The sequence below is a fragment of the Variovorax sp. P4_B11 genome, from assembly GCF_056402355.1.
Genome location: NZ_JBFUHO010000006.1, coordinates 166,889 through 222,654, shown reverse-complemented (window position 1 = coordinate 222,654; position 55,766 = coordinate 166,889). Strand labels below are relative to the sequence as shown.

The 55,766-nt window shown below is 68.7% G+C and carries 53 protein-coding genes and 1 riboswitch (2 of these 54 running past the window's edge); of the genes, 40 read left to right on the top strand and 13 right to left on the bottom strand.

Features of this window, described 5'->3' with window-relative positions; all coding sequences use genetic code 11:
- The 4 genes from AC1DYD_RS09215 to lnt all read left to right on the top strand — a co-directional run.
- Positions 1-292 carry the 3' portion of an Lrp/AsnC family transcriptional regulator gene (locus AC1DYD_RS09215; protein WP_478118519.1) on the top strand. The gene continues 182 nt to the left of window position 1, outside the view, so 292 of the gene's 474 nt are visible here — the last part of the coding sequence; its start codon lies off the left edge, out of view; the stop codon is at positions 290-292.
- A 108-nt stretch (positions 293-400) separates the two neighbouring features.
- Complete coding sequence (locus AC1DYD_RS09210) at positions 401-1,126, top strand: N-acetyltransferase family protein (protein ID WP_478172436.1); 726 nt, start codon at positions 401-403, stop codon at positions 1,124-1,126.
- A gap of 386 nt (positions 1,127-1,512) precedes the next feature.
- Complete coding sequence (locus tag AC1DYD_RS09205; RefSeq protein WP_478172435.1) at positions 1,513-2,394, top strand: HlyC/CorC family transporter; 882 nt, start codon at positions 1,513-1,515, stop codon at positions 2,392-2,394.
- Positions 2,391-3,959, top strand: coding sequence for an apolipoprotein N-acyltransferase (lnt, locus tag AC1DYD_RS09200; protein ID WP_478172434.1), 1,569 nt, complete (start codon positions 2,391-2,393; stop codon positions 3,957-3,959). Before AC1DYD_RS09205 ends, lnt begins: the two co-directional genes overlap by 4 nt.
- Here the strand turns inward: lnt and AC1DYD_RS09195 are convergent.
- The 7 genes from AC1DYD_RS09195 to AC1DYD_RS09165 all read right to left on the bottom strand — a co-directional run bounded on the left by AC1DYD_RS09195 (position 3,956) and on the right by AC1DYD_RS09165 (position 10,498).
- Positions 3,956-5,320 carry an FAD-binding oxidoreductase gene (locus tag AC1DYD_RS09195; protein WP_478172433.1) on the bottom strand — a complete coding sequence of 455 codons (1,365 nt, stop codon included), beginning with the start codon at positions 5,318-5,320 and terminating at the stop codon, positions 3,956-3,958. The genes lnt and AC1DYD_RS09195 overlap by 4 nt on opposite strands.
- 5 nt (positions 5,321-5,325) lie before the next feature.
- Complete coding sequence (locus AC1DYD_RS09190) at positions 5,326-6,234, bottom strand: ABC transporter permease (protein ID WP_478172432.1); 909 nt, start codon at positions 6,232-6,234, stop codon at positions 5,326-5,328.
- Positions 6,231-7,067, bottom strand: coding sequence for an ABC transporter ATP-binding protein (locus AC1DYD_RS09185; protein ID WP_478172431.1), 837 nt, complete (start codon positions 7,065-7,067; stop codon positions 6,231-6,233). Before AC1DYD_RS09185 ends, AC1DYD_RS09190 begins: the two co-directional genes overlap by 4 nt.
- Positions 7,068-7,105: 38 nt before the next feature.
- Positions 7,106-8,095 (bottom strand): ABC transporter substrate-binding protein, encoded by a 990-nt coding sequence (locus AC1DYD_RS09180; RefSeq protein ID WP_478172430.1) that lies wholly within the window; start codon positions 8,093-8,095, stop codon positions 7,106-7,108.
- A 57-nt stretch (positions 8,096-8,152) separates the two neighbouring features.
- Positions 8,153-9,019 carry a creatininase family protein gene (locus tag AC1DYD_RS09175; RefSeq protein WP_478172429.1) on the bottom strand — a complete coding sequence of 289 codons (867 nt, stop codon included), beginning with the start codon at positions 9,017-9,019 and terminating at the stop codon, positions 8,153-8,155.
- A 23-nt stretch (positions 9,020-9,042) separates the two neighbouring features.
- Positions 9,043-9,630 (bottom strand): NAD(P)H-dependent oxidoreductase, encoded by a 588-nt coding sequence (locus AC1DYD_RS09170; RefSeq protein ID WP_478172428.1) that lies wholly within the window; start codon positions 9,628-9,630, stop codon positions 9,043-9,045.
- Positions 9,631-9,820: 190 nt separating this feature from the next.
- Positions 9,821-10,498 carry a TetR family transcriptional regulator C-terminal domain-containing protein gene (locus tag AC1DYD_RS09165; protein WP_478172427.1) on the bottom strand — a complete coding sequence of 226 codons (678 nt, stop codon included), beginning with the start codon at positions 10,496-10,498 and terminating at the stop codon, positions 9,821-9,823.
- Between the two features lie 173 nt (positions 10,499-10,671).
- On the opposite strand from AC1DYD_RS09165, the gene AC1DYD_RS09160 reads away from it, so the two are divergent.
- From AC1DYD_RS09160 to AC1DYD_RS09135, 6 genes are all read left to right on the top strand, one after another.
- Entirely contained in the window at positions 10,672-11,739 is a 1,068-nt protein-coding gene (locus tag AC1DYD_RS09160; protein ID WP_478172426.1) for an asparaginase, read from the top strand.
- Positions 11,740-11,946: 207 nt separating this feature from the next.
- Positions 11,947-12,852 carry a glycine--tRNA ligase subunit alpha gene (glyQ, locus tag AC1DYD_RS09155; protein ID WP_478172425.1) on the top strand — a complete coding sequence of 302 codons (906 nt, stop codon included), beginning with the start codon at positions 11,947-11,949 and terminating at the stop codon, positions 12,850-12,852.
- A 5-nt stretch (positions 12,853-12,857) separates the two neighbouring features.
- Positions 12,858-15,002: a glycine--tRNA ligase subunit beta gene (gene glyS, locus AC1DYD_RS09150; protein WP_478172424.1), complete on the top strand. Its 2,145-nt coding sequence runs from the start codon at positions 12,858-12,860 to the stop codon at positions 15,000-15,002.
- A 13-nt stretch (positions 15,003-15,015) separates the two neighbouring features.
- Positions 15,016-15,591, top strand: a complete 576-nt coding sequence (gene gmhB / locus AC1DYD_RS09145; RefSeq protein WP_478172423.1) for a D-glycero-beta-D-manno-heptose 1,7-bisphosphate 7-phosphatase — start codon at positions 15,016-15,018, stop codon at positions 15,589-15,591.
- Complete coding sequence (locus AC1DYD_RS09140; RefSeq protein ID WP_478172422.1) at positions 15,591-16,361, top strand: lysophospholipid acyltransferase family protein; 771 nt, start codon at positions 15,591-15,593, stop codon at positions 16,359-16,361. Before gmhB ends, AC1DYD_RS09140 begins: the two co-directional genes overlap by 1 nt.
- Positions 16,362-16,371: 10 nt before the next feature.
- Entirely contained in the window at positions 16,372-17,250 is an 879-nt protein-coding gene (locus AC1DYD_RS09135) for a M48 family metallopeptidase (protein WP_478172421.1), read from the top strand.
- Positions 17,251-17,344: 94 nt separating this feature from the next.
- On the opposite strand, the gene AC1DYD_RS09130 is transcribed toward AC1DYD_RS09135, so the two are convergent.
- The 4 genes from AC1DYD_RS09130 to AC1DYD_RS09115 all read right to left on the bottom strand — a co-directional run bounded on the left by AC1DYD_RS09130 (position 17,345) and on the right by AC1DYD_RS09115 (position 21,610).
- The gene (locus AC1DYD_RS09130; RefSeq protein ID WP_478172420.1) at positions 17,345-18,115 is read right to left on the bottom strand and encodes an SDR family oxidoreductase; all 771 of its coding nucleotides are present in this window, start codon (positions 18,113-18,115) and stop codon (positions 17,345-17,347) included.
- Between the two features lie 187 nt (positions 18,116-18,302).
- Positions 18,303-19,202 (bottom strand): pseudouridine synthase, encoded by a 900-nt coding sequence (locus AC1DYD_RS09125; RefSeq protein WP_478172419.1) that lies wholly within the window; start codon positions 19,200-19,202, stop codon positions 18,303-18,305.
- A 1-nt stretch (position 19,203) separates the two neighbouring features.
- Entirely contained in the window at positions 19,204-20,517 is a 1,314-nt protein-coding gene (locus AC1DYD_RS09120; RefSeq protein WP_478172418.1) for a leucine-rich repeat-containing protein kinase family protein, read from the bottom strand.
- 31 nt (positions 20,518-20,548) lie between these two features.
- Positions 20,549-21,610 carry an MBL fold metallo-hydrolase gene (locus tag AC1DYD_RS09115; protein WP_478172417.1) on the bottom strand — a complete coding sequence of 354 codons (1,062 nt, stop codon included), beginning with the start codon at positions 21,608-21,610 and terminating at the stop codon, positions 20,549-20,551.
- Between the two features lie 97 nt (positions 21,611-21,707).
- Between AC1DYD_RS09115 and AC1DYD_RS09110 the strand changes: the two genes are divergently transcribed.
- From AC1DYD_RS09110 to AC1DYD_RS09055, 12 genes are all read left to right on the top strand, one after another.
- A complete protein-coding gene (locus AC1DYD_RS09110; RefSeq protein WP_478172416.1) occupies positions 21,708-22,103 on the top strand; it encodes a MerR family transcriptional regulator in 396 nt (131 codons plus the stop codon).
- A 42-nt stretch (positions 22,104-22,145) separates the two neighbouring features.
- On the top strand, positions 22,146-22,862 hold the full coding sequence (gene can / locus AC1DYD_RS09105) for a carbonate dehydratase (protein WP_478172415.1): 717 nt from the start codon (positions 22,146-22,148) through the stop codon (positions 22,860-22,862).
- Between the two features lie 7 nt (positions 22,863-22,869).
- Entirely contained in the window at positions 22,870-24,681 is a 1,812-nt protein-coding gene (gene aceK, locus AC1DYD_RS09100; RefSeq protein ID WP_478172414.1) for a bifunctional isocitrate dehydrogenase kinase/phosphatase, read from the top strand.
- A 173-nt stretch (positions 24,682-24,854) separates the two neighbouring features.
- On the top strand, positions 24,855-26,039 hold the full coding sequence (locus AC1DYD_RS09095; RefSeq protein WP_478172413.1) for an acetyl-CoA C-acyltransferase: 1,185 nt from the start codon (positions 24,855-24,857) through the stop codon (positions 26,037-26,039).
- A gap of 46 nt (positions 26,040-26,085) precedes the next feature.
- Positions 26,086-27,333, top strand: coding sequence for a glutamate carboxypeptidase (locus AC1DYD_RS09090; protein WP_478172449.1), 1,248 nt, complete (start codon positions 26,086-26,088; stop codon positions 27,331-27,333).
- Between the two features lie 10 nt (positions 27,334-27,343).
- Positions 27,344-28,474, top strand: coding sequence for an acyl-CoA dehydrogenase family protein (locus tag AC1DYD_RS09085; protein WP_478172412.1), 1,131 nt, complete (start codon positions 27,344-27,346; stop codon positions 28,472-28,474).
- An 82-nt stretch (positions 28,475-28,556) separates the two neighbouring features.
- Entirely contained in the window at positions 28,557-28,994 is a 438-nt protein-coding gene (locus AC1DYD_RS09080) for a YchJ family protein (RefSeq protein ID WP_478172411.1), read from the top strand.
- 229 nt (positions 28,995-29,223) lie between these two features.
- Positions 29,224-30,054 (top strand): DUF3047 domain-containing protein, encoded by an 831-nt coding sequence (locus AC1DYD_RS09075; RefSeq protein ID WP_478172410.1) that lies wholly within the window; start codon positions 29,224-29,226, stop codon positions 30,052-30,054.
- A 41-nt stretch (positions 30,055-30,095) separates the two neighbouring features.
- Entirely contained in the window at positions 30,096-31,079 is a 984-nt protein-coding gene (locus AC1DYD_RS09070; protein ID WP_478172409.1) for a VTT domain-containing protein, read from the top strand.
- A gap of 27 nt (positions 31,080-31,106) precedes the next feature.
- Positions 31,107-31,212: riboswitch (TPP riboswitch) on the top strand.
- Between the two features lie 80 nt (positions 31,213-31,292).
- Positions 31,293-33,173, top strand: coding sequence for a phosphomethylpyrimidine synthase ThiC (gene thiC, locus AC1DYD_RS09065; RefSeq protein WP_478172408.1), 1,881 nt, complete (start codon positions 31,293-31,295; stop codon positions 33,171-33,173).
- Positions 33,174-33,290: 117 nt separating this feature from the next.
- On the top strand, positions 33,291-33,983 hold the full coding sequence (locus AC1DYD_RS09060; RefSeq protein WP_478172407.1) for an HAD family hydrolase: 693 nt from the start codon (positions 33,291-33,293) through the stop codon (positions 33,981-33,983).
- Between the two features lie 10 nt (positions 33,984-33,993).
- On the top strand, positions 33,994-35,370 hold the full coding sequence (locus tag AC1DYD_RS09055) for a patatin-like phospholipase family protein (RefSeq protein WP_478172406.1): 1,377 nt from the start codon (positions 33,994-33,996) through the stop codon (positions 35,368-35,370).
- Between the two features lie 9 nt (positions 35,371-35,379).
- On the opposite strand, the gene AC1DYD_RS09050 is transcribed toward AC1DYD_RS09055, so the two are convergent.
- Together AC1DYD_RS09050 and AC1DYD_RS09045 are read right to left on the bottom strand one after the other, a co-directional pair.
- Positions 35,380-35,583: a hypothetical protein gene (locus AC1DYD_RS09050; RefSeq protein ID WP_478172405.1), complete on the bottom strand. Its 204-nt coding sequence runs from the start codon at positions 35,581-35,583 to the stop codon at positions 35,380-35,382.
- A gap of 74 nt (positions 35,584-35,657) precedes the next feature.
- Positions 35,658-36,710: an AraC family transcriptional regulator gene (locus AC1DYD_RS09045; RefSeq protein ID WP_478172448.1), complete on the bottom strand. Its 1,053-nt coding sequence runs from the start codon at positions 36,708-36,710 to the stop codon at positions 35,658-35,660.
- 130 nt (positions 36,711-36,840) lie between these two features.
- Here AC1DYD_RS09045 and AC1DYD_RS09040 point away from each other — a divergent pair, with 130 nt between their 5' ends.
- The 18 genes from AC1DYD_RS09040 to AC1DYD_RS08955 all read left to right on the top strand — a co-directional run.
- Positions 36,841-38,013 (top strand): isovaleryl-CoA dehydrogenase, encoded by a 1,173-nt coding sequence (locus AC1DYD_RS09040; protein WP_478172404.1) that lies wholly within the window; start codon positions 36,841-36,843, stop codon positions 38,011-38,013.
- A gap of 10 nt (positions 38,014-38,023) precedes the next feature.
- Positions 38,024-39,727, top strand: coding sequence for an AMP-binding protein (locus tag AC1DYD_RS09035; protein WP_478172403.1), 1,704 nt, complete (start codon positions 38,024-38,026; stop codon positions 39,725-39,727).
- Positions 39,724-41,328 carry a carboxyl transferase domain-containing protein gene (locus tag AC1DYD_RS09030; RefSeq protein ID WP_478172402.1) on the top strand — a complete coding sequence of 535 codons (1,605 nt, stop codon included), beginning with the start codon at positions 39,724-39,726 and terminating at the stop codon, positions 41,326-41,328. Before AC1DYD_RS09035 ends, AC1DYD_RS09030 begins: the two co-directional genes overlap by 4 nt.
- Positions 41,329-41,333: 5 nt before the next feature.
- Entirely contained in the window at positions 41,334-41,846 is a 513-nt protein-coding gene (locus tag AC1DYD_RS09025; RefSeq protein WP_478172401.1) for a DinB family protein, read from the top strand.
- Positions 41,843-42,637, top strand: coding sequence for an enoyl-CoA hydratase/isomerase family protein (locus tag AC1DYD_RS09020; RefSeq protein WP_478172400.1), 795 nt, complete (start codon positions 41,843-41,845; stop codon positions 42,635-42,637). Before AC1DYD_RS09025 ends, AC1DYD_RS09020 begins: the two co-directional genes overlap by 4 nt.
- Positions 42,634-43,305 carry a DUF4126 domain-containing protein gene (locus AC1DYD_RS09015; RefSeq protein WP_478172399.1) on the top strand — a complete coding sequence of 224 codons (672 nt, stop codon included), beginning with the start codon at positions 42,634-42,636 and terminating at the stop codon, positions 43,303-43,305. The genes AC1DYD_RS09020 and AC1DYD_RS09015 overlap by 4 nt, the downstream gene beginning before the upstream one ends.
- Complete coding sequence (locus AC1DYD_RS09010) at positions 43,298-45,292, top strand: acetyl-CoA carboxylase biotin carboxylase subunit (RefSeq protein WP_478172398.1); 1,995 nt, start codon at positions 43,298-43,300, stop codon at positions 45,290-45,292. Before AC1DYD_RS09015 ends, AC1DYD_RS09010 begins: the two co-directional genes overlap by 8 nt.
- A gap of 49 nt (positions 45,293-45,341) precedes the next feature.
- Positions 45,342-46,271, top strand: coding sequence for a 2-hydroxyacid dehydrogenase (locus tag AC1DYD_RS09005; protein WP_478172447.1), 930 nt, complete (start codon positions 45,342-45,344; stop codon positions 46,269-46,271).
- A gap of 366 nt (positions 46,272-46,637) precedes the next feature.
- Positions 46,638-47,405 (top strand): IclR family transcriptional regulator, encoded by a 768-nt coding sequence (locus AC1DYD_RS09000; protein ID WP_478172397.1) that lies wholly within the window; start codon positions 46,638-46,640, stop codon positions 47,403-47,405.
- A 92-nt stretch (positions 47,406-47,497) separates the two neighbouring features.
- Positions 47,498-47,896: a cupin domain-containing protein gene (locus AC1DYD_RS08995; protein WP_478172396.1), complete on the top strand. Its 399-nt coding sequence runs from the start codon at positions 47,498-47,500 to the stop codon at positions 47,894-47,896.
- 42 nt (positions 47,897-47,938) lie between these two features.
- On the top strand, positions 47,939-48,943 hold the full coding sequence (locus tag AC1DYD_RS08990; protein WP_478172395.1) for a Bug family tripartite tricarboxylate transporter substrate binding protein: 1,005 nt from the start codon (positions 47,939-47,941) through the stop codon (positions 48,941-48,943).
- Positions 48,940-50,190 carry a CaiB/BaiF CoA transferase family protein gene (locus tag AC1DYD_RS08985; RefSeq protein WP_478172394.1) on the top strand — a complete coding sequence of 417 codons (1,251 nt, stop codon included), beginning with the start codon at positions 48,940-48,942 and terminating at the stop codon, positions 50,188-50,190. The genes AC1DYD_RS08990 and AC1DYD_RS08985 overlap by 4 nt, the downstream gene beginning before the upstream one ends.
- Entirely contained in the window at positions 50,187-51,356 is a 1,170-nt protein-coding gene (locus AC1DYD_RS08980) for an acyl-CoA dehydrogenase family protein (RefSeq protein ID WP_478172393.1), read from the top strand. The genes AC1DYD_RS08985 and AC1DYD_RS08980 overlap by 4 nt, the downstream gene beginning before the upstream one ends.
- A 172-nt stretch (positions 51,357-51,528) precedes the next feature.
- The gene (locus AC1DYD_RS08975) at positions 51,529-52,449 is read left to right on the top strand and encodes a hydroxymethylglutaryl-CoA lyase (RefSeq protein WP_478172392.1); all 921 of its coding nucleotides are present in this window, start codon (positions 51,529-51,531) and stop codon (positions 52,447-52,449) included.
- Between the two features lie 240 nt (positions 52,450-52,689).
- Positions 52,690-53,178 (top strand): YbaK/EbsC family protein, encoded by a 489-nt coding sequence (locus AC1DYD_RS08970; protein WP_478172391.1) that lies wholly within the window; start codon positions 52,690-52,692, stop codon positions 53,176-53,178.
- Positions 53,175-53,432 (top strand): DUF1289 domain-containing protein, encoded by a 258-nt coding sequence (locus tag AC1DYD_RS08965; protein WP_478172390.1) that lies wholly within the window; start codon positions 53,175-53,177, stop codon positions 53,430-53,432. The genes AC1DYD_RS08970 and AC1DYD_RS08965 overlap by 4 nt, the downstream gene beginning before the upstream one ends.
- Entirely contained in the window at positions 53,429-54,070 is a 642-nt protein-coding gene (locus AC1DYD_RS08960; protein WP_478172389.1) for a 2-hydroxychromene-2-carboxylate isomerase, read from the top strand. Before AC1DYD_RS08965 ends, AC1DYD_RS08960 begins: the two co-directional genes overlap by 4 nt.
- 143 nt (positions 54,071-54,213) lie before the next feature.
- A protein-coding gene (locus tag AC1DYD_RS08955; protein ID WP_478172388.1) for an MFS transporter crosses the window boundary here: on the top strand, positions 54,214-55,766 show its 5' portion. Its footprint extends 139 nt past the window's final position; only the first 1,553 of its 1,692 coding nucleotides appear in the window; its start codon is at positions 54,214-54,216; the stop codon falls past the right edge of the window.

The window sequence follows — 55,766 nt, the reverse complement described above, 5'->3', positions numbered from 1 at the left end:
CGTCGGGCTGGGGCTCACCGCCTACCTCAACGTGCGGCTCGAGAAACTGACCGAAAGCCACAAGCGAAATCCCATGGACTTGTTTCGGGCCAGCGTGCAGACTTGGCCCGAGGTCGTCGAATGCGCCGCGCTGACCGGCGAGATGGACTACCTGCTGCGCGTGGTGGTGGCCGACATGGCGCACTACAGCCGTTTCATCATGAACACCCTGCTCAAGCACCCCAGCGTCCAGGACTGCAAGACCAGTTTCGTGCTCGACCGCGTCAAGGCGACGACGGCCGTGCCCCTGTAACAACGTGCATCGGATGCCGATAGGCCTGGAGCGGCATTTGTTCACCGATCCGCAGTCGGACAAGCCCCGTCTCCTTGAAGGTTTAGGGAAAACCCTTATATTCCATGCATGCTTACCGCCAAGGCCCTCCTCCTAGCCTCACTCGGCGTCGGCTCGTTCCTGAAGGCGCCGGTGGTTGAGGCGCAGCCGCGCGCCGCCGCGCCGCACCCCGTCATGGTGCCGATCCGCTCGATCGGCCCCCGCGAGCGTGACCGCATCGCCCAGCACCTTCTGGCCCTGCCGCCGCACGACCGCTACCTGCGATTCGGCTACGCCGCCTCCGATGAACAAGTCCAGCGCTACGTCGACGGGCTCGATTTCGAGCGCGACGAGATGTTCGGTATCTACAACCGCCGGCTCGAGCTGATCGCGATGGCCCACCTGGCCTTCGCGCCGGCCGAGCAGCAGCAGGATTGCGCCGAATTCGGCGTCTCCGTCGCGGTGCACGCACGCGGACGCGGCTACGGCGCGCGCCTGTTCGAGCGTGCGGTGGTCGTGGCGCGCAACGAAGGCGTGGGCATGCTGTTCATCCATGCCCTGAGCGAGAACGCCGCGATGCTGAAGATCGCGCGCAATGCCGGCGCCACCGTTGTGCGCAGCGGCTCCGAGTCCGAGGCCCACCTCGAACTGCCGGCCGCCACCTTCGACAGCCGCATGAGCGAGATCGCGCTGCAGCACTTCGCGCAGGTCGACTACCAGCTCAAGACCCGAGCCAAGCAGTTCTGGTCCTTCCTGGCAGAAGTGCAGGAAATCCGCAGCGGCGTGCGCGCCGCGCGAGACAAATCCGCCGCCTGAAAAGAAACACCCCCCGAAGCGCCTGCGGCGCCCCGAGTCGCTGCCAGAGGCAGCGGCTCTTCGGGTCCGTCCAAGCCTGCGCAGGCAGGCTTGGAGCCGCGGACCTCAGCCCCCTCAAGGGGGGCGATACCAGCGGCCCGGCAAAGCCGGTTCCGCGGTATCCCTGGCATGGGGCTGCGCCGGTTTCATGGATCGCGATCGCGTAGTGGACCACTGGCCGCCGCCCTGAAGTCCGGCCGCGCAGCGCGCCGGGCGTCGTGGGCCGCCACGGATCCGGCTTCGCCGGGCCGTCGGGGGCGCCCCCTTGAGGGGGAGGCTTGCTACACGCAGTGAGCAAGCTTCGGGGGTGGGTTATCCTTGCGGTTCCCCAACTCCGCCCTCCCGCAGTGGCCGACCCTCACCCTGATCGTGATCGCGCGCCCGTCGAACGCGAAGACAAGCGCAGCTTTCTCCAGAAGCTCGCCGAATTCATTCACCCCGGGCCCGATTCCCGCGACGAACTGATCGAAACCCTGGCCGACGCCGAGGACAACGACGTCATTGGCGCCGAATCGCGCGTGATGCTCGAAGGCGTGCTCCGCATGGCCGACATGACCGCCGGCGAGGTGATGGTGGCGGCGCCGCGGATGGACCTGGTCAACATCGACGCGCCCTACGACGCGTTGCTGCACCTGGTGATCGATACCGCCCATTCGCGCTTTCCGGTCTACGAGGGCGAGAAGGAAAACATCATCGGCATCCTGCTCGCGAAAGACCTGCTCAAGCTGCAGCGGGCGCCGGGGCTGAACATCCGCGCGCTGTTGCGGCCGCCGACCTTCGTGCCCGAAAGCAAGGGGCTGAACGACCTGCTGCGCGAGTTTCGCGGCAACCGCAACCACCTGGCGGTGGTGATCGACGAATTCGGCCGCGTGGCCGGCCTGATCACCATCGAGGACGTGCTCGAACAGATCGTCGGCGAGATCGAGGACGAGTTCGACATCCCCGAAGACGAGGGCGACATCTTCGGCCTCGCCGACCACACCTACCGCGTGGCGGGCGACACGCCGATCGAGCGCGTCGCCGAAGCCTTCGGCATCACTTTCGACGAGGCGTTGAGCGAGGAGTTCGACACCATCGGCGGCCTGATTGCGCACGAGATGGGCCACGTGCCCAAGCGCGGCGAGCATTACGCGCTCGGCGCCTTCGACTTCGTCGTGTTGCACACCAAGGGCGGCGCGGTGCGCTGGTTCAAGGTCTCGCCGGCGCGCGGCGACGACGCGGCCGATTGAAAACGCTGCTGCGCGCGCTGGGCTTCGGGCTCGCGGGGCTGGCCCAGGCGGCATCGATCGCGGCGCCGTGGGACGGCCGGCCGCTGTGGTGGCTGCAACTGCTGTCGCTCGCTGCGCTGGTGTGGCAGCTCGATGCGCTGCGTCCCGCCCGCGGCACCGCTGACGACGCGTCCCGGCCCTGGCGTGCGGCGGGCTTCCTCGGCTGGGTTTTCGCGACCGCCTGGCTCTGCGGCACGTTCTGGTGGCTGTTCATCTCGATGCACACCTACGGCGGGCTGGCAGCGCCGCTGGCCGCGCTGGCGGTGTTCGCGCTGGCCGCGGCGCTTTCGCTCTACTACGCCTTCGCCTGTGCCTTGTACGTGGCCTTCGCGCCGCCGAGTCCGTTGCGCTCTGCGGCCTTCTTCGCCGCGCTGTGGACCCTGGCCGAACTGCTGCGCGGCAGCTGGTTCACGGGCTTCCCATGGGGCGCGGGCGGCTATGCGCATGTCGACGGGCCGCTCGCGGTCTACGCGCCCTGGGTCGGCGTCTACGGCATCGGCGCGGTCGCGGCCGGCATCGCGACGCTGGTGCCGCTGGCCTTGCGCCACGCGCGCGGTCGCGCCTTCGCGCTGCCGGTCGGGCTGGCCCTGGTGTTGTTCTGCGTGCCGGCGCTGATCGACCTGGCGCGTGGTGCGCCCGCCGACGACACGGCCCGTTCGCGCGGGCGCATCGGCATCGAACTGCTGCAGGGCAACATCCCGCAAGACGAGAAGTTCATCCCGGGCGGTGGCATCGCGACCGCGCTGCAGTGGTACGGCGAGAAGCTGCGCGATGCCGACGCGCCGTTGGTGATCACGCCCGAGACGGCCTTGCCGCTGCTGCCGTCGCAACTGCCGCCGGGCTACCTGGACGCGGTCGCGGCGCGTTACCAGCGCGGCACCCAGGCCGCGATCGTCGGCCTGCCGATGGGCGATGGCCGCTCCTACAGCAATGCGGTGCTCGGCTTCAAGCCCGGCGAGACGGCGCCCTATCGCTACGACAAGCACCACCTGGTGCCCTTCGGGGAGTTCATCCCGAGCCTGTTCCGCTGGTTCACCGACATGATGAACATCCCGCTCGGCGATTTCGCGAGCGGCGGGCTGGCGCAGCCGCCCTTCGTCTGGCTGGGCCAGCGCATCGCGCCGAACATCTGCTACGAGGATCTGTTCGGCGACGAGATCGGCGCCAACTTCCGCAATGCCGAAGAGGCGCCCACGGTGCTGCTCAATGTCAGCAACATCGCCTGGTTCGGTGATTCGATCGCAATCGACCAGCACCTGGCGATCTCGCGCATGCGGGCGCTGGAGTTCCAGCGGCCGATGGTGCGCGCCACCAACACCGGGGCCACGGTGGTCATCGACCATCGCGGCCGGGTGACGCACGCGCTGCCGCGGCTCACGCGCGGCGTGCTGAAGGCGGAAGTCGAAGGGCGGGGCGGGCACACGCCCTATGCGGTGTGGGTGTCGCGCTTCGGGCTCTGGCCGCTGTGGGGGCTGGCGCTGGCGGTGGTCGCGGCGACGCTCGTGCGCCGCCGTCTTCGCGTCTAGCTCGACGTCTTCGCGGGCCAGTCGCGCAGCTTGCCCGGGTTCAGCAGCCCGCGCGGATCGAAGCGCTTCTTCATCTCGACGATCTCGGGCGGCAAGGCCCCCCCGGCCTTGCCGTCCTCGACGATGAAGACATGCGGATTGTTGATGCGCACGCCGCGTTCGCGATGCATGCGGATGATCTGGTCCAGCCGCTCCTCGGTCGTGAAGCGCACCAACTGCAGCGCGCTGCAGGTGAGCAGGCCGTCGAGGTTGCGCAGGAACTCGACGTGCATCAGCACCTCGCCGGCGAACAGCTGTTCCATCTCGGTGATCTGCGCCACATGCTGGCCCGGCACGAAGCTGCTCTGCAGGTAGGTCAGCGACTTGTCGATCTTGAGCGCGTGCAGCGTCGTGTGGTTCCAGGTGAACTCCATCAAGGTGCGGTTGCTCTTCTTCACCTCGTCGGCGGTCTTGCGGTAGCTCAGGCGGCCGCGATGCGCCTCGGCGAGTGCGAGCATCGGGTCTTCGGAGGATTCCGCCACCAGCGACAGCACCGCGTGGCAGCCCTGCGGCAGATGCTCGGCGAGCTGCGCCAGGTGGTCCGGCACCGGGCTCGCGAAGAAAGCCACTTCGCGCTTCACGATGCCGGGTGCATGCGCCAGCGCGTCGGCGAAGGCCAGCGCCGGGGCGAAGGTGTCGAAGACCACCAGGCTCTCGAGCCACGGATGGGCCGGCGCCAGCGCCACCTCGAGCTCCAGCACCAGTCCGTTGGTGCCCCACAGGTGGTGCATGCGCATCGCCTCGGCGCCACGCAGTTCGACGATCTGCGGCTCGGGCTCGATCGTCATCGCGCGCAGGCCGAGCACATTGCCGGGCGCGCCGAGCGGGCCGTAGTTGATCGAGCCGACGCCGCCGAAGCCGCCACCGAACAGGCCGCCGAGCGTCGCGCTGCGGTAGGTCGACGGAATGCAGCGCAGCTCCTGGCCGGAGGGGCGGGTGTGCTTCTCGAGTTCGCCGAGCCGGATCCCGGCCTGGGCCCGCGCGACGCCGGGGCGCACCCATTGCAGCGCGTTGTAGCCGGTCATGTCGAGCACCACGCCGCCGGCCAGCGGCGTGGTCTGGCCGTAGTTGCCGGTGCCGCTGCCGCGGATCGTGATCGGCACGCCGAGCCGGGCGCAGGCGCCCACCAGCGCGCGGATCTCGTCCTCGGTGCGCGGGCGCACGACGGCATCGGCGCGCTTGTCCTTGAGCTGCCGGTCGAGCACCGGGCTGAACCAGGCGAAGTCCTGCGACAGCCGCGCGATGCGGCTCGGGTCGGTGATCCAGTCGAGTTCGGGCAGTTCGAGGTGCAGGCGCTCGATCGAGGTCATGGGTGCATTCATCGGAATCAGTCTTGGGAGAGTTCGCTCGCGTGCCAGGAGCCGAGCGCGAGCTGGGTGAGCCAGGCCATCAGCACGAACAGCGCGACACCGGTCAGCGAGATCAGCAGCAGGGCGGCGAACATCCGCGGGATGTTGAGCTGGAAGCCGGCCTGCAGGATCTGGTAGGCCAGGCCGGCGCCCGAGCCGCCCGTGCCGGCGACGAACTCGGCCACCACGGCGCCGATCAGCGCCAGGCCGCTCGAGATCCGCAGGCCGCCGAAGAAGTAGGGCAGCGCACTCGGGATGCGCAGGCGCACCAGCTGCTGCCAGCGGGTCGCGCGATTGAGCTTGAAGTAGCTCTGCAGGTCGGGCTCGATGCTGCGCAGGCCCAGCGTGGTGTTGCTGATGATCGGGAACAGCGCGACCAGCGCCGCGCAGACCACCATCGCCGCGCTCGGGTTCTTGACCCAGATGATGATCAGCGGCGCGACCGCGACGATCGGCGTCACCTGCAGCAGCACGGCGTACGGGAACAGCGCGGTCTCGATCAGCTTGCTCTGCACGAACAGGAAGGAGATCAGCACGCCGGCGATGGTGGCGACCACGAAGGACAGCACGGTGATCTTGAGTGTCACGAGCAGGGCCATGCCGAGCGGCACCCAGTCGGTGACCAGCGTCTGCATCATCAGGGCGGGCGAGGGCACCAGGTAGGGCGGCAGTTCCAGCGCCGTGACCAGGCCCTGCCAGAGCGCGATCAGCACCACGCCGACCAGCAGCGGATACATCACGCGCTGGACGCGCGGCTGCTGCAGCAGCGGAATGCGGGCCGGCTGCTTCGGCGTGGCTGGCTTCGCCGCCGGTCCAGTCCGGGCCGGCGTCGTCGGTGCTTTCATCGCTGGGGTCCCCGTGGCGGTCGTCGGTGCCAGTGCGCTCATGCATCGACCTCGTCATGCGCGCTGCTGGCGCGAAGCAAGCTGTCCTGCAGCGTCTTTGCATAGCGGCTGAACTGCGGCGACACCATGAAATCGGCGCTGCGCGGGTAGGGCTCGTCGATGCGGAACTGCTCGACCACGCGGCCCGGCCGGGCGGCCATCATCACGACGCGGCTCGACAGGAACACCGCCTCGTGGATCGAGTGGGTCACGAAGATCACCGTGAGCTTCTTCTTGCGCCAGAGGTCGAGCAGTTCGGCGTCGAGCTTGTGGCGCGTGATCTCGTCCAGGGCGCCGAAGGGTTCGTCCATCAACAGCAGGTCGGGCTGGGTCACGAGACCGCGCGCGATCGATACCCGCATCTGCATGCCGCCGGACAGTGCCCGCGGCAAGGCCGTGGCGAACTTCTCCAACCCCACCAGCTCGAGCGCCTCGGCGACGCGTTCTTCCGCCTCCTTGCGCGGCACGCCGGCGAGGTCGAGCGGCAGCCGCACGTTGCTGCGCACGCTGGCCCAGGGCATCAGTGTCGGCGACTGGAACACGAAGGCCATGCGCCGGCCGCTCTCGTCGATCTGCGCCACCGGCTTGCGCCACACCAGCAGCCGTCCATCGGTCGGCTCGAGCATGCCCGCGACCATCTTGAGCAAGGTGCTCTTGCCGCAGCCCGAGGGCCCGAGCAGGGTGATGAACTCGCCTTCGGCGATGCGCAGGTCCACCGGCAGCAGCGCCTGCGTGCCGTTCGGGTAGGTCTTCTCGGCGGAGAGGACCTCGACCGCCGGGACGGTGGAGCGGGGTTGCGGTGGCAGCGTGTAGGAGGCGGATTCGGTGTCGTTCATGCGGAGCCTTTCGAGAGGGCGCCGAAGCGCCCGGTGTGTCAGGGCAGGACCTTGGCGTCCTTCACGAATTCGGTCGTGTAGGTCTTGGCGACTTCCACCTTGGCGGGGTCGAGCAGCTTGGCCGAGACCAGGAAGTCGTAGCTGGCCTTGGCGCGCGCATCGGTGATCACGCCGATGCCCTGCGTGGCCGCGTCGCCGCCCGTGACCATGCCCATCTCCTTGAGCTTGGCGACGCTGTAGGCCAGCTGGTCGTCGGTCATGTTGGGGTTGTCCTTCTTGATCAGCGCATTGGCGGGCGCCGGATCGGCGAGGTAGCTCTTCCAGCCTTCGGCCGAGGCCTTGACGAAAGCCGCGACCTGCTTGCTGCGCTCCTTCACGGTCTTGTCCATGCACGAGACGGTGGTGGCGTAGGCCGGGAATCCGTGGTCGCTGAACATCAGCACGGTGCTCTTCACGCCGGCCTTCTGGATCGCGTAGGGCTCGGAGGTCAGGTAGCCCTGCTGCGCGGTGTTCTTGTCGGCCACGAAGGGCTGGATATTGAAGGTGTAGGGGCGGGTCTGTTCGTCGGTGAGACCGAATTTGGCCTTCAGCCAGGGCCAGTAGCCGCGATTGGCCTGGGCGCCGATCAGGATCGTCTTGCCCTTGAGGTCCTCGAACTTCTTGACGTCGTCGTGGGCGATCAGCACCTGCGGATCCTTCTGGAAGAAGGCCGCGACGTTGACCACCGGCACGCCGCCTTCTCGCACCTGCATCATCTGGATGTCGCTCGAACCCATGATGCAGTCGGCCTGGCCGGCGGCCATCATCTGCGTGATGTTGACCTGCGGGCCGCCCATCTTGATCGTGACGTCGAGGCCGTACTTCTGGTAGATGCCCTGGGCGACGGCCTGGTAGAAGCCGCCGTGCTCGGCCTGCGCGTACCAGTTGGTCATGTAGGTGAACTTGTCCTGGGCCTGGGCCGGCGCGGCGGCGGCCAGCGCGAGAGCCGCGGCCAGGGGGGCGAGACGGAGGGCGAGGGGAAGGCGCATGTGAGGACCTCTCTGAGGGGTTGGAAGCGAAGCGGGAGCTGATGCAAGGAGCGGGCCTCAGGCCACGGCTCCGACGGACGACTGGATGAAGCCCTGCTCGTGGCCGCGGCCCCAGGTGGGCTCCTCGCGCACCACCCAGCGCAGCGCGTGCAATTCGGTCAGCGCCTGCACCCAGCTCGCGGACAGCGTGTCGAGGATCTCCTCGCCCTGCTCGCGCGTCGCGCTGGTCGGGTCGCCGATGACGCCGCTGGGGCCGAAGTCGCGCGCGGTCCAGGCACAGGCCGGGCGGCCGTCGGGCGACAACAGCTTGATCGGGAACGGCGGCGGGAAGTTGGCGGCGGCGCGTTCCATGTGCACCGTGTCGGGCGCCAGCGCGAGCATCAGCGCGGTCTCGGAGTGGCCGGCATGCATCGACAGGCGCTTTTCCTGTTCGCTGATCTGCTTGCTGGAAGCGTTCGGCAGCCGCGACACGCCGTGCGGCACGACCACGAAATCGCCATGCCGCAGGCGCAGCTCGCGCGCCGCCATCTCGAGCACCTGGGGCTGGCCGCCATGGCCGTTGGCAAACAGCAGCTTGCGGAAGCCCGCGCGGTAGACCGACTCGCCGATCTCGATCACGGTCGCCAGCAGGGTGGTGCCGGTGAGCGTCATCGTGCCGGGGAAGTGCAGGTGCTCTTCCGACTTGCCGTAGGTGATGGTCGGCAGCGCGAAGGCGCGCACCTCGGCGGGCAGTCGCTCGAGCGCCTTGCCCATCACACCCGAGGCGATCACGCTGTCGACCGAACAGGGCAGGTGCGGCCCGTGCTGCTCGATCGCGCCGCAAGGCAGCACGATGACGGTGTTCTCGCGATCGGGCAGCGCGTCGATTTCGGTCCAGCTCAGGTAGGGCAGGAAGCGGTGGGGCGGGATGTAGCCGTGGAGCATGGGAGTCCTGTGACGGGAAGGGGTCAGGCGAAGCGGGCCATGGCCTGGCCGACGCGCCGCATGAAGCGCTTCAGCTGCGGCTCGGTCGCCACGTTCATGTGGTAGTGGGCGTGGTAGTCCACGCGCGCCTGCCTGCCCGTGAGGCGCAGCATGTAGCGCGTGACGATCTTGCGCGGCGGGTCGCCCATGTACCAGGCGACCCAGCGCGGGCGGCCGTAGGTCACGACGGCCGAGATGCGCTTGATGTGGGTGAGCATCGGCTTGACGTTCTTCGGGTCGCTGAGGTCGAAGGCGACGCCGGGCATGAACAGCCGGTCGAAGTAGCCCTTGAGCATCGCCGGCAGGCCGAAGCACCAGGTCGGGAAGCAGAACACGATGCCTTCGGCCCACTGCAGGCGCTCGACGTGGCGCTTCAGCGGCAGCTGGTTGCCCGGCACCTCGTGGTAGCCCAGGCGCTCCTCGCGCGACAGCACCGGGTCGAAGCCTTCGGCATAGAGGTCGCAGTCGTCGACCTCGTGGCCGGCCTCGCGCAGCTGGCGCAGCACCTCCCGGTGCAGCGCCGCGTGGAAGCTGGTTTCGACCGGGTGGCAGTAGACGACGAGCACGCGCATGGTGTGTTTGACCGCTTAATCAGAGCAAGTGGTCAGGTTATGCAAGCGACGTGCCAGCGCCACCGCACCAAAAGCGGGAGACGCAGATCTCCTTTCAGGCGGCGAGGGGGTCAGGCCGGCGCCGGGCCGCCCCAAGGCGGCCTGCGGCCCCCTCGGAGGGCAGCGACACACGAAGTGAGGAGCGTGGGGGCTATTTGATGCCGCAGCCGCCGAGCACGAACGCGACCAGCTCGCGCGCGATGGGCTCGCGGTCGACCGGGGCGTCGGGTGGCAGGCCGAGCATCACGCGCGTCTGCAGCGCGTAGTCGGCATAGCTCTGGGTCATGGCCCAGATGTGCATCAGCAGCAGGCGGGCATCGAGCGGCCGCATCAGGCCGCGCGCGATCCAGCCGTTGATGATGTCGACCTTCTTTTGCGTCCAGAGCCGTGCATTCGGCCAGTAGCGCTCGAGGTTGCGGCCGCCGTCGAGCACTTCGCGCGTGAAGATGCGCGAGATCTCGGGGCTGTCGAAAGCGTGGTCGAGCTTCTTGCGGATGTAGTCGCCGAGCACCGCGCCGGGGGCGCCGGCGTGGTCCTCGAACGAGAACACCACCTTCCAGTCGTGCAGCACCTGCATCAGCAGCTCTTCGTAGAGCTCTTCCTTGCCGGCGATGTAGTAGTGCAGCTGGGGCTTGGTCAGCCCTGCGCGCGCCGCGATGGCTTGCGTCGAGGCGCCCTTCAGGCCGTGCAGGCTGAATTCGGCGATCGCCGCGCTGCGGATCGCCGCCAGGATGCGCTCGCGTCCGGGCCGCGCGCGTGACAGCGGGCCGGTGGGGGCGGGCATCTGCTGCGCAGCCTGGGGCTCGGAGGAGGCGATCTCGGAAGTCATCTTGTTCGGCGGGGCACCGCGCTGCGATGGTAGCGCTTGCCCGGATCTTGCTCCGGCGGCATGTTCGGTTCGCCGGCATGACCGCATGCGCGCACGGCATTGCGCGCATGCGCCATGGGGCGGGCATTCCGGTATCTTCACGCCGCTTCGCCACACACCCAAGAGGAGTTTCCATGCACTTCGCCACTCGATTCCGCGCCTTGGCGGGCGCCGCCGCGCTGTTCGCAGCCGCGGCCATCGCCCACGCCCAGGCGCTGCCCAATGTCGTGATCCTGGCCACCGGCGGGACCATCGCCGGCGCCGGGGCGTCTGCGGTCAACAGCGCCACCTATTCGGCGGCCAAGGTGCCGGTCGACAAGCTGATCGCTGGCTTGCCCGAACTCTCCAAGGTGGCCAACGTGCGCGGCGAGCAGGTGTTCCAGATCGCCTCCGAAAGCCTCACCAACGACAACCTGCTGACCCTCGCCAAGCGCGTCTCGGCCTTGTCGAAGCAACCGGATGTCGACGGCATCGTGATCACCCACGGCACCGACACGCTGGAAGAGACCGCCTACTTCCTCACGCTGACCGTCCACACGCCCAAGCCGATCATCGTGGTCGGCTCGATGCGCCCGGGCACCGCGCTGTCGGCCGACGGCGCGCTGAACCTGTTCGACGCCGTCAACGTGGCGGCCAGCAAGGACGCGGCAGGCAAGGGCGTGCTGGTGACCATGAACGACGAGATCCACACCGGCCGCGACGTCAGCAAGACGGTCAACATCAAGACCGACGCCTTCAAGAGCCAGTGGGGCCCGCTCGGGATGATCGTCGAGGGGCGCAACTACTGGTTCCGGGCGCCGGTGAGGCGCCACACGATGCAGTCCGAGTTCGACATCGACAGCATCGACGCGCTGCCGCCGGTCGAGATCGCGCTGGGCTATGAGGGCGTGACGCCGGTCACCATCAACGCGCTGGCCGGGAGCGGCATCAAGGCGCTGGTGCATGCCGGCACCGGCAACGGCTCGGTGGCCGACCGCATCGTGCCGCACCTGCAGAAGGTGCGCGCCGACGGCATCCTGGTGATCCGCAGCGCGCGCGTGCCGGACGGCTTCGTGATCCGCAACGCCGAGCAGCCCGACGACAAGTACGACTGGGTGGTGGCGCATGACCTGCGGCCGCAAAAGGCGCGCATCCTGGCGATGGTGGCGCTCACCAGGACCAAAGATACGAAGGAACTGCAGCGGATCTTCTGGGAGTATTGACTCGCCCCCCAGGTTGGCTCACTGCGTGTAGCCGCCCACCCCCCTGCCGGGGGGCAATACCGGCGGCCCGGCGAAGCCGGTTCCGCGGTATTTCTGGAACATGCCCCGGCTGGCGCGGCGCGGCTTCAGAGGGGAAGTTATGGCTCGTAAAATGGCCGGCTCGCCGCGTAGTGGGCGCTTTGCCCTCCTGCGGCCACCAGGCCAACCATGCTGACTTTCCAACAGATCATTCTCAAGCTCCAAGCCTACTGGGATGCCCAGGGCTGCGCGCTCCTGCAGCCCTACGACATGGAGGTCGGGGCCGGCACCTCGCACACCGCCACCTTCCTGCGCGCGCTCGGGCCTGAGCCCTGGAAGGCCGCCTACGTGCAGCCGAGCCGCCGCCCCAAGGACGGCCGCTACGGCGAGAACCCGAACCGGCTGCAGCATTACTACCAGTACCAGGTGGTGCTGAAGCCGGCGCCGAGCAACATCCTGGAGCTCTATCTGGGCTCGCTCGAGGCGCTCGGCTTCGACTTGAAGAAGAACGACATCCGCTTCGTCGAGGACGACTGGGAGAACCCGACGCTCGGCGCCTGGGGCCTGGGCTGGGAGGTCTGGCTCAACGGCATGGAGGTGACGCAGTTCACCTACTTCCAGCAGGTCGGCGGCATCGACTGCAAGCCGATCACCGGCGAGATCACCTACGGCCTGGAGCGCCTCGCGATGTACCTGCAGGGCAAGGAAAGCATCTACGACCTCGAATGGGCGCCCGGCCTCAGCTACGGCGATGTGTACCACCAGAACGAGGTCGAGCAGTCGACCTACAACTTCGAGCACAGCGACGCCGACTTCCTCTTCACGGCCTTCGCGGCCCACGAGAAGCAGGCGAAGCACCTGATGGAGGCGCAGCTCGCATTGCCGGCCTACGAGCAGGTGCTCAAGGCGGCCCACAGCTTCAACCTGCTGGACGCGCGCGGCGCGATCAGCGTGACCGAGCGCGCTGCCTACATCGGCCGCATCCGCAACCTCGCGCGCAGCGTCGCGCAGAGCTACTACGAGAGCCGCGAGCGGCTCGGATTCCCGATGGCGCCGCGCGAGTGGGTTGCACAGATGACGAAGAAGGCGGCCTGAGCGATATGACGACCCTCCAGAAAAACCTGCTCGTCGAACTGTTCGTCGAGGAACTGCCGCCCAAGGCGCTGAAGAAGCTCGGCGATGCCTTCGCCACGGTGCTGCACGACCAGCTGATCGCGCTCGGCCTGGCCGATGCCGGCTCCGTGCTCACCGCCTACGCGTCGCCGCGTCGGCTGGCGGCCCACCTGACCCACGTGCAGGCACAGGCCGCCGACAAGGCGGTCTCGCAGAAGCTGATGCCGGTGGCCGTGGGCCTCGATGCCGCGGGCCAGCCGACACCCGCGCTGCTGAAGCGGCTGGCGGCGCTGGGCGCCGACGCCAGCGCGGTGCCGGATCTGCAGCGCGCCATGGACGGCAAGGCCGAGGCGCTGTTCTTCCAGAGCGTCGCCAAGGGCGCGACCTTGGCCGAAGGGCTGCAGAAGGCGCTGGCCGAGGCGATCGCCAAGCTGCCGATCCCGAAGGTCATGAGCTACCAGCTCGAGACCAACTGCGAGCTGCCGGGATGGACCAGCGTGAGCTTCGTGCGGCCGGCGCACGGCCTGGTGGCGCTGCATGGCGACGCCATCGTGCCGGTCGGCGCGCTCGGGCTCACGGCCGGCCGGCAGACGCACGGCCACCGCTTCGAGGCCGCGGTCGATCCGGTCGAACTGCGCGATGCCAACAGCTATGCCGAGCAGATGAGCGAGCAGGGCGCCGTCATCCCGGGCTTCGAGGCGCGCCGCCTCGAGATCGCCCGACAGCTCGCCGAAGCGGCGGAGACGGTCGGTGGCGGCACGCAGGCCATCCTTGACGAGGCGCTGCTGGACGAGGTCACGGCGCTGGTCGAACGGCCGAACGTGCTGGTGTGCGAGTTCGAGGGCGAGTTCCTCGACGTGCCCCAGGAGTGCCTGATCCTCACGATGAAGGCCAACCAGAAGTACTTCCCGCTGCTCGACGCCGCCGGCAAGCTGACCAACAAGTTCCTGGTGGTCAGCAACATCCGGCCCGACGACGCCAGCGCGGTGATCGGCGGCAACGAGCGCGTGGTGCGCCCGCGGCTGGCCGACGCCAAGTTCTTCTTCGACCAGGACCGCAAGAAGTCGCTGGCCTCGCGCGTCGAATCGCTGGCGAAGGTGGTCTATCACAACAAGCTCGGCACCCAGGGCGAGCGGGTCGAGCGCGTGATGCGCATCGCGCGCGCCTTGGCCGAGCAGCTCGGCGACGCCACATTGGCGCGCCAGGCGACGCAGGCCGCCCAGCTGGCCAAGGCCGACCTGGTGACCGACATGGTCGGCGAGTTCCCCGAGCTGCAGGGCACCATGGGGCGCTACTACGCGCTGCACGACGGTCTGGAGCACGCGGTGGCCGATGCCATCGAGGACCACTACAAGCCGCGCTTCGCGGGCGACGCGCTGCCGCGCAACCCGGTGGGCATCGTGGTCGCGCTGGCCGACAAGCTCGAGACCCTGGTCGGCATGTTCGCGATCGGCAACCTGCCGACCGGCGACCGCGACCCCTTCGCCCTGCGCCGCCACGCGCTGGGCGTGATCCGCATGCTGATCGAGCGCCGGCTTCCGCTGGAATTGCGCGCCGTGCTCGGCAGCGCCTTCGCGGCCTTCGGCGTCCACAAGTCCGCAGAGCTCGCGCTGAGCGACCCGACCGATGCGCTCGAGGCCTTCATCTACGACCGCCTCGCCGGCAGCCTGCGCGAGCAGGGCGCCAGCGCACAGGAGGTCGACGCCGTGCTGGCGCCGCGCCCGCAGCGCCTGGGCGAGGTGCCGCAGTTGCTGGCGGCGGTGCGTGCCTTCGCCGCGCTGCCCGAGGCGTCGGCACTGGCCGCGGCCAACAAGCGCATCGGCAACATCCTCAAGAAATCGCCCGAGGCCGACGCCCACGTCAGCGCACTGCTGCTGCAGGAGCCGGCCGAGAAGGCGCTGCATGCCGCGATGGAGCAGTTGGTGCCGGTGGCCGACGCGCAGTTCGACAAGGGCGACTACACCGCCTCGCTGCAGACGCTGGCGGCGCTGCGCGAGCCGGTCGATGCCTTCTTCGACGGCGTGATGGTGAATGCCGAGCAGGCCGACCTGCGGCTCAACCGGCTCGGGCTCCTGATGCTGCTGCACGCGGCGATGAACCGGGTGGCGCAGCTCGAGCGGCTGGCGACCTGATCGGGGCAGCACCATGAAACTCGTCATCCTCGACCGCAACGGCACGCTGAACGTGCACCGCGAGGACTTCGTCAAGAGCGACATCGAGTGGACGCCGCTGCCGGGCGCGCTCGAGGCGGTGGCGCGGCTCAACCATGCGGGCTGGCACGTGGTCATCGCGTCGAACCAGTCGGGCCTCGGGCGCGGACTGTTCGACGTCGTCTCGCTCAACGCGATGCACGCCAAGATGCACAAGATGCTGGCGGCCGTCGGTGGCCGGGTCGATGCGGTGTTCTATTGCCCGCACAGCCCCGACGAAGGCTGCGACTGCCGAAAGCCCAAGCCCGGCCTGTACCTGCAGATCGGCGAGCGCTACGGCGTCGACCTGACCCATGTGCCGACCGCGGGCGACAGCCTGCGCGACCTGCTGGCCGGTGCCGCCGCGGGCTGCGAGCCGCACCTGCTGCTGACCGGCATGGGCCAGGCCTGCCGCGGCGTGCCCCTGCCCCCCGAGTACCCGCCGAACACCCGCGTCCACGAGGACCTGGCGGCCTTCGTCGACTTCCTGCTGGAACGCGAAGAGCGCGATGCGCTGAAAGTGGCTGTCTGATGGATTTCGTCCGATCCGTGGTCCACGCGCTGTGGATGCTCGTTACCGTGGTCCCCTGGGGGATCATCATGTGCGTCAGCTCGCTCTGGAAGCGCGGCATCCCGCTCTACTGGATGGCGCAGCGCTGGCTCGGCTGGGCGATCGGCGGCGCGCGCGTGCTGCTGGGCATCCGCACCCGCGTCACCGGCATGGAGAACCTGCCGACCGACAAGCTCGCGGGCTGCGTTCTGCTCGTGAAGCACCAGTCGACCTACGAGACCTTCCTGATGCCCACGCTGATGCCGCACCCGCTGGCATTCGTGTTCAAGAAGGAGCTGATCTACGTCCCTTTCTTCGGCTGGGCCATGGCCCGGCTCGACATGATCCACATCGATCGCAGCCAGCGGACGCAGGCCTTCAACAGGGTCGTGGCGCAGGGCCGCAAGCTGCTCGAGCAGGGCATCTGGATCATCATGTTCCCCGAGGGCACGCGCATCCCGCGGGGCCAGAAGGGCAACTACAAGAGCGGCGGCTCGCGGCTTGCGTGCGAAACCGGGGTGCCGGTGGTGCCGATCGCGGTCACCTCGGCCAAGGTCTGGCCGCGCAAGGCCTTCATCAAGCACCCGGGCGTGGTCGATGTCTCGATCGGCCCGGCCATTTCGAGCGTGGGGCGCAAGCCCGACGAACTGATGCGCGAAGTCGAGGCCTGGATCGAGGCCGAGATGCGCCGGCTCGATCCCGAGGCCTATGCTCCGCCGGCTGCTGCCCCGGCGGCATCGACCGCAGCCTGAATCCCGGACCATGCGCGGCCTGCTGAAGTTCACGCTCGACCTGTTCGACGCGCCGACGGCCGCGCCGGACCCGCCGTCGCCCGACGGGCCGCACAAGCCGGCGATCCCATTGGCCGACGCGCTGAGCCCCGCGCGCTTCACCCATCCGCGCGCCACGCGCGAAGTCACGCTGGGCGATGCGCGCGTGGCCTACGAGTTCACGCGCGGCAAGCGCCGCACCATCGGCTTCGTGGTCGGGGTCGAGGGCCTGTCGGTGCGGGCGCCGCGCTGGGTGGCGCTGCGCGACGTCGATGCCGCCGTCAAGGAGAAGGGCGACTGGATCCTGCGCAAGCTGGCCGAGACGCAGCAGCGCCATGCACGGCTGGAATCGGCGCGCATCGAATGGAAGGACGGCGTCGCTTTCCCGTTCCTGGGCCAGCAGGTGACGGTGCGGCTCGATCCGCACCATGCCTTCGATGGCGTGGGCGGGGTGCTCGACGCCGGAGCGGACGGCAGCGACGCGCCGGTGCTCCGGCTGGCGCTGGCGAAGAACGCGAGCGCGGCACAGATCCGCGATGCCGCGCAGGCCTGGCTGATGCGGCAGGCGCGGCGCATCTTCGTCGAGCGGCTCGACCATTTCGCGCCGCGGCTGGGCGTGGCCTGGCACAAGCTGTCGCTGTCGAACGCCTCGACGCGCTGGGGCAGCGCCAGCGCCGACGGCGCGATCCGGCTGCACTGGCGGCTGGTGCATTTCCGGATGTCGGTGATCGACTACGTGGTCGCCCACGAGCTGAGCCACCTGCGCGTGATGGACCACAGCCCGCGCTTCTGGGAAACGGTCGAAAGCGTGATGCCCGACTACCAGCATCTGCGCCGGCAGCTCAAGGACGAGCCGGTGCCGCGCTGGTAGGTGACGGCATTCTGTGGCGATCCAGGCCGCGACCCACACGCAGCGGGGGAGCGTGGGGGCCCAGGCCGGCGCCGGGCCGCCCCAAGGCGGCCTGCTACCTGGCGTGAGTGACGCCGCCGTCCACCACCAGCGTCGAGCCCATGACATAGTCGCCCGCGCGCGAAGCCAGGTAGATCGCGGCTGCCGCCATGTCCTCCGGCTCGCCGATGCGGCCGGCCGGAATGCGCGCCTTGACCTCGTCGCCGTGGTCGCGCGCGTCCTTGTTCATGTCGGAGGCGAAGGCGCCCGGCGCGATCGCGCTGACCACGATGCGCTCCTGTGCCAGGCGCAGCGCCATGCGGCGCGTGAGCTGGATCAGGCCGGCCTTGCTGGCCGCGTACGAGTAGGTTTCCTGCGGGTTGACCGAGATGCCGTCGATCGATGCGATGTTGATGACCTTGGCCAGGTGGTCGGTGGCCGCCTTCTTGAGCATCGGCGTCAGCGCCTGGGTCAGGAAGAAGGGCGTCTTCAGGTTCAGGTCGACCACCTTGTCCCAGCCGCTTTCGGGGAATTCGGCGTAGGGGGCGCCCCAGGCTGCGCCGGCATTGTTGACCAGGATGTCGAGCGAGCCCTCGTGCTTTGCGTAGGCCTCGACCAGCGCCTGCGCGCCCTGCACGGTCGAGACGTCGGCCGGCAGCGAGACGCAATGGCCGAAGGCCGACAGCTCCTTGGCGGTCTGGTCGCAGGCCGCGGCCTTGCGGGCCGAGATGTAGACGCGGGCGCCCTGGGCCAGGAAGCCCTCGGCGATCATGCGGCCGATGCCGCGCGAGCCGCCGGTGATGAGCGCGGTGCGGCCCTTGAGCGAGAAGAGTTGGGTGGTGTCCATGCGGTGTGTCTCCTGGGTGTGCAATGCGGGTGCCGGTCGATGCGGTTGCCCGGAACCTGGGCCGGCGCCGGGCCGCTCCCAAGGCGGCCCGCGGCCCCCTCGGGGGGCAGCGACTCGCACGCAGTGGGGGAGCGTGGGGGGCATGTTAGTGCGCGCTGCCGCCTGGCGGCGTCACCTTGGCGCCAGTTCAGGCCGGAAAGGCCAGCGAGCGCCGGCTCGTGAAGCGCCGCTCGGCGCCGCTCAGCGGATCGACGAAGGCGACTTCCCGCGCCAGCAGTTGCAGCGGCTGGTCGAAGTCGTCGCTGCCTTCGGGCCGCAGCGCCGGATAGATCGCATCGTTGCGGATCGGCATGCCGAGGGCCGCGCAGTGCACCCGCAACTGGTGCCGGCGGCCGGTGACCGGCGACAGGCCCAGCCGCGCCCAGCCGTCGCGCGCTTCGAGCAGGTCGAAGTGCGTCTCGGCGTTGGGCTCGCCGGCGACCTCGGCCATGCGCATGAAGTGCGCATCCGAGGCGAGCCTGCTCCGGCGCACGGCCGGCAGCGCCTGGCCGGGCCGCCAGGGCACGATCGCCTCGTAGCGCTTGTGGATGGCGCGCTCGGCGAACAGCGCACTGTAGGGGCCGCGGCCGGCCGGCTGCACCGAGAACAGCACCAGGCCCGCGGTCTCGCGGTCGATGCGGTGCAGCGGCGCCAGGTGGTCGAGGCCGAGCTTGCGCTTGAGGCGTACCAGCAGGCTTTGCTGGACGTACTTGCCGACCGGCGTGACCGGCAGGAAGTGGGGCTTGTCGACCACCAGCAGGTGCGCGTCCCGGTGCAGCACCTGTTCGTCGAACGGTATGACGGGCTCGGATTCCAGTGCGCGGTAGTAGTACACCCGCAGCCGTGGCTGGTACGGCCGCTCGGCGGTGACGCGCGTGCCATGTTCGTCGACCACGTCGCCGGCCTCGATCCGGGCCTCCCAGGTCGTCCGCGGGATCGCTCCAAAGCGCTGCACCAGGAACTCCGCGATCGTCGGCCAGTGGCCCGCGGGCAGCGCGACGCAGCTCGGGCCGACGCCATCGCGCACGGGCAGCGGCAGGCCGGCCATGTCAGGGCCCCAGGGCCGCGACGATTTCGTCGAACAGCGGGCGCGCTACGGGGTCGTCGTCGAGGCAGCGCGAACGCAGCCCGCCCAGCAGGGCCTGCACCGCGGCATCCGCCGGCTCGCTGCGCTCCAGCAACTCCTCGAGCAGGCAGCCGAAGGCGCGGGACTCGATGCGCTGCAGCGCGTGCGACTGCGCCGCAGCGTCGCGCGGCAGGAACGAAGCCGCGCCGAAGTCGCCGAGCAGGGCTTCCCCGCGGCCGTTCCAGAGGATGTTGTGGCCGTAGAGATCGCCATGCAGGATGCCGCGCGCATGCAGCCGGGCCACCGCCGAAGCGATGCCGCGCGCCATGCCCTGCGCGGTCTGCAGCGACCAGCGGGCATCGTCGGCGTAGACGTCGCGGGTGCAGGACTGCAGGCTCGGCGGGCCCGCCAGGTTGCGGAAGCTCGGATCCACCAGTTCGAGCACCAGGCCCGAGGCCGCGTCCGGATGGTCCTCGACCCGTCCCAGCACCGGGATCAGGCCCGGGTGCGGCCCGGCCGCGATGCAGGCCGCCATCTCGCTGTGCGGCCAGCCGTCGCTGGTGACTGCGCCCTTGAACAGCTTCACCGCGACCGGCCGGTGGCTGCCGCCCGGCGGCCGCCAATCGGCCTGGTGGATCACGCCCGAGGCGCCTTCACCGAGCTTGCGCTTCAGCGAAAGCTGGCGCCAGTCGATGCCCGGCGTCGGCTGGGCATCGATCGCGTGCGCTTCGGGCGCCTCGTCGAAAGGATTGCCCGCAAAGGCGATCCAGGACAGCCGCGGCAGCGACAGCAGCCATCCCGGCAGCGCCTCGAAGCGATTCGCCGAGATGCGCAGCAGTTCGAGGGCGCGGCAGGCGGCCATCGATTCGGGCAGCGCCTGCAGTCGATTGCCGGCGAGCATGAGCTTCTGCAGCCGTGGGCGCTCGCCGAGTTCGGCCGGCAGGGCGCCGATCTGGTTGTCCGTCAGGATCAGCCAGCGCAGCGCCGGCGGCAAGGCGGCCGCCGGCACCTGCGCGATGCGGTTGGCCTTGAAGGCGATCATCTCGAGTCCGCTGCATTGCCCGAGGACCTCGGGCAAGGCGGTGAACTGGTTGTCGGAGCAGAAGAGCACGCGCAGCCGGTGCAGCCGGTGCAGGTCGTGCGGCAGCGAACGCAGCACATTGCCCGAGAGGTTCAGCACCTCGAGCGAATCCGCCAGGTCGAAGATCTCGGGCGGAAACTCGCTCAGCCCGCAGCTCAGGTCGAGCCGCCGCGCCCCGGCCAGCTCGCCCGCGCGCAGGCGGCCCAGGATCGTCATCCGGCGTTCCCCTTGGGAGCGGCCCGGCGGCTCATGAAAAGACGCCGAAGCGGTAGATGCCGTCGGTGCCCAGCCGCCGCTGCACCTGGCCGGAGAACCACAGCAGGTGCAGGTGGGCGACGGTCTCGCCCATCGCGAAGGTCATCTGGTGCAGGTCGAGCGCGCGCTTGAACAGGATCGGCAGGCCCTCGGCCGCGCTGTGCGGCCGCGCGACGCAGGCCTCCAGCAGCTCGGCCAGGCGGTCGCGGTGATGCTCCTGCAATTGCTCGACGCGGCGGTGGATGCCGGTGAAGGGCTTGCCGTGCGACGGCAGCCCCAGCGTGTCGACCGGCAGCGACTTGAAGCGCTCGATGCTGTCGAGGAACAGCCGCAGCGCGTTCGCCTCGGGCTCGCCCGCATGCACGCTCACGTTGGTGGAGATGCGCGGCAGCATCATGTCGCCGCCCAGCAGCACGTTGAGCTCCTCGCAGTAGAGCGCGATGTGCTCGGGCGCGTGGCCGTAGCCGCTGATGCAGCGCCAGGCGCGGCCGCCGATCATGACGTCGTCGCCATCGAGCATGCGAACGAAGCTCGCCGGCACCGAGGGCACCATGTTGGCGTAGTAGCTGGTGCGGGCGCGGATCTTGGCGACCGCCTCGGGGTCGGTGAGCCCGTGCGAGGCGAAGAAGTCGGCCGCCGCATCGCCGCCGGCCAGGGTGTCGCCGGCGCTGGTGAGCACGCGCGCCACGTGGTAGTCGGTCGAGCTGATCCACAGCGGCGCCGTCCAGCGCTCGCAGAGCCAGTGCGCCAGGCCGATGTGGTCCGGGTGCATGTGGGTCACGATGACCCGCAGGATCGGCAGCCCCTGGAGCTGGGTCTCGAAGATCTGCTCCCATTGCGCGCGCGAGGCATCGTGGGAGATGCAGCAGTCGACCACGCTCCAGCCTTCGACGCCGTCGATGCTGTCGCGCAGCAGCCAGAGGTTGATGTGGTCGAGGGCGAAGGGCAGCGCCATGCGGATCCAGCGGATGCCGGAGGCCACTTCGACCGTCTGGCCGGGTGCCGGCAGGGTGTCGCCGAGGGGGTATTGGAGTTCGCGTTCGAGAAGGTTCATGTACGATTGACGTTAACGTAAACGTCATGGCGTTGAGCCGATATTGTAGGCAGTGCCGCCTGAACCCGCTTTCCGCACACGCTTTCCGACATTTTCCATGCCTTCGCAGACCTTCACCATCGGCGAGCTCGCCAAGGAGTTCGATCTCACCACGCGAGCCATCCGCTTCTATGAAGACATGGGACTGCTGGCGCCGCGCCGCGCCGGGCTGCAGCGCATCTACACCTCGCGCGACCGTGCCCGCCTCACGCTGACGCTGCGGGCCAAGCGCCTCGGCCTCAAGCTGACGCAGGCGCGCGAGATCCTCGACATGTACGACAGCCCGCGCGATACCGCGGTGCAGCTCGAGCGCTTTCTCGGCGTGCTTGGCGCCCACCGCGAGCAGCTCGAAGCGCAGCTGGCCGAACTGCAGGCGAACCTGGCCGAGGTTCGCGTCCAGGAAAGGAAGGCGCGCGCGGCGCTGGCCCGCACCGCGAAGCCCAAGGCGCGCTGAGCCGCTGCCCGAGCCCATCAACCCAACCGGATCGACAAGACAATGGACAACACGCCCGACTCCCTCGAGGACCTGTTCGCTCACAACCGCGCCTGGTCGGCGCGCATGGAGCGCGATCGCCCCGGCTTCTTCACCAGCCTGGTGAAGCAGCAGACGCCCAAGTACATGTGGATCGGCTGCTCCGACAGCCGGGTGCCCGCCAACCAGATCACCGGCCTCGAGCCGGGCGAGGTCTTCGTTCATCGCAACGTCGCCAACATCGTCGTGCACTCCGACCTCAACGCCTTGTCGGCGATCCAGTTCGCGGTCGAGCGGCTCAAGGTGCGGCACATCATGGTGGTCGGCCACTACGGCTGTTCGGGCGTGCAGGCGGCGCTCGAGGGCGCGCGCATCGGCATCGCCGACAACTGGATCCGCCACATCCAGGACGTGCGCGACCGCCATCGGGTGATGCTCGAGAGCCTGCCCGAGCCGGCCCGGGCCGATGCCCTGTGCGAACTCAACGTGGCCGAGCAGGTGGTCAACGTCGCGGTCAGCACCGTGATGTGCGATGCCTGGGGCCGCGGCCAGCAGGTGACCATCCATGGCTGGGCCTTCGGGGTCAACGACGGCCTGCTGCAGGACCTCGGCATGACGGTCGACGGCTCCAAGCCGCTCGAAACCCTGTACCGGGCCGCGGTGCAGCGCATCCGCTACAAGTGGAGCACGCCGCTGGACGCCGTCCTGGGCCAGGCTGAAACGATCGGATCTCCCAAGTAGGCGAGCCATGTTCCCGCAGCGCCTCGATTCGCCGCTCGCCTATGACATCGCCCGGGCGATGCGCGACGGCTTCGATCGGCACTACCGGCTCTTTCGCGCCGAATCGGCGCGCGCCAAGCACCGCTTCGAGACCGCCGACTGGCACGGCCAGCAGCGCGCCCAGCGCGAGCGCATCGAGTTCTACGACCTGCGGGTGGGCGAGGCGGTGGCCCGCCTCGAGAAGGAGTTCAAGGCCGGCGAGCAGCCGATGGAGGTCTGGCACCAGGTCAAGCTGCACTTCATCGGCCTGCTGGTCGACCACCACCAGCCGGAGCTGGCCGAGAGCTTCTTCAACTCGGTCACCACCAAGATCCTGCACCGGGCCTACTTCCAGAACGATTTCATCTTCGTGCGGCCGGCGATCAGCACCGAGTACATCGAGCCGCGCGACGCGCCGACCTACCGCGCCTACTATCCGGAGCGAGACACGCTGGCCGACACGGTCGAGCGCATGCTCGAGGACTATGCGCTGCAAGGCCGCTATGCCGACCGCCGGCGCGACGCCGAGCGGGTCGCGGCCGCCATCCTCGGACGCTTCCACCAGATCAAGCTGCGGGCCAATTTCCAGCTGCAGGTGCTGTCGGGGCTGTTCTATCGCAACAAGGGCGCCTACGTGGTCGGCAAGATCAACAACGGCTTCCTCGAGATGCCGTTCGCGCTGCCGATCCTGCACGACGAGCAGGGCCGCTTCTACGTGGACGCGGCGCTGTTCGGCGAGGAGGACCTGCAGATGCTGTTCAGCTTCGCGCGGGCCTATTTCATGGTCGACATGGAGGTGCCCTCGGCCTACGTGCAGTTCCTGCGCTCGCTGATGCCGCGCAAGCCGCGGGCCGAGATCTACAACGCGCTGGGCCTCGCCAAGCAGGGCAAGACGCTGTTCTACCGCGACTTCCTCTACCACCTGCGCTACTCGACCGACAGGTTCCGGATCGCGCCCGGCATCAAGGGCATGGTCATGCTGGTGTTCGACCTGCCGTCCTTCCCCTACGTCTTCAAGGTCATCAAGGACTTCTATCCGCCGCAGAAGGACACCACGCGCGAGCAGATCAAGAGCAAGTACATGCTCGTGAAGCAGCATGACCGCGTGGGCCGGATGGCCGACACGCTCGAATACAGCGATGTCGGCTTCCCGCTCGACCGCTTCGAGCCCGAGCTGATCGAGGAAATCCGCAAGTTCGCGCCGAGCCAGCTGGAGATCGGCGACCGCGACGGCAACGGGGAAATGGAGGTGGTGGTCAAGCACGTCTACATCGAGCGCCGCATGATCCCGCTGAACCTCTTCCTGCAGGAGTCCTTCGACCTGCTGGCGCAGCCCGAGCACGCCAGGCGGGCGGGCAAGCAGCTGGAGCACGCGGTGATCGAGTACGGCAATGCGATCAAGGACATGGTGGCGGCCAACATCTTCCCGGGCGACATGCTGTTCAAGAACTTCGGCGTCACGCGCGGCGGCAAGGTGGTGTTCTACGACTATGACGAGATCGAGTACCTCACCGACTGCAACTTCCGCAAGGTGCCGGCGCCGCGCAACGAGGAGGACGAGATGAGCGGCGAAGTCTGGTATCGGGTCGGCCCGAAGGACATCTTCCCCGAGACCTTCGAGCCCTTCCTGCTCGGCAATCCGGCGGTGCGCGAGGCCTTCATGGCCCACCACGCCGACCTGCTCGACGCCGCCTTCTGGCAGAGCCACAAGCAGCGCATCCAGGCCGGGCAGATGCTGGATGTGTTTCCGTACGATGAGGCGCAACGCTTCAAGCACGACGGCCACGCGCCGTATTTTTAGCTCGCCCCCAGGTTGGGCTCACTTCGTGTAGCCCGCCCACCCCCGGCCGGGGGCAACACCGGCGGCCCGGCAAAGCCGGTTCCGCGGTGTTTCTGGCCTCGGGGGCGCCAGTCGCCAGGGGCGTGAGACCTGCGAAGGTTGTTGTATGAACTGTCTTTTTAAGGAGCATTCAAATGAGCGAATCGATCGTGATCGTCGGCGCCGCCCGCACCCCGATGGGCGGCTTCCAGGGCGACTTTTCTTCCCTCTCGGCGCATGACCTGGGCGGCGTCGCCATCAAGGCGGCGGTGGAGCGCGCCGGCATTCCGGCCGACAGCGTCGGCGAGGTGCTGTTCGGCAACTGCCTGATGGCCGGCCAGGGCCAGGCGCCGGCGCGGCAGGCGGCCTACAAGGGCGGCCTGCCCGACAGCGCCGGCGCGGTGACGCTCAGCAAGATGTGCGGCTCGGCCATGAAGGCGGCGATGCTGGCGCACGACATGCTGCTCGCGGGCACGCATGAAGTGATGGTGGCCGGCGGCATGGAGAGCATGACCAACGCGCCCTACCTGATGCTCAAGGGCCGTGGCGGCTACCGCATGGGCCACGACCGCATCTTCGACCACATGATGCTCGACGGCCTCGAGGACGCCTACCAGCCGGGCCGCTCGATGGGCACCTTCGGCGAGGACTGCGCGGCCAAGTACAAGTTCACGCGCGAGCAGCAGGACGCCTTCGCGATCGCCAGCGTCGAGCGGGCCAAGGCGGCGACGTCGTCGGGCGCCTTCAAGGCCGAGATCGCACCGGTCACGGTCAAGGGCCGTGGCGGCGACACCGTGGTCGAGATCGACGAGGGCCCGGGCAAGGTCAGGCTCGACAAGATCCCGACCCTGAAGCCGGCCTTCAAGAAGGACGGCGGCACCATCACCGCGGCATCGAGCTCGTCGATCAACGACGGCGCCGCTGCGCTGGTGATGATGAGCGGCAGCACGGCGCAGAAGTACGGCGCCAGGCCGATCGCCCGCGTGGTCGGCCACGCCACGCACGCGCAGCAGCCCGAGTGGTTTTCCACCGCCCCCGTGGGCGCGGTCGCCAAGTTGTTCCAGAAGACCGGCTGGACCGTCAAGGACGTCGACCTCTGGGAAGTCAACGAGGCCTTCGCGGTGGTGCCGATGGCGCTGATGCACGAGCTGAACGTGTCGCACGACATCGTCAACGTCCACGGCGGCGCCTGCGCGCTGGGCCATCCGATCGGCGCCAGCGGCGCGCGCATCATGGTCACGCTGATCCATGCGCTGCAGCAGCGCGGCAAGAAGCGCGGCGTCGCGACGCTGTGCATCGGCGGCGGCGAAGGCACGGCAGTGGCGATCGAGCTGCTTTGACGCGCTGCCTGGAATTCAAATTTTTTCCCCATCGGAGTATTCGTTGATTCATTCGGCTTTCCCCCGCAGCGCGTTGGCCGCGCTGCTAGTCACCGTTTTCATCGCACCCGCTGCCTGGAGCCAAACCCGCGACCAGGCCCTGTTCGATGCCGCCACGGCCGAGAAACCGGCCGTCATCAAGACGCTCGAGACGCTGGTCAACATCGAGACCGGCACCGGCGATGCCGAAGGCCTCGCCTCGGCCGGCAACTACCTCGAGGCGCAGCTCAAGGCACTGGGCTTCACGGTCACGCGCAGCAAGTCGGCCGGCCTGGTGGTCGGTGACAACATCGTCGGCAAGCTGAAGGGCAAGGGCGGCAAGAACCTGCTGCTGCTCTCGCACATGGACACCGTCTACCTCAAAGGCATCCTGGCCAAGGCGCCGTTCAAGGTCGAAGGCGACAAGGCCTACGGCCCGGGCATCGCCGACGACAAGGGCGGCAACGCGGTCATCGTGCACACGCTCAAGCTGCTCAAGGACCGCGGCTTCAAGGACTTCGGCACGATCACGGTGCTGTTCAATACCGACGAGGAGAAGGGCTCCTTCGGCTCGCGCGAGCTGATCCAGCAAGAGGCCGCCAAGGCCGACTACGTGCTCTCGTTCGAGCCCACCGGCGCCGGCAAGGAAGACCTGTCGCTGGGCACCTCGGGCATCGCCTACGTGCAGGTCAACATCACCGGCAAGGCCTCGCACGCGGGCGCCGCGCCCGAGCTCGGCGTGAATTCGCTGGTCGAGGCTTCCGACCTGGTGCTGCGGACCATGGACATCGACGACAAGGCCAAGGGCCTGCGCTTCAACTGGACCATCGCCAAGGCCGGCGCGGTCTCCAACATCATCCCGGCCAGCGCCACGCTGAATGCCGACGTGCGCTATGCGAAGAACGAGGATTTCGACGCCGCGATGAAGACGCTGGAGTACAAGGCGCAGCAGAAGAAGCTGCCCGAAGCCGACGTCAAGGTGCTCGTCACGCGCGGCCGCCCGGCGTTCAACGCGGGCGATGCGGGCCGCAAGCTGGTCGACAAGGCGGTGGGCTACTACAAGGAAGCCGGCGGCGAGCTCGACATCGTCGAGCGCACCGGCGGCGGCACCGATGCGGCCTACGCGGCGTTGTCGGGCAAGCCGGTCATCGAGAGCCTGGGACTGCCCGGCTTCGGCTACCACAGCGACAAGGCCGAGTACGTCGACACCAGCGCGATCCCGCGCCGGCTCTACATGGCCGGCAAGCTGATCATGGACCTCGGTCAATCGAAGTAAGGAACGCATCATGCTGCTCAGCGCCGACCAGGAAGCGATTCGCGACGCGGTGCGCGCCTTCGCGCAAGCGGAACTCTGGCCCCACGCGCCGCGGTGGGACCGCGAGCACAGCTTTCCGAAGGCGGCGCACGAGGGCCTGGCGGCGCTCGGCGCCTACGGCATCTGCGTGCCCGAGGAAGACGGCGGCGCGGGGCTCGACTACCTCACGCTGGCGCTGGTGCTCGAAGAGATCGCCGCCGGCGACGGCGGCACCAGCACCGCGATCAGCGTCACCAACTGCCCGGTCAACGCGATCCTGATGCGCTACGGCAATGCCCAGCAGAAGCAGCAATGGCTGCAGCCGCTGGCGCAGGGCCGCATGCTGGGCGCCTTCTGCCTGACCGAGCCGCAGGCCGGCAGCGATGCCTCGTCGCTGCGCACCACGGCGCGCAAGGAGGGCGACGGCTGGGTGATCGACGGCGTCAAGCAGTTCATCACCAGCGGCAAGAACGGCCAGGTCGCGATCGTGATCGCGGTCACCGACAAGGGCGCGGGCAAGCGCGGCATGAGCGCCTTCATCGTGCCGACCGATGCACCCGGCTACAACGTCGCGCGGCTCGAGGACAAGCTCGGCCAGCACTCGAGCGATACGGCGCAGATCAACTTCGATGCCTGCCGCATTCCGGCCGGCAACCTGATCGGCCAGGAGGGCGAGGGCTACAAGATCGCGCTTGGCGCGCTCGAAGGTGGGCGCATCGGCATCGCCGCGCAGAGCGTGGGCATGGCGCGCAGCGCCTTCGAGGTGGCTTTGGCCTATGCCAAGGAGCGCCAGGCCTTCGGCGGCAGCATCTTCGACCAGCAGGCCGTGGGCTTCCGGCTGGCCGACTGCGCGACGCAGATCGAAGCCGCGCGCCAGCTGATCTGGCATGCGGCCAGCCTGCGCGATGCCGGCCGGCCCTGCCTCAAGGAGGCCGCCATGGCCAAGCTGTTCGCCAGCGAGATGGCCGAGCGCGTCTGCAGCGCGGCGATCCAGACATTGGGCGGCTATGGCTACGTCAACGATTTCCCGCTCGAGCGCATCTATCGCGACGTCCGCGTGTGCCAGATCTACGAGGGCACTTCGGACATCCAGAAGCTGCTGATCCAGCGCGCCCTGGCCTGAGCCGCCGGGGCGTCGAGGGGAGGGTGATTTGCAGGGTCTGCACAATACGCCCCAGGAACTTTCCTTCGCCCACTTCCCTTCCATGTCCGCATCCCCCTCCCAACCCGCCCGTGTTCCCTGCCCCTGCGGGCGTCGTGACCGGCGGGAACTGCCGCTGGTCTACGCCCAGTGCTGCGGGCGCTACGTGGACGATTTCGAGGGCACGCCGGCACCCGACGCCGAATCGCTGATGCGCTCGCGCTACACCGCCTTCGTGCGCGAACGGGCCGACTACCTTCTGGCCACCTGGCATGCTTCGACGCGCCCGGCGGCAGTGGATTTCGAGGCCGGGGTGAAATGGCTGGGGCTTGAGGTCCGCTCGCGCTCGGTGCTCGACGCCGACCACGCCGAGGTCGAGTTCGTGGCCCGGCAGCGCAGCAGCGCCGGGGTGGCGACCCGGCTGCACGAGCGCAGCCGCTTCGTGCGCGAGGAGGAAGGCATCCACTGGCGGTGGTACTACGTCGACGGCGATCTGCACTGACCGTCCTGGGTCATCGAATTCTTGCTCCTGAGGCGCCCAGCTTGCGTCAGTAGCTATCGATTCGATAGCGATTCGAAGGCGATTCGTCCCGATTGTGCGCAAGGGCGAGACAGAGCGATTCCTTTTGGCCTATTTATTTTCCGTCGTGCCGGCCTCACACTTCGTGCCAGTCGGCAGAGCGTCCAGGGCGTTTCGTCCGACCCCTCAAAGAAAGACGAAGAGACCACCTATGGACAGCACGACGAAGACAGGCTGGCAGCGCCGGGTCGCTGCCGCGGCCTTGCCCGCCCTTGCGACGCTGCTGCTGTGGTCGGCGGCGCCGGCGGCCGGCGCCGAAGAGGGCCCGACCCTGACCCCGTTCTCCAGCGCCCGCGGCCCCGAGGCGCCGGCACCCTGGCGCTTTACCACCCTGCCCAACAAGACCGCCACCCGTTTCGAGGTGGTGCAGCAGGACGGCCAGCGCGTGCTCCGGGTGGAGGCCGACCAGTCCTATGGCAACCTGGTGCATGCGACGCAGACGCCGCTGAACGCCAACACGACCCTGGCCTGGCGCTGGCGTGTCGAGGCGTTCGTGCAGGACGCCGACCTGCGGACCCGGTCCGGCGACGACGGCGCGGCCAAGGTCTGCGTCTTCTTCGACTTCCCGACCGACCGGCTGTCGGTCGGCGAGCGCACCCGCCTGGCCCTGGCGCGCCGTGCCACGGGCGAACAGGTGCCCAGCGAGGCGCTTTGCTATGTCTGGGACAACAAGGAACCCAAGGGAAGCTCGCTGGTGAACGCCTTCACCAAGCGCATGCGCATGGTGGTGCTCGAATCGGGGCCCGCGGCCCGTCCGGGCGCCTGGGTGGCCGAGCGCCGCAACCTGCTGGCCGACTACAAGCGCGCCTTCGGCGACGAGGCCGGCGACACCATGCCCGACGTGGTGGCGGTCGCGATCGCCGCCGATGCGGACAATACGCACGGCCACGGCGTGGCCTATTTTTCCGACGTCGTGTTGCAAGGCGGCGCCTCCGCGCAGCAGGCCACGACCGCGCCGGCGCGTCTCCCGCAAGGAGAATAGCGCCGGCCCCGCCCCATTGACGCCATCGGTCCCGATATCCCATGAACGACTTCGTCGCACTCCTCGCCAGCCAGGGCGCTCTCCTGGTCTTCGCCGCCACGCTGGCGACGCGCCTCGGTGCGCCGGTGCCGGCGGTGCCCTTCCTGATCGTTGCCGGCGGGCTGACCGTCGGCGGGCAGCTGTCCTTCATCGCGGTGGTGCTGGCCGCCGTGCTCGGCAACATCCTCGGCGACGGCGCCTGGTTCCTGGCCGGGCGCCGCTGGGGTTATCGCGTGATGCGGCTGCTGTGCCGGATCTCGCTGTCGCCCGACTCCTGCGTCAGGCGCAGCGAGTCGATCCTCGGCCGCTGGGGCGGGTGGTCGCTGATCGCGGCCAAGTTCGTGCCTGGCGTCTCGGTGGTGGCGCCGCCGATGGCCGGTGCCCTCGGCATGTCGAACCTGCGTTTCCTGGCCTACGAAACCGTGGCCGCGCTGATCTGGACCCTGCTTTGCCTGTTCGTCGGCCGGATCTTCCATGCCGCGATCCAGGACGTGCTCGCGGTGATCTCCAACATCGGCCTGGGCGCGCTGGCGATCGGCGTGCTGGCCCTGGCGGCCTTCATCGGCTGGCGCTACCGGCAGCGGCGGCTGGCGCAGCAGCAGGCCGACGACATCGAACACATCCAGGTCGAGGTCCTGCGCGAAGCCCTGGCCGCGGGCGCCGGCCCGACGCTGATCGACGTCCGCTCCGACGAGGCCCGCGCCCTCGATACGCGGGCGATTCCCGGGGCCATCGGCATCGGGTTGAAGCAGCTGCCGAAGCGGCTCGGTGCGTTCGCCGACGGGCGCGAGCTGGTGGTCTTCTGCGACTGCCCCGACGACGCCTCGGCGATAGCGGGGGCGCGCATTCTGGCCGCCGCCGGGCTGCCGCGCGTGCGCGTGCTGGCCGGCGGGCTGGACGCCTGGGTGGCGATGCATGCGGCGGAAGCCTCCACGGTCGAGCCGATGCGGGCGGGCGTGGGGCTGGCAGCTGCACACTCCGCTTGATCCGGCGCCTGCAAGCGGCCTAGAATCGCCCCCGCTCCGGGGTGCACGCAGAGGCGTGCTGAGATGGCCAAGCGGCCGAACCCGCGAACTTGATCTGGTTCATGCCAGCGTAAGAAGAGCTGCGACTCCCCGGCATTCCCCCGTTCCTCGGGGAACGATGCCGCCCAGAGGCATCGCGGAGCACCCGTTGTTTCCCAAACAGGAGTGCCCCGCATGAATGCCAGCGACAAATTCGCTTCCCTGCTCACGCTCACGCGCGAGCCCTTCCCGGCCTCGACCAAGGGCGCCATCGCCGGCAGCCGGCCCGACCTGCGCGTGCCCGTGCGCGAGGTGTCGCTGACCAACGGCGAACAGGTCTCGCTCTACGACACCTCGGGTCCGTACACCGATCCGGCCGCCGCCATCGACGTCCGCCGCGGGCTGCCCGGCGTGCGCGATGCCTGGATCGCCGAACGCGGCGACACCGAAAGCTACGAAGGCCGCGTGCACCTGGCGCTGGACGACGGTGCGACGCACGCCGATCGCGATGCCCGGCGCATTGCCGAGCTGCGTGCCGGCGCCGCGGCGCTGCAACGCACCCCGCGGCGCGCCAAGTCCGGCGCCAACGTGACCCAGATGCACTACGCCCGCCGCGGCATCGTCACGCCCGAGATGGAATACGTCGCGCTGCGCGAGAACGGCCGCCGCGAGTGGATGGCCGAGTACATGGCCGACGAGGCACGCGAGAAGCGGCTGGCCGGCAACCCGATGGGCGCCCGCATCCCGAAGATCATCACGCCCGAATTCGTGCGCGACGAAGTGGCGCGCGGCCGCGCCATCATCCCCGCCAACATCAACCACCCCGAGGTCGAGCCGATGGCGATCGGGCGCAACTTCAAGGTCAAGATCAACGCCAACATCGGCAACTCGGCGGTCACCTCGAGCATCGAGGAAGAGGTCGAGAAGCTGGTCTGGGCGATCCGCTGGGGCGCCGACAACGTGATGGACCTGTCGACCGGCCGCAACATCCACACCACGCGCGACTGGATCGTGCGCAACAGCCCGGTGCCGATCGGCACGGTGCCGATCTACCAGGCGCTCGAGAAGGTCGGCGGCGTGGCCGAGGACCTCAGCTGGGAGATCTACCGCGACACGCTGATCGAGCAGGCCGAGCAGGGCGTCGACTACTTCACCATCCATGCCGGCCTGCGCCTGCCCTTCATCCACCTGACGGCCGACCGGCGCACCGGCATCGTCTCGCGCGGCGGATCGATCATGGCCAAGTGGTGCATCTCGCACCACAAGGAGAGCTTCCTCTACACGCACTTCGAGGACATCTGCGACATCATGAAGGCCTACGACGTGAGCTTCTCGCTCGGCGACGGCCTGCGCCCCGGCTGCGCCTCGGATGCCAATGACGAAGCCCAGTTCGCCGAACTGCGCACCCTCGGCGAGCTCACCCAGATTGCCTGGAAGCACGACGTGCAGACCATGATCGAAGGGCCCGGCCATGTGCCGATGCACCTGATCCAGGCCAACATGGACGAGCAGCTCAAGCACTGCCACGAGGCGCCGTTCTATACGCTGGGCCCGCTGACCATCGACATCGCGCCGGGCTACGACCACATCGCCAGTGCGATCGGCGCGGCGATGATCGGCTGGGCCGGCACCGCGATGCTGTGCTATGTGACGCCCAAGGAACACCTGGGCCTGCCGGACCGCGACGACGTCAAGCAGGGGATCATCGCGTACAAGATCGCGGCGCATGCGGCCGATGTGGCCAAGGGCCATCCGGGCGCGCGCTCGCGCGACGATGCGCTCTCCAAGGCGCGCTTCGAATTCCGCTGGCAGGACCAGTTCAACCTGGGCCTCGACCCGGACACCGCACGCGAGTTCCACGACGAGACCTTGCCCAAGGACAGCAGCAAGGTGGCGCATTTCTGCTCGATGTGCGGCCCCAAGTTCTGCTCGATGAAGATCACGCAGGAGGTGCGCGAGTACGCCGCCCAGCGCGGCATCGAGGCGGACGATGCGGTCGAAGACGGCATGGCCGGCAAGTCGGCGGAATTCAAGGCCGCGGGCGGCGAGATCTACATTCCGATCCAGCCGGCCTGAGCATTGTCGTGGGGGTAGGCCGGCGCCGGGCCGCCCCAAGGCGGCCTGCGGCCCCCTCGGGGGGCAGCGACCACACGAAGTGAGGGAGCGTGGGGGCTACATTGTTAGGATCGCCCCATGACTCCCATCCCTTTCGAAGCCGTCCTGTTCGACTGCGACGGCGTCCTGGTCGACTCCGAACCCATCACCAACCGTGTGCTCGCCGAGATGCTCGGCGAGCTCGGCTGGAGCCTCAGCACCGAGGAGTCGATGCGCATCTTCACCGGCAAGGCGGTCAAGGACGAGGCCGCGCTGATCGAGGCCAGGACCGGCTTCGCGATCACGCCCGAATGGCTGCACGGCTTTCGCGGCCGCCGCAACGACGCGCTTGAGCGCGACCTGCTGGCCATTCCGAACGCCGCGCTGGCCGTGCGCGCCCTGCATGCGGCGCTCGATGGCCGGATCGCCTGCGCTTCGGGCGCCGACCGCCACAAGGTCGAATTGCAGCTCGCGAAGATCGGCATCTTCGACTGCTTCGAGGGCCGCATCTTCAGCGGCCACGAAATGCCGCGCTCCAAGCCCGCGCCCGACGTCTACCTGGCGGCCGCATCGGCGCTCGGCGTCGACCCGGCGCGCTGCGCGGTGGTCGAGGACACGGTCACCGGGGCCATGGCCGGTGTCGCCGCCGGCGCGACCGTGTTCGGCTACAGCCCGACCGACCTGGGCCACAGCGGGCCCGAAGCGCTGCGTGCCGTCGGCGCGGTCCAGGTGTTCACCGACATGGCGCAACTGCCGGCGCTGCTGGCCGACTGGCGCTGCGCGTTCGCCTGAAGACGCCTCGATGCACGGCTCGCGCGCGCTCTGTGGCCTCTTGATCGCCGCCAGCCTGGCGGGCTGTTCGTCGATCAGGCCGTGGCTCAACGAGCCCCTGGTCGACGAGCCGCCGCCGGCCTCGGTCATCATGGCGCCGGAGTCGGGCCGGGATCCGACGATCCTGGTGGCCGTCGCGCTGTCCGGCGGCGGTGCGCGGGCCGCCGCATTCGGCTATGGCGTTCTGGAGGAACTGCGCCGCACCAAGTTCGATCTGAACGGCCGCCACGCCGACCTGCTCGACGCCACAGACGTGATCAGCGGGGTGTCGGGCGGCAGCATCCTGGCGGCCTACTACGCGGCCTTCGGCGCCGACAAGCTGCAGGACTTCGAACGCGACTTCCTGCGCCAGAACTTCCAGAACAGCCTGATCCTGCAGGCGCTGCGGCCCGGCAGCCTGTACGACCTGAGCTCCCCCTGGTACGGGCGCAGCCACCTGCTGGCGCGCCGGCTCGACGAGATCTACGAGGGCAAGACTTACGCCGACATCGAGCGCAACCCGCGCCATCCGCAACTGGTGATCGCGGCCACCGACATGTCGCTGGGCACGGCCTTCGAGTTCACGGCCGACCAGTTCGCACTGATCTGCTCCGACCTGCAGAGCGTGCCCCTGTCCTTCGCGGTCGCGGCCTCGTCGGCGGTGCCGATCCTGCTGAGTCCGCTGACGCTGAAGAACTATTCGCGGGAATGCCGCGAGCGCGGCATCGTGCCGCGGCTGGCGGGGCGCGGCGGTGCCAACTACCGGGCCCGCATGTTCCGCATGCAGGCCAACAGTTACCTGGACGCCCAGAGCCGCCCTTTCATCCACCTGGTCGACGGCGGCGTCGCCGACAACCTCGCGGTGCGCCGGCTGCTCGACCGCGCCTTGATCGGCGGCGGATTGCGGGAGAGCTTCGACGAAGTCGGCATCCCGCGCGGCAGCGTGCGCAAGCTGGTGGTGATCAGCGTCAATTCGGCGCGCGACCCGGCCAACAATGTCGACCAGATCGATACCGTGCCGGGCGTCCGGGCGGTGGCCGACACGCTGCTGTTCGGCGCCGGCGCGCGCGCCACCCTGGAGACCCAGGAGTTCCTGCTGGACACCGCCCGCCAATGGCGGGAGGACCTCAGGACGCGCAACGCCGATGGCTCGGACGCCTTCGCCCCCGATGCCGAGATCCACGTCGTGCAGGTGAACCTGCGCGACGCCGCGGACGGCGAATTGCGGCAGCGGCTGCTGCAGGTGCCGACCGCGTTCTCGATCAGCGACGACGAGGTGACACGGCTGATCGCAGCCGGGCGCAGCGTGCTGCAGCGTTCGCGCGATTTCCAAGCCCTGAAGAAGTCCCTGGGCGCCGCCGAGGACTGAAGCGAAGGCTCAGGCGTTGCCGCGCGGCAGCGTGGCCCTGGCCATCGTGGTCAGCGAGAGCGTCATCGCCTGGGCCCGGTCCGCCCACATGCGCGACACCAGAAGGTCCGCGTTTTCAGTCACGAAGCCGCTGTTGCGGGTGCGGCCCGAAGTGGCGATGAAATCCATCAGGTCGGCGAAGGCGTCGCTGTCGGTGTCGGGAATCTGCTGCATGGGGCGATGGTAGGCCGCGCCGGGCCACCTTCCTGTCGGACGCCGGCGCATCGGACGATTCCGAGCACACTATTTCACGAATCCGCGTTCCCCTTGCTTGGCGGCAGGCCGTGCCGCCGGAAGGTGCCTGGCGCGACGCCGGTCCAGCCGCGAAAGGCGCGCGAGAAGCTTTTCTCATTGCGAAAACCGACCGCCAGCGCGATCTGCTTGATCGGCCGGTCGGTACGGCGCAGCTGGTCGGCCGCCGCTTCGTGCCGGATCTCGTCCTTGAGTGCCTGCAGCGAGACGCCTTCTTCCATCAGCTGTCGGTGCAGCGTGCGGCTCGACAGGTTCAGCTGCGCGGCCAGCGCCTCCGCGGTCGCGGCTTCGGCGGCACGGCTGCGCAGCAGTTCGCGCACCCGCTGGCCGAGCAGCCGGTCGCGCCGGTATTGCAGCACCGTGAGCGGCAGGGCGCGCCGCAGCATGGTGCGCAGCGCCGCCTCGTCGCGCCGCAGCGGCAGCGCCAGGTAGCGGGGATCGAAGCTGTAGCTGGCCCGGTCGGCGCCGAAGCGCAGGCTGCCGCCGAACATCAGCGGATAGGCCTCGCGGTGCGGCGGTGCCTCGAACGGGAAAGTGGTGGTGCTCAGCGAGACCCGCGAATCGATGGCCCAGCAGGCGTAGCCGTGGAGAAAGCGCAGGTTCGACACCAGGCAGAACTCGCGGAAATCGCCCAGCGGGCGGTGCTCGGTGATCGACACGGTCGCCAGCCCGCCGGCGACCGAGAGTTCGAGCGCGATGTCGTCGGTCAAGAGCCGCAGGTGCCGGCACCAGCGCTTGATCGCGACGCCCAGGTCGGGCGCCCCCAGCGAGGCCCGGCACAGCATGCCGTAGCTGCCCCAGGGGAGCCGGCGCCGGAACCAGCCGAGCGCTTCGTCGTCGAGCTGCTGCATCGCAAAACCCGACAGCGTCTCGAACTGCGCCGCGGTCACGCGTGCGGCCGGATCCGCGAGTTCGTGCGGCGTGATCTGTGCCTCGGCCAGGGCCGCCGAGGGGTCGACGCCGTAGCGCTCGTAGGCCCGCACGATCGCTTGGACGAAGGCCATCGGCGTGGCCGCGCGGCGGGTGCTCTGGAGCGGTGACGAGGGCATGGTGGCGAACGGGAAGGGTGGCGGGATTTGCAACCATTGTGGCGCCAAATGCACCGGCACACGGCGTAAGCTGCGCCTCTCCGCCCGGGAAATTTCCGGTGCGAGCCCGACCGACCAAGGAGACAAACCCATGCACCATCCCGGCCTGAACTTCGACCTGGGCGACACCATCGATTCCCTGCGCGACGCGATCCAGGACTTCGCCGCCCACGAGATCACGCCGCGCGCTGCCGACATCGACCGCGAGAACCTGTTCCCGGCCGACTTGTGGAAGAAGCTCGGCGACCTCGGCCTGCACGGCATGACCGTCAAGGAGGAATACGGCGGCACCGAACTCGGCTACCTCGCGCACATCGTGGCGATGGAAGAGGTTTCGCGGGCCTCGGCCTCGGTCGGCCTCTCGTACGGCGCGCATTCCAACCTGTGCGTGAACCAGATCCACCGCAACGGCAGCGAGGCGCAGAAGAAGAAGTACCTGCCCAAGCTGGTGAGCGGCGAGCACGTCGGCGCGCTGGCGATGAGCGAGCCGAATGCCGGTTCCGACGTGGTCAGCATGAAGCTGCGGGCCGAGAAGAAGGGCGACCGCTACGTGCTCAACGGCGGCAAGATGTGGATCACCAACGGCGGCGACGCCGACACGCTGGTGATCTACGCCAAGACCGAGCCCGAGATGGGCGCCCGCGGCATGACCGCCTTCATCGTCGAGAAGGGCTTCAAGGGCTTCTCGGCCGGCACCAAGCTCGACAAGCTCGGCATGCGAGGTTCCAACACCTTCCCGCTCTACTTCGACAACTGCGAAGTGCCTGAAGCGAACGTGCTCGGCGGCGAGGGCATGGGGGCCAAGGTGCTCATGAGCGGGCTCGACTTCGAGCGCGCCGTGCTCTCCGGCGGCCCGCTGGGCATCATGGCCGCCTGCATGGACGCGGTGCTGCCTTTCGTCCATGAGCGCCAGCAGTTCGGCCAGAGCATCGGCGAGTTCCAGCTGATGCAGGGCAAGCTGGCCGACATGTACTCGACCTGGCAGGCCACGCGCGCCTACGTGTACGCGGTCGGCAAGGCCTGCGACCGCAGCGACCACGCGCGCACCTTCCGCAAGGACGCGGCCGGCGCCATCCTGTACTCGGCCGAGAAGGCGACCTGGATGGCCGGCGAGGCGATCCAGGCGCTGGGCGGCGTCGGCTACACCAAGGACTTTCCGGTCGAGCGGCTGTGGCGCGACGCCAAGCTCTACGAGATCGGCGCCGGCACCAGCGAGATCCGGCGCATGCTGATCGGCCGCGAGCTGTTTGCCGAGACGGCCTGAAGGAGGCGCGATGAACCCGCCGCTGAGCATGGCGCAAGGCGCCACCGACGTGCCGCTGATCGAGCAGACCCTCGGCGATTTCTTCGACGACATGGCCGCCCGCCAGGGCGACCATGAGGCGCTGGTCAGCGTGCACGAGGGCAAGCGCTACAGCTACCGCGCGCTGCAGCGCGAAGTCGACCGGCTGGCCAGCGCTCTGCTGGGCCTGGGGCTGGTGCCGGGCGACCGCGTCGGCATCTGGTCGCACAACAACGCGCCCTGGGTGCTGATGCAGCTGGCCACGGCCAAGGTCGGCATCGTCCTGGTCAACATCAACCCGGCCTACCGCAGCGCGGAGCTCGAGTACGCGCTCAACAAGGTGGCGTGCAAGGCCCTGGTGACGATGAAGCGCTTCAAGACCAGCGACTACGTCGGCATGCTGCGCGAGCTGGCGCCCGAGCTGGCCGCCGCGGCGCCCGGTGCCTTGAAGGCCGCCCGGCTGCCGCACCTGCGCAGCGTGGCCTGGATCGATGCGGCCGGCGACGAGGGCGAGCTGCCTGGGCTGCTGCGCTTCTCGGCGTTGCACGACAGCGGCGACGCCGACGATCCGCAGGTGGCCGCCATCGCGAAGACCCTCAAGGCCACCGACCCGATCAACATCCAGTTCACCAGCGGCACCACCGGCTTTCCCAAGGGCGCGACGCTGACCCATCGCAACATCCTCAACAACGGCTTCTTCATCGGCGAATGCATGAAGCTGTCGCCGGTCGATCGCCTCTGCATCCCGGTGCCGCTCTACCACTGCTTCGGCATGGTGCTGGGCAACCTGGCCTGCCTCACGCACGGCGCCACCATCGTCTATCCGAACGACGGCTTCGACCCGCTCACGGTGATGCAGACGGTGCAGGCCGAGAAGTGCACCGGGCTGCACGGGGTGCCGACGATGTTCATCGCCGAGCTCGACCATCCGCAATTCAAGGCGTTCGATTTCTCGACCTTGCGCACCGGCATCATGGCCGGCTCGCCCTGCCCGACCGAGGTCATGAAGCGAGTGGTCGAGCAGATGCACCTGCGCGAGATCACGATCGCCTACGGCATGACCGAGACCAGCCCGGTGAGCTGCCAGAGCTCGACCGACACGCCGCTCGAGAAGCGCGTGTCCACCGTCGGCACGGTGCAGCCGCACCTCGAGATCAAGATCGTCGATCCGGCCACGGGGGAGATCGTGCCGCGCGGCAGCTCGGGCGAGTTCTGCACCCGCGGCTATTCGGTGATGCACGGCTACTGGGAGGACGAGGAGAAGACCCGCGAGGCGATCGACGCCGACGGCTGGATGCACACCGGCGACCTCGCCACCATGGACGCCGAGGGCTACGTCAACATCGTCGGCCGCATCAAGGACATGGTGATCCGCGGCGGCGAAAACATCTACCCGCGCGAGATCGAGGAGTTCCTGTACCGCCATCCGAAGGTGCAGGACGTGCAGGTGGTCGGGCTGCCCGACAAGAAGTACGGCGAGGAGCTGTGCGCCTGGATCATCGCCAAGCCGGGCCAGAGCCTGAGCGCCGACGAGGTGCGCGACTTCTGCAAGGGCCAGATCGCGCACTACAAGGTGCCGCGCTACATCGAGTTCGTGACCCAGTTCCCGATGACGGTCACGGGCAAGATCCAGAAGTTCAAGATTCGCGAAGCAATGAAGCACCAGCTCGGGCTGGACGAGGACAAGACTGCATGAAGCTCGAGACCCAACTCAACGCCCGCTCGGCGGAATTCCAGGCCAACGCGACCGCGATGCGGGCGCTGGTCGACGACCTGCATGCGCAGTTCGCCAAGGTCGAGGCCGGCGGCGGCGAGGCGGCGCGCAGCAAGCACACGGCCCGCGGCAAGCTCCTGCCGCGCGACCGCGTGGCGCAGCTGCTCGACCCGGGCACGCCCTTTCTCGAGGTGGCGCCGCTCGCGGCGCATGCGATGTACCACGGCGCGGCGCCCGGCGCGGGCCTGATCGCGGGCATCGGCCGAGTCAGCGGCGTCGACTGCATGATCGTCTGCAACGACGCGACCGTGAAGGGCGGCACCTACTACCCCGTCACCGTCAAGAAGCACCTGCGGGCGCAGGAGATCGCCGAGCAGAACCGCCTGCCCTGCATCTACCTGGTCGACTCCGGCGGCGCCAACCTGCCGAACCAGGACGAGGTGTTCCCCGACCGCGACCACTTCGGCCGCATCTTCTACAACCAGGCGCAGATGAGCGCCCAGGGCATCGCCCAGATCGCGGTGGTGATGGGCTCCTGCACCGCGGGCGGCGCCTACGTGCCGGCGATGAGCGACGAGAGCATCATCGTGAAGAACCAGGGCACCATCTTCCTGGGCGGCCCGCCGCTGGTGAAGGCGGCCACCGGCGAAGTGGTGACGGCCGAAGACCTGGGCGGTGGCGACGTCCACACCCGGCTGTCGGGCGTGGCCGACCACCTGGCGCAGAACGACCTGCATGCGCTGGCGCTGGCGCGTTCGGCCGTGAAGAATTTGGGCGATAACCGGGCGCAAGCGCCCGGTCCTTCTGGGGTCCGCGCCCCCTCTTTCCCTGCGGAGGAACTGTACGGCGTGATCCCGACCGACACCCGCAAGCCCTTCGACGTGCGCGAGATCATCGCCCGCATCGTCGACGGCAGCGAGTTCCACGAGTTCAAGTCGCGCTTCGGCAGCACCCTGGTCTGCGGCTTCGCCGAGATCGAGGGCATGCCGGTCGGCATCGTCGCCAACAACGGCATTCTGTTCAGCGAATCGGCGCAGAAGGGGGCCCACTTCATCGAGCTGTGCTGCCAGCGCAAGACGCCGCTGGTGTTCCTGCAGAACATCACGGGCTTCATGGTGGGGCGCAAATACGAGAACGAAGGCATTGCGCGCCACGGCGCCAAGATGGTGACGGCGGTGGCCACCGCCAACGTGCCCAAGTTCACGATCATCATCGGCGGCAGCTTCGGGGCCGGCAACTATGGCATGTGCGGCCGCGCCTACTCGCCGCGCTTCCTCTGGATGTGGCCCAACGCGCGCATCAGCGTGATGGGCGGCGAGCAGGCCGCGAGCGTGCTGGCCACGGTCAAGCGCGATGGCATCGAGGCCAAGGGCGGGCAGTGGAGCGCGGAAGAAGAAGAAGCCTTCAAGTCGCCGATCCGCCAGCAGTACGAGGTGCAGGGCCACCCCTACTACGCCACCGCGCGCTTGTGGGACGACGGCATCATCGACCCGGCCGACACCCGGCGCGTGCTGGCGCTGGGCCTGGCGGCGGCGCGCAATGCACCGATCCCCGAGCCGAAGTTCGGCATCTTCCGCATGTGAGCGCGATGTCGCTGCCGAACTACTTCGCCAGCCTCGCGCGCTACCACGTGTGGGCGACGCAGCGGCTGGTCGCGTCGAACCTGCAGGGGCTGTCCGATGACGCGTGGCATCGCGACTGCGGCCTCTACTTTCGCTCGGTGCACCGCACGGTCAACCATCTGCTGCTGACCGACAACATCTGGTTCGCGCGCTTCGCCGAAGGCCAGTCGCTGCGCCTGGCGCTCGATACCGAGCTGCATGCCGATCGGGCCGATGTTTGCGATGCGCTCGGCCAGGCCGTGACGCGTTGGAGCCCGTGGCTTGCCGTGCTGCCGCCCGAGCGATTCGATGGCGAGCTGGCCTACACGCGCAACAACGGCGAAGCGGTGCGCATCCCGTTCGCGCCGGCGCTCGGCCATGTGTTCAACCATGCGACCCACCATCGCGGCCAGCTCACCGCCGCATTGACCGCGATGGCCCAACCCGGGCCCGAGCTCGATTGGGTCTATCTGCTGCAACAGGAAGCGAAATCGCCATGAGCACGTCTTTCAACACGCTGAAGCTGTCGATCGAAGGTGCTGTCGCGCGCATCTGGCTCGACCAGCCCGACGCCCGCAATGCCTTCGACGACGTCGTGATCGCCGAGCTGACGCAGGCCTTCCTCGAAGCCGGCGCTGCGCCGCAGGTCAAGGCCATCGTCCTCGGTGCGAACGGCCCGGCCTTCTGTGCGGGCGCGAACCTCAACTGGATGCGGCGCATGGCCGATTACACGCGCGACGAGAACCTCGCCGACGCGGGCAAGCTGGCCGCCATGCTGCGCACCATCGCCGACTGCCCCAAGCCCACCATCGCGCGTGTGCAGGGCGATGTCTATGCCGGCGGCATGGGACTGGTCGCGGCCTGCGACATCGCGGTCAGCGTGGATACCGCCTGGTACTGCCTCAGCGAGGTCCGGATCGGCCTGGTCCCGGCGACCATCAGCCCTTATGTGCTGCGCGCGATGGACACGCGGGCGGCGCAGCGCTGGTTCCTCACGGCCGAGCGCTTCGCGGCGGCCGAGGCGCACCGCATCGGCTTCGTGCACGAAGTGGTGGCCGCCGACGCGCTCGATGCCAAGGTGGCCGAGATCGTCAAGGCGCTGACCAGTGCCAGTCCGGCCGCGGTGCGGGCCTGCAAGACATTGATTGCCGACGTGGCGGGCCGGGAGATCGACGATGCGCTGATCGCGAAGACGGTCGAGGGCATCGCCGACATCCGCGCGAGCGACGAGGGGCGCGAGGGCGTGCAGGCGTTCCTGCAGAAGCGCAAGCCATCCTGGTTGAATCCATGAACTCGCTCGACATGCCGCAACTGCTCGCCCTGGCGGCCGCGCTCGGCTGGGCCAGCGGCGTGCGCCTGTACCTGGTGGTGCTGCTGGTCGGACTGGCCGGCTACCTGGACTGGATGCCGCTGCCGAGCGGGCTCCAGCTGCTGGCGCACCCTGTGGTGCTGGCGGCCAGCGGCTTCATGGTCTTCGTCGAGTTCTTCGCCGACAAGATCCCGGGCCTCGATTCGATCTGGGACATGGTGCACACCGCGATCCGCATTCCCGCCGGCGCCGCGCTGGCGGCCGGCGTGTTCGGCGCCGACCATGCGGCGATGGCGCTGGTGGCGGCCCTGCTCGGCGGCGGTTTCGCGGCCACTGCGCATGCGGCCAAGGCGACCACGCGGGCAGCGATCAACACCTCGCCCGAACCCTTCAGCAATGTCGGCGCCTCGCTGGTCGAGGACACGATGGTGCCGGCCGGCCTCTGGCTGGCGGTCGCGCATCCGCTGGTGTTCGGCCTTCTCTTCATCGTCGTGCTGGTGCTCAGCGTCTGGCTGATCCGAAAGAGCTGGCGCTTCCTCAAATCCTTGTTCGGCCGCGTGGCGCGGATCTTCAGCGGCCGGCCCGACCCGGGCGTGGTGCCCGCCTTCCAGCTCAAGAAAAATCCTCCTGGAGACTCATCGAATGTTTAAGAAGATCCTCATCGCCAACCGGGGCGAGATCGCCTGCCGGGTGGCCGCGACCGCGCGCCGCATGGCCGTGCGCACGGTGGCCGTGTATTCCGACGCCGACGCCCACGCCAACCATGTGCGGGCCTGCGACGAATCGGTGTACCTCGGCGGCAGCGCGCCCAAGGAGAGCTACCTGCGCTGGGAAAAGATCCTCGAGGCCGCCAAGGCCACGGGCGCCGAGGCGGTGCACCCGGGCTACGGCTTCCTGAGCGAGAACGAGGAATTTGCGCAGGCCTGCGCCGATGCCGGCCTGGTCTTCGTCGGCCCGCCGCCGTCGGCGATCAAGGCGATGGGGCTGAAGGCGGAATCGAAGCAACTGATGGAGAAGGCCGGCGTGCCGCTCGTGCCCGGGTACCACGGCAGCGACCAGGACCCGGCGCTGCTGCAGCGCGAGGCCGACCGCATCGGCTATCCGGTGCTGATCAAGGCCAGCGCGGGCGGCGGCGGCAAGGGGATGCGCGTGGTCGAGAAGACGGGCGATTTCGCCGCCGCGCTGGCCTCCTGCCGGCGCGAGGCGATCAACAGCTTCGGCGACGACGCGGTGCTGATCGAGAAGTACGTGCAGCGGCCGCGCCACATCGAGATCCAGGTCTTCGGCGACACGCACGGCAACTACGTCTACCTGTTCGAGCGCGACTGCTCGGTGCAGCGGCGGCACCAGAAGGTGCTGGAGGAGGCGCCCGCACCCGGCATGACGGACGCCATGCGCAAGCAGATGGGCGAGGCGGCGGTGGCCGCGGCGCGGGCGGTGAACTACGTCGGCGCCGGCACGGTGGAATTCATCGTTGAGCAGCGCTCGGACGGCGAGATGAATTTCTTCTTCATGGAGATGAACACCCGACTGCAGGTTGAGCATCCCGTGACCGAAGCCATCACCGGCCTGGACCTGGTCGAATGGCAGCTGCGCGTGGCCTCGGGCGAAGCGCTGCCGCTGAAGCAAGACCAGTTGCAGATCCACGGCCACGCGATCGAGGCGCGCATCTGCGCCGAGAACCCCGACAACAATTTCCTGCCGGCCACGGGCACCCTGCGCGTCTATCGCAAGCCGCAGGCCACGGCCTTCCAGCGCAGCCGCGTGCGCATCGACGACGGCGTGCGCGAGGGCGGCGTGATCTCGCCCTTCTACGACTCGATGATCGCCAAGCTGATCGTGCATGGCGCGACGCGCGAGGAAGCGCTGGCGCGGCTCGACCTGGCGTTGGCGCAGACCCACATCGTGGGCGTGGCGACCAACGTGCAGTTCCTGCGCGGCATCCTGCGCACCGACTCGTTCGCCAATGCCAGGCTCGACACCGCGCTGATCGAGCGCGAGCGCTCGGTGCTGTTCGACCAGGAGCCGCTCGGCTTGCCACTGGCGGCCGCCGCGTCGATTGCGCGCACCTTGCTGGCCGAGGCGGCGAGCGCCGGCGCCGATCCGTTCAGCCGCCGCGACGGCTGGCAGTCGCATGGCGTCGCGGTGCGGCCCTTCGAATTCGAGTTTCGAGGCGAGCCGAAGAGCGCCACGCTGCGCTACCTGCACGATGGCGCGCTCACGCTCCAGGTCGGCGAGGTCTCGGGGCCACTGACGATCGGCAGCTTCCCGTCGGGCGAGCTCGAACTGCAGTTCAATGGCCAGCGCCACACGCTCAACGTCTACGAGGACGAGGCCACGGCCCATGTGTTCGGCGCCGAGGGCGCGACCCGGATCGTCGCCATCGACCGGCTCGCGCATGCCGGCGAAACGCATGCCGAAGGTGGCCGACTCACGGCACCGATGCCCGGCAAGGTGGTGTCCTTCGCGGTCAGGGCCGGCGACAAGGTCAGCCGCGGCCAGCCATTGGCCGTGATGGAGGCGATGAAGATGGAGCACACCATCGCGGCGCCGGCCGACGGCACGGTCGAGGAGCTGCTGTACGTGCCGGGGGACCAGGTCGCGGAGGGGGCTGAGCTGCTGCGCATCGCGGCATAGGCCGATGCCCAGGCGAGCTCGCAATTAAGCTCGGGGGATGACTTCCCGAATCCGAATCACCGTCTGCCTGACCGACAACCGCCCCGATCCCTGGATCGAGGGTCTCCGTGCCGCCTTGCCCGAAGCCGAGGTGGAGAACTGGGCGCCCGGCGCCGCGCCGGCCGACCATGCCGTGGTCTGGGCGCCACCGCAGCAGTTTCTCGACGAGCAGCCGGGCCTGCGCGGGCTGTTCAACATCGGCGCCGGTGTCGATGCACTGCTCAAGCTCGAGGTGGCGCCGCAAACGAAGGTGGTGCGGCTCGACGACGCCGGCATGTCGGTGCAGATGGCCGAGTATGTCTGCCATGCGCTGATCCGGCATTTTCGCGAGTTCGATGCCTACGAAGCCGAGGCTCGCGCCGGCCGCTGGAGCTATCGCAAGCCGCGCGAGCGCAGCGACTTCCCGGTCGGCGTGATGGGGCTCGGCGTGCTCGGCGAGCGCGTGGCCAAGGCCGTGGCGCAGTTCGAGTTTCCCGTGAATGGCTGGAGCCGATCGCCCAAGCAGATCGACGGCTTGCGCTGCTTCGCCGGTGAGGCTCAGTTCGACGACTTCCTCGGCGCCAGCCGCGTGCTCGTGAACCTGTTGCCGCTGACCGCCGAGACGCGCGGCATCCTGAACAGCGACACGCTCTCGAAGCTCAACGGCGGCCAGGCCGGCGGCTATTTGATCAACGTGGCGCGCGGCGCCCACCTGGTCGACGACGACCTGATCCCGCTGCTCGACAGCGGCCAGTTGGCGGGCGCCACGCTCGACGTCTTCAACGTCGAACCGCTGCCGGCCGGGCATCCGTTCTGGTCGCATCCGAAGATCACGGTGACGCCGCACGGCTCGGCGCGGACCGAGCGAGACACATCGATCAAGCAAATCGTCGGGAAGATCCGGGCGATGGAGCGGGGGGAAGCGGTGGCGGGGGTGGTCGATACCGGGCGAGGGTACTGAAATGAAACACCCCCGAAGCGCCTGCGGCGCCTCGAGTCGCTGCCAGAGGCAGCGGCTCTTCGGTTCCGTCCAAGCCTGCGCAGGCAGGCTTGGAGCCGCGGACCTCAGCCCCTCGAGGGGGCGATACCGGCGGCCCGGCAAAGCCGGTTCCGCGGTATCCCTGGCATTTGGCTGCGCCGGTTTCATGCGTCGTGGGTCGCGCGACAGCGTGGTGGAAAACTGAAATGGCCCGCGCAGCAGGGCCTGCGCCGGACCTCTCCCTGCCCGCGTCTGAAGCTTCCGCGTGAGGCCGGCGCGATGCCTTCCTCGCCATCGCTCGGGGAAAACCCACCCCTCTAAAAACTTCACAGGCATGAAAATAAATTCATGAGTGTGAAAACAGCATTGCGCGTGTTCGAGATCATCGAGGCCTTCGCGCAAGAGAAGCAGCCGTTGGCGCTGTCGGAAATGGCGCGGCTTCTGGACATGCCCGTGTCCTCCTGCCTGGGCCTGATCCGTACCCTCGAGGAGCGCGGCTATCTCTACGAGACCGGTCGCCGCCAGGGCTACTACCCGACCGGCCGGCTGCTGGCGATGGCGCAGGTGATCGCGGCCCACGATCCCGTGCTCGACCGGGTCAAGCCGGCGCTCGTCGAACTGCGCGACGGCGCGCGTGAAACCGTGGTCTTCGGCAAGCTGCGCGAGGGCGGGCAGGTGGTGTACCTCGAAGTCGTCGATGCGCCGCAGAGCATTCGCTACACCACCGGCGCCGGCGAGACCCGGCCGGCCTATGCCAATTCCATGGGGCGTGCGCTGCTGTCCACCCTGACGCCCGAAGCGCGACGGGACTACGTCAAGGCCACCCAACTCGTGCGCCTGACCGACTCGACGCTGACGACCGCGTCCGCGCTGGCCGGGGAACTCGAGCGCTCGGCCGCCCGCGGCTGGTACGCCAACCTCGGCGAGAGCATTCCCGACCTCGCGGGCATTGCCTGGCCGGTGCACATCGGCGGCCGGGCCTACGCCATCTCGGTCGCCGGACCGCGCTACCGCATCGAGCCGCGCATCGAGGAAATCGCCGCGATGCTGCGCGCCGCCTGCCGGTCGATCGAGGAGCCGCAGCGCGCCGCCGCTGCCACGCCCAAGAAACGGTGACCGCCCGCCGCGGTCCTTCAGAGGGAGACGATCATCATGAACAAGAGCCTTTCGAGACGCCGGCCGATGCCCGGCCTGGCAGCGCCGATGCCATGAACCGAAGCACCGCCGGCGCGCCGCGCTACTTCATCCGCGAAGCCGAGATCCCCGGCTACCACCCGGCCAACCACACCGGCACCCTCAACAAGCGCCTGATCGGCCCCGAGACCGTCGGCGCCAGCCAGATCGAGATGCTGGTCGGCCAGATCCAGAAGGGCCAGGGCGCGCTGCCGCATGCGCACCCGGGCATCGAGCAGGTCTGCTACCTGCTCGAAGGCCGTGCCGTGGCCGAGGTCGGCGGCCAGCGCCAGGAGTTGGCGCCGGGCGACTGCTGCTTCTTCCCGGCCGATGCGATGCACAGCTTCACCGTGGTCAGCGACGAGCCGGTGCGGGTGCTGGTGATCTACAGCCCGCCGTACGAGGAATCGCCCGAGCGGGTGATCCGCCCCTGACGCCTCGCCGCGCCACGTCAAACCAACAGACAGGAGACTCGCATGCAGAAGATCGACAGGCCATCCGCCGGCACCCGCCGCCGTTTCATCGCCCTCGGGGCCGGCCTGGGCCTCGGCGGCGCCATGCCCTGGGCGCTGGCGCAGGACGGCGCCTACCCGAAGCAGCCGATCCGGCTGGTGGTGCCGTTCGCCGCCGGCAGCGGCACCGACGCGGTGGCGCGCATCACGGCGCAGATGCTCGGCGAGGCGCTCAAGGGCTCGGTGATCGTCGACAACAAGGCCGGCGCCAACGGCGTGATCGCGGCCGAGGCGGTGGCCAAGGCGGCGCCCGACGGCTACACGCTGTTCATGACCACCAACACCACGCACTCGGCCAACCCGAGCCTGTTCAAGCGGCTGCCCTATGACCCGGTCAAGGACTTCACGCCGGTCAGCCGCATGGGCAACCTGCCTTTCATGCTGGTGGTCAACAACGACCTGCCGGTGAAGAACGTCGATGAGCTGCTGGCCTGGGGCCGCGCGAATCCGGGCAAGCTCAGCTATGCCAGCGGCAACAGCACCGGCATCGTGAGCGGCGCCACGCTGTCGCGCATGAGCGGCATCCCGATGCTGCACGTGCCCTACAAGAGCACGCCGCCGGCCATCGCCGACCTGATCGGCGGCCAGGTGTCGATGATGGTGGTCGACCTCGCGGCCGGCCTCGCGACCGTCAACGCCGGCCGCATGCGCGCCATCGCGGTCACCACGCAGGAGCGCACCAAGCTGTTTCCCGAGCTGCCTCCGCTGGCCGACACACCCGCGCTCAAGGGCTTCGACATCACCTCCTGGAACGGTGTCTATGGACCGGCCGGCATGCCGAAGGAGATCGTCACGAAGCTCAACCAGGCCCTGGCCGGCATGGCCGACAGCGCGGTCTTTCGCGAGCGGGTCGCCAAGCTCGGCTTCGACGCCTTCGGCAGCACGCCCGAGGAGCTCGGCAGCTTCACGGTGTCCGAACTCGGCAAGTGGAAGAAGCTGATCCAGGCCGCGGGCATCCAGGCCGAATGAAGGACTCGACGGCAGCCGCAGGGGCGGGTGGTCCCTTGCAGGGCATCCGCATTCTCGACCTCACGGCGGTGGTGATGGGCCCCTACGCGACGCAGATCCTCGGCGACCTCGGCGCCGACGTGATCAAGCTCGAGCCGCCGGCCGGCGACAACCTGCGCGCGGTCGGCCCGATGCGACATGCCGGCATGGGCGCGATGGCGCTGCACCTGAACCGCAACAAGCGCTCGCTGGTGCTGGACCTGAAACGGCCCGAAGGCCGCGAGGCCTGCCTGCGGCTGGCAGCCGGCTGCGATGCGCTGATCTACAACACGCGGCCGCAGGCCATGGCGCGGCTCGGGCTCGACTATCCGGCTGTCGCCGAGGCCAACCCGAAGATCGTCTACGTCGGCTGCGTCGGCTATGGCGAGGACGGCCCCTATGCCGGCAAGCCGGCCTACGACGACCTGATCCAGGGCGCGGCCGGCATCGCCTCGCTGTTCGCGCAGCAGAGCGGCGGTGCGCCGCGCTACGCGCCGGTCACGCTGGCCGATCGTGCGGTGGGCCTGCAGGCCGCCATCGCCTTGCTCGCGGCCGTGCTGCACGCGCAGCGCAGCGGCCGGGGCCAGGCCGTCGAGGTGCCGATGTTCGAGGCGCTGGCGCAGTTCGTGATGGGCGACCACCTCGGCGGCCACAGCTTCGAGCCGCCGATCGGGCCCACGGGCTATGCGCGCCTGCTGGCCGCGCACCGCAAGCCCTACGCCACGGCCGATGGCCATCTCAGCGTGCTGATCTACAACGACAAGCACTGGCAGGCCTTCTTCGACGTCATCGGCCGGCCCGCGCTGCGCGATTCGCCGATGTTCGGCAACCACACGGCGCGCGCGGCCCACATCGCCGAGGTCTACGCCTTCGTGGCCGAAGTGATGGCGACGCGCACCTCCGATCAATGGCTGGCCGCGCTCGAAGCGGCCGACATTCCGGTCGCGCGCCTGCACACGACGCAAAGCCTGCTCGACGATCCGCATCTGCGCGCGGTCGGCTTCTTCCGCGACATCGACCATCCGAGCGAAGGCCGGATCCGCACGCCGGCGCCGATCGGGCGCTACGGCGAGACGCCGGCCGCGCTGCGCCGGCCGGCGCCGCGCATCGGCGAGCACAGCGTTGAGCTGCTGCGCGAAGCCGGCTATGGCGAGCACGAGATCGAAGCCCTGCTGGCCAATGGCACGACGCTGCAACCCGCTCCCCCTCCCTCCGAATCACCCCCATGAACTTCTCCCTCAACGACGACCAGCGCGCGCTGGTGGCCGCCATCGAGCGGCTGTGCGAAAACTTTCCCGCCGACTACTGGCGCGCGCACGACGACAGCGCCACCTTCCCGCATGAATTCCACCGCGCCGTGGCCGCCAGCGGCTGGCTCGGCATCGCGATGCCCGAGGCGCAGGGCGGCGCCGGGCTCGGCATCACCGAGGCGGCGCTGATGATGCGCGCCATCAGCGCCTCGGGTGCCGGGATGTCGGGCGCGTCGGCCATCCACATGAACATCTTCGGCCTCAATCCGGTGGTGGTGTTCGGCAGCGAGGATCAGCGCCAGCGCTTCCTGCCGCCGCTGATCGCGGGCCAGCAGAAGGCCTGCTTCGCGGTCACCGAACCCGACGCCGGGCTCGACACCACGCGGCTCAAGACCCAGGCGCTGCGCCAGGCCGGCGGCGGCTACCTGCTGCACGGCCGCAAGATCTGGATCTCGACCGCGCAGGTCGCCGACCGCATGCTGATCCTGGCGCGCACCACGCCGCTCGAGGAGGCGAAGAAGCCGACCCAGGGCCTGACCCTGTTCTACACGGCGCTCGATCGCAGCCGCGTCGAGGTGCGCGAGATCCACAAGCTCGGCCGCGCCGCGGTCGATTCCAACATGCTGTTCATCGACGGGCTCGAAGTGCCCGAGGCCGACCGCATCGGCGAGGAGGGCAGGGGCTTCGAGTACATCCTGCACGGCCTGAACCCCGAACGCATCCTGATCGCGGCCGAAGCCGTCGGCCTCGGCCGCGCGGCGCTGCGCATCGCGGCGCAGTACGCCAGGGAGCGCGTGGTATTCGGCCGGCCGATCGGGCAGAACCAGGGCGTGGCCCATCCGCTGGCGCGCGCCTGGGCCAACCTGGAGGCGGCCGACCTGATGGTCTTCAAGGCGGCGGCGCTGTACGACGCCGGCGCGCCCTGCGGCATCGAAGCCAACACGGCCAAGTACCTGGCGGCCGAGGCCGCGCACGACGCCTGCCAGAACGCGATCCTCACGCTCGGCGGCATGGGCTACGCGAAGGAATACCATGTCGAGCGCCTGCTGCGCGAGAGCTACATCCCGCGCATCGCGCCGGTCAGCCCGCAGATGATCCTCAACTTCATTGCGGAGAAGGCCTTGGGCCTGCCTAAGTCTTACTGAGACATTGCGGGACTTCTTGAGACATTGCGGGACAGACCAAGAAATTGCGCAGCAATTTTTGCTCTGTCCTCAACCGATCAGAAAGATTGCCAGCAATTCCTGCCCCATCCTCAACCGATCAGATGCAGTAGAAAATGGCGTCTGCACCTTCCTCTTCGACCACGAGCGTCCCATGAACCTCCCTCCCAAAGTCAAGATCGTCGACGTCGGCCCGCGCGACGGCCTCCAGAACGAGAAGCAACCGGTGTCGGCCGAGATCAAGATCGGCCTCGTGCACCGCCTGCAGGATGCCGGCCTGAAGGAGATCGAGGTCACCAGCTTCGTTTCGCCCAAGTGGGTGCCGCAGATGGCCGACAACGCCGAAGTCATGCACGGCATCCGGCGCAAGCCCGGCGTGCGCTATTCGGTTCTGACGCCGAACATGAAGGGCTTCGAGGCCGCGATTGCCGCGCCGCGCGAAGAATGGCCCGACGAGATCGTGGTCTTCGGCGCCGCCAGCGAGGCCTTCAGCCAGCGCAACATCAACTGCTCGATCGCCGAGAGCATCGAGCGTTTCCGGCCGGTGGTGGCGGCGGCACGCGAACACGGCATCTACGTGCGCGCCGCGATGTCGTGCGCCGTGGGCTGTCCCTACGAAGGCGAGATCGCGCCGTCGCGCGTCGACATGCTGGCCGGCCTCATGAAGGAGATCGGCGTGCAGCATGTCGGCGTGGCCGATACCATCGGCGTCGGCACGCCGCTGAAGGTGCAGCGCGCCATCGAGGCTACGCTCAAGCACTTCGGCATCGACGACATCTCGGGCCACTACCACGACACCTACGGCCAGGCGCTGGGCAACACGCTCGCCAGCCTGGAGATGGGCGTCTGGCAATACGACACTTCGTCGGCCGGCCTCGGCGGCTGCCCCTATGCCAAGGGAGCGACCGGCAATGTCGCGACCGAGGACGTGGTCTACATGCTGCACGGCATGGGCATCGAGACCGGGATCGACCTCGACCTGCTGATCGACGCCGGCGTCTACATCAGCGAGGCGCTCGGGCGCGAGCCGAACTCGCGGGCCTCGAAGGCGATCCGCAACAAGAGGACCGCCTGAAATGAAACACCCCCCGAAGCGCCTGCGGCGCCTCCCCCCTCAAGGGGGGCGATACCGGCGGCCCGGCAAAGCCGGTTCCGCGGTATCCCTGGTGTCGGACTGCGCCGGTTTCATGCGTCGCGGGTCGCGCCAGCCGCAGTGGAGCAACTACGATGAAAAGCCCCCACGCTCATCGCTTCGCGTATCGCTGCCCCCCGAGGGGGTGCTCAGTGCCCTTCGGGCGGCCGGGCGGGCACTGATGTGTGCGGTGCCGAGTTGACTTCACTGCCCGAGGGCGTGCAGCGCGTCGCCCGCCTGCTGCAGGACAGGGGCCATCCCCACGCGCCGCAGATGCTCGACGACGCCGCGCGCACCGCCCAGCAGGCGGCCGATGCGCTGGGTATCGAGGTGGCGCAGATCGCCAAGAGCATCGTCTTCCGGCGCAAGTCCGACGATGCGGCCGTGCTGGTCGTGACCTCGGGCGACAAGCGCGTGGACGAGAAGAAGGTCGAGGCCCTGGTCGGCAAGCTGGGTCGCGCCGATGCCGACTTCGTCAAGTCCCGCACCGGCTTTTCGATCGGCGGCGTTTCGCCCTTCGCGCACGCCACGGCACCGGTGATCCTGATCGACCGCGAGCTGTTTCGCTTCGAGGAGATCTGGGCAGCGGCCGGCCATCCGCATGCGGTCGTGCGCCTGCACCCGCAAGACCTCGAGGGCCTGACCGGCGCACCGGTCGCGGACGTGGTGTGAGCATCGCCGCCACGCTGTCGACCCTGCCGGAGCGCGCCGAGGCCGCACGCGCCCTGGCCCGCGACCTGCCGTCGCCCTGCATCTCGATCTGCCGCATGGACCCGGCCACGGGCTTCTGCGAAGGCTGCCTGCGCACCCTCGCCGAGATCGCCGCCTGGAGCCGCATGGACGACGCCGGCAAGCGCAGCGTCTGGCGCGCCATCGAACTGCGCGCCGAAGCCGGCTTCGGCCCCGCGGCCGGAGACGCGCCATGAAACACATCACCTTCCATCTCGACTTCATCTCGCCCTACGCCTACCTGGCCTTCGAGCAGCTGCCGCAGACGCTCGAGGGCCTGAGCTACAGCGTGGCCTACCGGCCGGTGCTGCTCGGCGCGCTGCTGAAGCACCACGGCCAGCTCGGCCCGGCCGAAATCCCGGCCAAGCGCAGCTGGACCTACCGCCACGTGCTGTGGCTCGGCCAGGCGCACGGCATCCCGATCCGGATGCCCGCGACGCACCCCTACAACCCCCTGCCGCACCTGCGGCTGGCGCTGGCGACCAGCGCCGATGGCGACATCAATCGCCATGTGGCCGAGACTGTCTTCCGCGATGTCTGGTGCACGGGCGGCGAGCCCGGCGACGCAGCGCGCCTGGCGACGCTCGCGGCATCGCTGCGGCCGCAGCGGGAGGCCGGCGGCGAGGCGGTCAAGGCGCAGCTCAAGGCCAACACGGACGACGCCATCGCGCGGGGCGTGTTCGGGGTCCCGGCCTTCGAGGTCGACGGCCGCCTGTTCTGGGGCTTCGACGGCCTGGCGATGCTGCGTGCGTACCTCGATGGCGAGGCCTGGTTCGACGGGCCGGACTGGGCCGGCGCCGACCAGCGGCCTTCGCTGCGCCGCGGCAATCCCTAGTTTTCCTGCAATCTGAAACGCAAGCTGCGGGTTGCACCTTAAACCGTCAGCCGCCGTTCAGTTTCGCGACAGCCTCGGGTCAGTCGCCGCTCCAAGAATGCGTCACGTCCCACGCCGTGGGCGCAATTTCAACAGGAGACGACATGGCAGCAGTACTAGATTCAGGGGGAGCGTCGCGCGTTCCCCGGCCCATGAGCCAGGAAGAGAAGAAGGTCATCTTCGCCTCGTCGCTCGGGACCGTGTTCGAGTGGTACGACTTCTACCTCTACGGCTCGCTCGCGCCCGTGATTGCGCGCCAGTTCTTCAGCGGCCTCGATGCCGGCGCGGCCTTCATCTTCGCGCTGCTGGCCTTCGCCGCCGGCTTCCTGGTGCGTCCCTTCGGCGCCATCGTGTTCGGCCGGCTTGGCGACATGATCGGCCGCAAGTACACCTTCCTGGTCACGATCCTGATCATGGGCCTGTCGACCTTCATCGTCGGCCTGCTGCCGAGCTACGCGACCATCGGTGTCGCGGCGCCCGTCATCCTGATCGCGCTGCGCATGCTGCAGGGCCTTGCGCTCGGCGGCGAGTACGGCGGGGCCGCCACCTACGTGGCCGAGCATTCGCCGCACGGCAAGCGCGGCGCCTACACCTCGTGGATCCAGACCACCGCCACGCTCGGCCTGTTCCTGAGCCTGCTGGTCATCCTCGGCGTGCGTGAGGGCGTGGGCGAGGCCGCCTTCGCCGAATGGGCCTGGCGTGTTCCCTTCCTGGTGTCGATCCTGCTGCTGGGGGTGTCGGTGTGGATCCGGCTCTCGCTGTCGGAGTCTCCCGCGTTCCAGAGGATGAAGGCCGAGGGCAAGACCTCGAAGGCCCCGCTGTCCGAATCCTTCGGCGAATGGAAGAACCTGAAGATCGTGATCCTGGCGCTGATCGGCCTGACCGCCGGCCAGGCCGTGGTCTGGTATTCGGGCCAGTTCTACTCCCTGTTCTTCCTGACGCAGCAGCTCAAGGTCGACGCCACCACCGCCAACCTGATGATTGCCGCCGCGCTGTTGCTCGGCACGCCCTTCTTCGTCATCTTCGGCACGCTGTCCGACAAGATCGGCCGCAAGCCGATCATCATGGCCGGCTGCCTGCTGGCCGTGGTGACCTACTTCCCGGTCTTCAAGATGCTGACCGAGAGCGCCAACCCGGACCTGGCCCGGGCCCAAGCCACGGCCGGCGTCGTCGTGACCGCCGATCCGCGCTCCTGCTCGTTCCAGGGCAACCCTGTGGCGCGCGAGATCGACTTCAGCAGCTCCTGCGACATCGCCAAACGCTACCTGGTGCAGAACTCGGTGAGCTACGAGCGCGCCGACGGCCCACCCGGCTCGCCCGCCGTCGTCAAGATCGGCGAGCTGGCGATCACGGCGCCCCAGGGCAACGTGGTCAGCCACAAGTTCGACGAGGCCTCGACCAAGGAGATCGCGGCCTTCAAGAAGAGCGTCGCCGAGCAGCTGAAGACCGCAGGCTATCCGACCAAGGCCGACCCGGCCAAGATCAACAAGGTCATGACGGTGGTGCTGCTGTTCTGGCTGGTGCTGCTGGTGACGATGGTCTACGGCCCGATCGCCGCCATGCTGGTCGAACTGTTCCCGACCCGCATCCGCTACACCTCGATGAGCCTGCCGTACCACATCGGCAACGGCTGGTTCGGCGGTCTGCTGCCGACCAC

Excerpts from the sequence above, each read along its gene's own strand:
- AC1DYD_RS09030 (WP_478172402.1), top strand. The coding sequence starts at position 39,724 with ATGAAGCTCGAGACCCAACTCAACGCCCGCTCGGCGGAATTCCAGGCC.
- AC1DYD_RS09115 (WP_478172417.1), bottom strand. The coding sequence starts at position 21,610 with ATGAACCTTCTCGAACGCGAACTCCAATACCCCCTCGGCGACACCCTG.
- AC1DYD_RS08990 (WP_478172395.1), top strand. The coding sequence starts at position 47,939 with ATGCAGAAGATCGACAGGCCATCCGCCGGCACCCGCCGCCGTTTCATC.
- gmhB (WP_478172423.1), top strand. The coding sequence starts at position 15,016 with ATGAAACTCGTCATCCTCGACCGCAACGGCACGCTGAACGTGCACCGC.
- AC1DYD_RS09165 (WP_478172427.1), bottom strand. The coding sequence starts at position 10,498 with ATGACTTCCGAGATCGCCTCCTCCGAGCCCCAGGCTGCGCAGCAGATG.
- AC1DYD_RS09135 (WP_478172421.1), top strand. The coding sequence starts at position 16,372 with ATGCGCGGCCTGCTGAAGTTCACGCTCGACCTGTTCGACGCGCCGACG.
- AC1DYD_RS09010 (WP_478172398.1), top strand. The coding sequence starts at position 43,298 with ATGTTTAAGAAGATCCTCATCGCCAACCGGGGCGAGATCGCCTGCCGG.
- AC1DYD_RS09140 (WP_478172422.1), top strand. The coding sequence starts at position 15,591 with ATGGATTTCGTCCGATCCGTGGTCCACGCGCTGTGGATGCTCGTTACC.
- AC1DYD_RS08975 (WP_478172392.1), top strand. The coding sequence starts at position 51,529 with ATGAACCTCCCTCCCAAAGTCAAGATCGTCGACGTCGGCCCGCGCGAC.
- AC1DYD_RS09170 (WP_478172428.1), bottom strand. The coding sequence starts at position 9,630 with ATGCGCGTGCTCGTCGTCTACTGCCACCCGGTCGAAACCAGCTTCCAC.
- AC1DYD_RS09070 (WP_478172409.1), top strand. The coding sequence starts at position 30,096 with ATGAACGACTTCGTCGCACTCCTCGCCAGCCAGGGCGCTCTCCTGGTC.
- AC1DYD_RS09180 (WP_478172430.1), bottom strand. The coding sequence starts at position 8,095 with ATGCGCCTTCCCCTCGCCCTCCGTCTCGCCCCCCTGGCCGCGGCTCTC.
- AC1DYD_RS09125 (WP_478172419.1), bottom strand. The coding sequence starts at position 19,202 with ATGGCCGGCCTGCCGCTGCCCGTGCGCGATGGCGTCGGCCCGAGCTGC.
- AC1DYD_RS09120 (WP_478172418.1), bottom strand. The coding sequence starts at position 20,517 with ATGACGATCCTGGGCCGCCTGCGCGCGGGCGAGCTGGCCGGGGCGCGG.
- AC1DYD_RS09190 (WP_478172432.1), bottom strand. The coding sequence starts at position 6,234 with ATGAGCGCACTGGCACCGACGACCGCCACGGGGACCCCAGCGATGAAA.
- glyS (WP_478172424.1), top strand. The coding sequence starts at position 12,858 with ATGACGACCCTCCAGAAAAACCTGCTCGTCGAACTGTTCGTCGAGGAA.
- AC1DYD_RS09080 (WP_478172411.1), top strand. The coding sequence starts at position 28,557 with ATGTCCGCATCCCCCTCCCAACCCGCCCGTGTTCCCTGCCCCTGCGGG.
- AC1DYD_RS08980 (WP_478172393.1), top strand. The coding sequence starts at position 50,187 with ATGAACTTCTCCCTCAACGACGACCAGCGCGCGCTGGTGGCCGCCATC.
- AC1DYD_RS09055 (WP_478172406.1), top strand. The coding sequence starts at position 33,994 with ATGCACGGCTCGCGCGCGCTCTGTGGCCTCTTGATCGCCGCCAGCCTG.
- AC1DYD_RS09000 (WP_478172397.1), top strand. The coding sequence starts at position 46,638 with ATGAGTGTGAAAACAGCATTGCGCGTGTTCGAGATCATCGAGGCCTTC.
- glyQ (WP_478172425.1), top strand. The coding sequence starts at position 11,947 with ATGCTGACTTTCCAACAGATCATTCTCAAGCTCCAAGCCTACTGGGAT.
- AC1DYD_RS09060 (WP_478172407.1), top strand. The coding sequence starts at position 33,291 with ATGACTCCCATCCCTTTCGAAGCCGTCCTGTTCGACTGCGACGGCGTC.
- AC1DYD_RS09130 (WP_478172420.1), bottom strand. The coding sequence starts at position 18,115 with ATGGACACCACCCAACTCTTCTCGCTCAAGGGCCGCACCGCGCTCATC.
- AC1DYD_RS09085 (WP_478172412.1), top strand. The coding sequence starts at position 27,344 with ATGCTGCTCAGCGCCGACCAGGAAGCGATTCGCGACGCGGTGCGCGCC.
- AC1DYD_RS09110 (WP_478172416.1), top strand. The coding sequence starts at position 21,708 with ATGCCTTCGCAGACCTTCACCATCGGCGAGCTCGCCAAGGAGTTCGAT.
- AC1DYD_RS09195 (WP_478172433.1), bottom strand. The coding sequence starts at position 5,320 with ATGAATGCACCCATGACCTCGATCGAGCGCCTGCACCTCGAACTGCCC.
- AC1DYD_RS09160 (WP_478172426.1), top strand. The coding sequence starts at position 10,672 with ATGCACTTCGCCACTCGATTCCGCGCCTTGGCGGGCGCCGCCGCGCTG.
- can (WP_478172415.1), top strand. The coding sequence starts at position 22,146 with ATGGACAACACGCCCGACTCCCTCGAGGACCTGTTCGCTCACAACCGC.
- AC1DYD_RS09175 (WP_478172429.1), bottom strand. The coding sequence starts at position 9,019 with ATGCTCCACGGCTACATCCCGCCCCACCGCTTCCTGCCCTACCTGAGC.
- AC1DYD_RS09095 (WP_478172413.1), top strand. The coding sequence starts at position 24,855 with ATGAGCGAATCGATCGTGATCGTCGGCGCCGCCCGCACCCCGATGGGC.
- AC1DYD_RS09040 (WP_478172404.1), top strand. The coding sequence starts at position 36,841 with ATGCACCATCCCGGCCTGAACTTCGACCTGGGCGACACCATCGATTCC.
- AC1DYD_RS09050 (WP_478172405.1), bottom strand. The coding sequence starts at position 35,583 with ATGCAGCAGATTCCCGACACCGACAGCGACGCCTTCGCCGACCTGATG.
- AC1DYD_RS08985 (WP_478172394.1), top strand. The coding sequence starts at position 48,940 with ATGAAGGACTCGACGGCAGCCGCAGGGGCGGGTGGTCCCTTGCAGGGC.
- AC1DYD_RS09015 (WP_478172399.1), top strand. The coding sequence starts at position 42,634 with ATGAACTCGCTCGACATGCCGCAACTGCTCGCCCTGGCGGCCGCGCTC.
- AC1DYD_RS09185 (WP_478172431.1), bottom strand. The coding sequence starts at position 7,067 with ATGAACGACACCGAATCCGCCTCCTACACGCTGCCACCGCAACCCCGC.
- AC1DYD_RS09075 (WP_478172410.1), top strand. The coding sequence starts at position 29,224 with ATGGACAGCACGACGAAGACAGGCTGGCAGCGCCGGGTCGCTGCCGCG.
- AC1DYD_RS09035 (WP_478172403.1), top strand. The coding sequence starts at position 38,024 with ATGAACCCGCCGCTGAGCATGGCGCAAGGCGCCACCGACGTGCCGCTG.
- AC1DYD_RS09045 (WP_478172448.1), bottom strand. The coding sequence starts at position 36,710 with ATGCCCTCGTCACCGCTCCAGAGCACCCGCCGCGCGGCCACGCCGATG.
- AC1DYD_RS09020 (WP_478172400.1), top strand. The coding sequence starts at position 41,843 with ATGAGCACGTCTTTCAACACGCTGAAGCTGTCGATCGAAGGTGCTGTC.
- AC1DYD_RS08960 (WP_478172389.1), top strand. The coding sequence starts at position 53,429 with ATGAAACACATCACCTTCCATCTCGACTTCATCTCGCCCTACGCCTAC.
- AC1DYD_RS09025 (WP_478172401.1), top strand. The coding sequence starts at position 41,334 with ATGTCGCTGCCGAACTACTTCGCCAGCCTCGCGCGCTACCACGTGTGG.
- aceK (WP_478172414.1), top strand. The coding sequence starts at position 22,870 with ATGTTCCCGCAGCGCCTCGATTCGCCGCTCGCCTATGACATCGCCCGG.
- AC1DYD_RS08995 (WP_478172396.1), top strand. The coding sequence starts at position 47,498 with ATGAACCGAAGCACCGCCGGCGCGCCGCGCTACTTCATCCGCGAAGCC.
- thiC (WP_478172408.1), top strand. The coding sequence starts at position 31,293 with ATGAATGCCAGCGACAAATTCGCTTCCCTGCTCACGCTCACGCGCGAG.
- AC1DYD_RS09210 (WP_478172436.1), top strand. The coding sequence starts at position 401 with ATGCTTACCGCCAAGGCCCTCCTCCTAGCCTCACTCGGCGTCGGCTCG.